Below are 57,671 nucleotides of genomic sequence, written 5' to 3'. Positions count from 1 at the left end.
CCTCGACGGTGACGGTCTGGCCGATGTCCTCATCACCGAGACAGACGCGTTGACCTGGTACCCGTCCCTGGGCGAACGCGGGTTCGCTACGGATCGGCGCGCGATCCCGCCGCTCGACGAATACGGCAGGCCCGCATTGGTTTTCGCCGACGCCGAGCAGTCCATCCACCTCGCCGACATGAGCGGCGACGGCCTGGCCGATCTGGTCCGCATTCGCCGGTGCGGAGTGTGCTACTGGCCCAACCTGGGTTACGGCCGGTTTGGCGCCATGGTGAACATGGACGGGCCGGTAGGTCCCGACGGGTCTGCGACACATCTGTCGCTGGACCACGCCGAGCAATTCGACCAGCACCGGATTCGTTTGGCCGACATCGACGGATCGGGCACCACAGACCTGATCTATATCGGCGAGCGGGGTGTCGTCGTGTATTTCAACCAGTCGGGCAACGGCTGGGCCGAACCGGTCATGTTGCCGGCATTGCCGTCGGGTGCCGCCCCGGTCGACTTCGATGTCGTCGACCTGCTTGGCAACGGGACGGCGTGCTTGGTGTGGTCTTCGCCGCTGCCAGGAGATGTTCAGCGTCCACTGCGCTACATCGATCTGATGGGGGACAAACCTCACCTGCTGAACCGCATCAGCAACAATCTCGGCGCGGAGACGGAAATCGAATACGCCCCGTCGACGAAATTCTGCCTGCAGGACAAGCTGTCGGGCAAGCCGTGGGCAACGACGTTGCCGTTCCCTGTGCACGTCGTGGAACGGATCACGCTGCGAGACCGCTGGCGCAACACCACCTTCACCAGTTCCTTTAGCTACCACCACGGTTACTTCGACGGCGTCGAGCGGGAGTTTCGCGGCTTCGGTCGTGTCGAACAGATCGACACCGAGGACTACGGAACCTTCGCAGCACTCAATGCACACAGCCCCTACATCACCGCCGACCAAGGTCTGCACCAGCCGCCCGTCAAAACGGTGAGCTGGCACCACACCGGGGCGCCGCCCGACGATGGCCACCTACTTGACAAATATCGCGAGGAGTACTTCCCGCGATGGGTAACCTCGCAGGGCAAGGAGATCGTCGGCGCCTTTTCCGAATGCGTTGCGCGCGAGACGCAAATCGACGCCGACGGCCCCAGCGCCGACGAGGAACGCCAAGCGTGGCGCGCCTTCAAGACCCTTCCGCTGCGTCAGGAGATTTTCGAACTCGACTTGGCCGATCTGGCGCACGGCGTGCACACACCTACCCGGCTCTTCGCCGCGACCACATACTCGCACTGTGTACGTATGATCCAGCCACAGAAAGCCAACCGTCACGCCAGTTTTCACACTTTCGAGACCGAAACATTCAGTTACCACTACGAACTCGACCTTCGGCCGGATCAACTCACTCCCGATCCGCGGACCACCCACACCATCAACCTCACCGTCGACAGATATGGCCACGTCCTGCAGGGGCTTACGGTCGGATATCCGCGGCCATCGCCCACTCGGCTCAACGATGCGCTGATCGACGAAGCCGCCGAGACCCTTGCGGTGCGCCTGCAGGACCAGCTGCACTGCACCTATGTGGAGACGCGCTGCACCGACGACGACATACCCGCACCGCCGGTGGCGGACACCGACCTGGACGACTACCGGCTGCGATTGCCGATCGAAGTGAAATCCTATGAGATAAACGGAATTACCCCGCAGCACGCTGGTGACGGCCGTTACCTCGAGCCGTCGGCGTTGCGCCGAAATTTCAAACTCAGTGAGCTTCACCAGGCCGGCGGCGCGATTGTCACCGAGATCCCCTATCAGCAACTGCCCGACGGCGTGGCGCCGCAAAAGCGCCTCGTGGAGCACACCCGCTCGCTATTCTTCGAGGACGCCATGCAGGGTCCAGCGCCACTGGGCAAATTGACCGTCCGTGCCCTGCCCTTCGAGACGTATACCCTGGCCCTCACCGAGGATCTACTCACCGAAATCCTTGACGAAAAGCTGACCGCCGACGTCAGTAACACGTTGCACGACAACTCGATTAGCGGCTATCTGAGTGGACAGCTCGCGGTCGAACGGCTCGGCGCTGACACCGCAGGCCAGTACTGGAGTTGCTCGGGCACCGCCGGCTATACCGCGGACGCAGCGCAGAACTTCTTCCTGCCCGAGCGCTACACCGACCCTTTCGGCAACCTGACCACGGTTCAATACGACCAGACCAACTTGTATGTCCTCTCGCATGTCGATCCCGTCGAAAACCGAATGACGACAGAACTTTTCGATTTCAGAGTGCTCGCACCTCGGCGAATCCGCGACATCAACGGCAACCACGCCGAAGCTGTCTACGATGTGCTCGGCTCGCCGACGATCACGGCGCTGAGCGGCAAGAACGGCGAGGGCGACAGTCTTGCCGGCGTCGACGACGCCGTGATCAATCCGACTATCGGTAATCTCGAATCGTTCTTCGTCACCGACGACTACGACGAACACCGCGCGCGCCAACTGCTAGCCGGGGCGACCTCCCACACCGTCTACTACTTCGGCGAGATCATCGCCGCGGACGGCACTGTGGTCTGGGGACAGCACCCCGCCTCGACGGCCACCATCGCTCGCGAACTGCACGCGTCTGAAGACGACGACAGCGTCGTGCAAACCGCGTTTTCCTATCTCGACGGCAGTGCCAGCTTGTTGGTCAGAAAGATCCAGGCCGAGCCGGAGCCGCAACACCCAGGGTTGCGCTGGGTCGCCAACGGCAAGACGGTCTTGAACAACAAGGGCAGCCCCGTCAAGCGATACGAGCCCTACTTCGCCAGCGCCGAGAGCGGCCACCGGTTCGCAGATCCCCATGAAGCCGGCGTCACGGCCGTGCTCTACTACGATGCGATCGGGCGCCTGATCCGGACAGATCTGCCGGACGGCAGCTACACCAAGACGGATTTCTCGCCTTGGCACAGCACCGAATTCGACGCCAACGACACCCTCGGGGCGGACAACGCGTGGCAGCAGCGGATGAGCGCTTCGGCCGATGCCGCCGAACGCACTGCAGCGCTGCGCGCCTCGGCCCATGCCGGCACGCCAACTATGTCGGTGCTCGACAGCGTCGGGCGTGCGGTACTCACGATCCACCACAACCGTGTCGACGGCGCCGATTCCAAGGATCTGACGTTCCACAGACTCGACGCAGAAGGCAAGCCGCTATGGATCGTCGATGCACGCCGCAATCGCGTGATCCAAAACATCACACCGGCGCTGCCGCACAGTGCAATACCGTGGGATGACCCCAACAACATTTGGCCACAGGGGGTCTCGCCAACCTACGACATTGCCGGCCAGCCGTTGTACAGCCGCAGCATGGACAGCGGAGAGCGCTGGACGCTGCCCGACGCTACGGGCACTCCCCTCTTCAGCTGGGACAGCCGCGGCTACCGCCGCCGCAACGTCTACGACCGCGCCCGGCGTCCCATCAGTGTTTACGTAACTGCCTCGGGACTAACCACTTTGGCGGGCTCGCCACGCGCGGCCGCAATGCCCGACGCCGAGGTGCTCGTGCAACGACAAATCTACGGCGAACACCACCCGGACGTGCAAGCCAACCTGCGTGGCCATTTGTTCAGTACATACGACGGTGCCGGGGTCGCCACGAACAGCAGCTACGACTTCAAGGGCAACCTGCTGAGCACCGAACGGAGCCTTGCCCGCGACTACAAATCGGTACCGGACTGGGGCGCGCTGACCGGCATCGATGACCCCGATGCCGTTGCCGCTGCGGCCGCACCACAGCTGGAGCCTGGAGCCGGGTTCGTCACCCGGATCGGCTACGACGCGCTTAACCGGCCCACCACCGTCACCAAACCCGACGGCAGCGTGTACCACGCCCAGTTCAACCAGGCCAACCTGCTCGACCGTATCGACGTCACACTCAATGGCGCGCCGGCAGCAACTCCGTTCGTGACCAACGTCGATTACAACGCCAAAGGGCAGCGGTTGCGCGTCGAGTACGGCAACGGGGCTTCGACCACATACGCCTACGACGACTACACGTTCCGTTTGACATCGGCACGAACCGAGCGTCCCGCCCAGCCTGACGCGACGGCGTCAATGCTGTTCGCGAATTCGACTGTGGTGCAAAATCTCCGATACACCTATGACGCCGTCGGCAACATCAGCCGCGTTGTCGATGACGCCGTGATCGCGACACCGCAAGCCACCGGTACCACCGACTACATCTATGACGCCCGCTACCGGCTGGTGGCGGCCTCCGGCCGCGAACACAGCGGCCAGACGGGCTTTCTGCTCGAACCCAACGACGCTTACCGGCGTGACTATCCGTTCGCCGGGTCGCGCATCCACCCCAACGATCTACTGGGTTTGCGCGGCTATGTCGAACGCTTCCGCTATGACGCCGTCGGCAACCTGATGTCGCTTATTCACCATGCCGGTACCAACATTGATGCGCCGGGCGCGGTGGTGTGGCAGCGGCGGTATCAATACGCGCTCGACAGCAACCGGTTGCTCGCCACCAGCTTGCCAGCCGACCCCGACCAACCCGACTACTCCGACGTGGGCGGCTACAGCCTCACCTACGGCTATGACGCGCACGGCTCGATCGACTCCGTTGCTCACCTGTCGCACATGGGCTGGAACTACCAGGACGAACTGGCGACCACCGCGCAGCAGGTTGTCAACGGCGGTAACCCCGAAACCACGTACTACGTTTACGATTCGACGGGCGCGCGAGTGCGCAAAATTACCGAGACGGCGGCCGGAGCCCGCAAGAACGAGCGTGTGTACCTAGACGGCTACGAGGTCTACCGCGAATACACCGGCGGGAACGTCGTTCTCGAGCGCCAAACCGTCCATGTCATGGACGGCGATCGACGTGTCGCGATCGTCGAGACGGAGCGAACAGGCGGCGATCAACAGCCTCGGATGCGCTATCAGATTGGCAACCAACTGGATTCGGTCACGTTGGAACTCGACGTGGCGGGTGGGCTGATCGCCTACGAGGAGTACCACCCGTACGGCACTACGGCATTTCAGGCCGGGCGCAGCGCCGCCGAAGTCAGTCTGAAGAGATACCGCTACACCGGCAAGGAACGCGACGAGGAAACCGGCTTCGCATATCACGGCGCGCGGTATTACCTGCCGTGGCTAGGACGTTGGCTCAGTTGCGATCCCATCGGAGTCCGCGGGGGCCTTAACCTCTACTGCTATGCCGACAACCGGCCGACAATCGCGATAGACCCCAATGGCCACTTTGCCTGGCTGTTGGTGGCGGCGATCGTTATCGTGGCCACCCTGACCGCCGTCAGCGAAGCCGGCGCACCGGCCAACGAACGCGAGGCCCAAGCCGTCAAGCCCCACATCACCGAAGGTGAGTTCGCCGCGCACACAGCAGTCACCGGACTCAGTTTCGCGGCCGGCGGCGCCGCGGGCGGCGCCCTCAAAGGGGCACCCGCCGCATTGCAAGGCGGCGTGGGTGGGCTGGTCGGTGGCGCCGCGCAGTCGGCTGGGGATCAAGTCATCCAGGACGTGAAGAAGGGCGAGCTTAGCTCGGGGCGCCAGTATGCCGACACGACGTTCCAGGGCGCCGCCGGTGGTGCCGCTGCGGGTTTCGCTTTGGGCGCCGGGGCGCAACTGCTCGGAAAAGGCTTGTCTGCGTTGAAGCCTGGCGAAGGTAAAATTTCTGGTCCGCCGCAAGATCCGTATGACACGAAGGCGTGGAATAGATATTACGCCGAGAATCCCAACGCGAAACGAAGTGTCGGTTCTGCTCAAGCTGATGATCCCGCGGCTTTCGGAGAAGGCGACGGTAAGCCTGCCCCTCGAACCACTCGGCTGCCATATATCGCTCCAAAGGGCCGGGAAATCAGCGCTCAACCCACCGGGAAGACTCCCACAACAACGCACAATGCAGCGGCTTTGGCCGACCGGGGCCGGCGCATCGCCAACGCCTACCCACGTGATCACCAGCACCACGTCCTGCCGCAGGCCAAAGAATTCCGGCCCTTCTTTACAAGACTCCGCATCGACGTCGACAAGTGGGTCATCTCACTCAGCGAGGGTGAGCATTCGGCTATTCACTCCGGCGGCGCCGAGGGCGGCTGGAACCCGCTGTGGAAGAAGTGGATTGACACCCATCAGAATGCCTCAGCCGAAGAGGTCTGGGATTTCGCGAGAGCCATGCTCAAAAAGTTCAAGCTCGAACACCATCCCCCGGTCGAGGGCGGATACACACGCTCGCGTAGATGAGAGGAGATAGCCGTGCGCCCCATCACCGCACCGCTCAACCCGGGTAGCACGGGTGCCGAGGTGGCCAACTTGCAGGATGGATTGGTCTTATTGCTGCGCAGCGGAACACTTCTCCTCGATCCCGAAGATGCGGCGCTCGACCTCGTGCAGGCGATCACCGACGAGCAACAGCATCAGGCCTACGGCGGCGCCACGGAGGAAACCGTTCGCAGGGTGCAAGATAGCAGAAACATCGAGGCCTCGGGCAGCGTCGATTTCCGCACCGCCGCCGCGCTCAACGAGATGCTGCGGGACTTCGCTGCTTTCATCTTCAGTGACCGGTCACCCCTATCCGGCGTGGCGGGCCACGTCGTCAACGCCGACGACACCCCCTTTAGAGGCCGCGTGGTGCTGTTCGGTGAAAACGACAACGAGTCAGTGCATCTCGGCGCCGACGACACCGACCCCGAAGGCAATTACGCGATCGATTACGCCAAACCCGACAGCACTGGTTTTCGGCGGCTGCGCCTAGCCGTCTTCGACACCGACAACCGGGCACGCGCGACGGAAGTCGTCGATGCGGCAGACCGTATGCAGATCGTCAACCTGACGGTCACCGGCAACGGACCATATCTCGTGAGCGGGCACGTGTTCAGCAGCAGCCGTGCCGGCACTGGCCAGCTGACCGTCTCCATCATCGACCGCAACGTCGGCGGCGACACGACCCTAATCGACACCGTGTCCGGCCCCGACGGGTCCTACAGTGCCACCTTCGGCTATGCGGGGGACAAACAGAAACCCGACCTACAGGCGCGCGTCGTGCGGGAGAACACCGTGCTGGGCTCCTCAGACGTGCGTTACAACGCGGGTACCGACACTACGCTCGACATTCACCTATCCGATGCCGCCACAACGTCATTGAGCGCTGAACACGACACGCTGACCGCGGATCTCGCCGCCCACTACGACGGCTCGCTGGCCGACCTGCAGGAGAACGGCCAGTGTCAAGACATCACCTTTCTGGCCAACAAGACCGGCTGGGATGCACGTGCGGTAGCGCTGGCGGCACTGGCCGACAAGTTCAGCACCGAGAGCAAAGACGGAGACGACGGGCTTCACCCGGCACTGTTCTACGCACTGTTTCGCGCCGGATTGCCTACCGATGACACGCTCTTTCAGCTGCCCTCAAAGTCAATTGCCACCATCTGGCAGCAGGGCGTAGCTCAGGGCATCGTGCCGGCAGGGCTGAGTGAAACGCTCGCGGGCGCAGTAGAAAAGTTCCAAACACTCTCTGCTGGAAAGGCTCTCAGCGGCCCCGCCACCGCCGGCGTATCGTCCTTGACCGAAATGCTGGCGGTGTCTATGCACGATGCCGACGATGCGCAGCGGCGCACATTCGCCCAATTGCAGGTGCTGCATGAAGACAGTTACGCCGACCTGTGGCAGGGTGTCGAGGCGGCGTTCGGGCCCGAAAAGTCACTCCGACTTCAGCTTGACGGCAAGCTGGCATACCTGACGCTGAATAACGCGTCGCTGATCGGCAAGTTGCATGAAGATGCCGCAACACCCTTGGTCGATCCCGTCGACCTGCTGAACCAGGGTCTCTATAAGCCGGCCAACTGGCTCGGGCTGATCGACAGTGTTCCCCCCGAGATCCTCGGAGCCGACGACCCGACCAAACGGACCAACTACGCCACTGTGCTAGCCACCCAGCTGCGGATCAGCTATCCCACTGCCACCGTGGCCGCGATGGTAAAGAACAACGAAACCCCAACCGCGACAGCCACACCGGCCGAGGTCCACGATTTCCTTATCGCTAACCACAGTACGTTCGACATCGGTGCGCAGCCCATCGACCAGTACGTCGCTCGCAACCAGGTGGATATCAGTCCCGAGGTGCGAAGTGATGTCGCACGCATCCAACGCGTGCGCCAGATCACCGTCGACGACGAGGCCGCGAACGCATTGCTGCATGCCGGTATCGACTCCGCGTTCGCCGCGGCCCAATATGACCGCGACGAATTCGTCGCCGCGTTCGCCGGTGAAGTCGGTGGCAGCGCAAGCGCGGCGCTGATCCACGCCCGCGCCCAACAGGTCCACGCGGCGGTGCTCAACCTCACCACCTCCTACGCGCTGGCGAACAACGCGCCTGGAGTTGGCGTGAACAGTCCCGCCCAAGTGATCGATCCGGCTCCGAAAGTTCCCGACGACGTCGGTGACGTGATCGCATACCCGACTCTGACAACGCTATTCGGCGAAATCGACTACTGCGACTGCGAGGATTGCCGCTCGATCCTGAGCCCGGCTGCCTATCTGGTCGACCTGTTGCAGTTCATCGACCGCGACACCGCCCGTTGGACACAGTTCACCGGTCAATGGCGCACCAACCACGGTGGGGCCCCTTACCCCTTCGCCGATACCGCGGCCTGGACTGCTGCAGGCCAACCCGCCGATACCGAGATCACCCCCCTGCAAGTGTTGTTGTCGCGCCGTCCCGACTTGCAGTTTTTGCCCCTGACATGCCAGAACACGAACACCGCAATGCCCTACATCGACTTGGTTAACGAGACGCTGGAGTATTTCGTCACCAATCAGCTGTCGCTGGACGGCTACCAAGGCCACAGCACCGATGACCGCGCGAGCAGCGAACAGCTATTGGCCAACCCGCAATTCGTCCAAGACTCCGCCTACGACGTGCTGGCCGGCAACGTCGCCGTCCCACCCCTGTTGCCGCCGACGCCTCCGCTGCCGTTCCACCAGCCGCTGCAGCGGCTGCGCCGCCTGTTCGCCGCCTTTGACACCACGCTGACCCAAACCATGGAGGCATTGCGGGTCAACGACGACATCGAGCGCGCCGCCGATGACGCTTATGGCTGGCGCGACATCTGGATGGAACAGCTGGGGATGTCGCGGCCTGAGTACCGGCTGCTCACCGACCGGACCCTCACGCTAGCTGCGCTTTATGGCCTGCCCGCCGCGATGCCCGACGCCGATGTGATCACCGGTCTATCGAACGCGAAAGACTTTTGTACGCGCCTGGCCATCAGCTACGACGAGTTGCTTGCCATCCTGACGACCCGATTCATCAACCCGTCCGGAACCCTACTTCCCAAGCTTGCGCGTCTCGGCGTGTCACTCAAGACGATCAAAGACTTCCACGACGGTGTCATCAGCGACGACGATTTCGACGCCGAGCTGGCGCCCCAAGTCGACCCCGCGCAATATGGCGGTGACATCAAGGCCTGGATCAAGAACGACCAGAACTTCCATCAGATCACCGCGTTGCTGGTCTTGGCCGATCCGTCCGGACCCACCGTGCAGGTGCGATTCGACGCGCTCGAATTCCGTTATGCCGACCCAGATCTCCTCGCACAGCCGGTGCGCGCCATCGAGTTCGTTCGCCTGCTGCGCTTCATCCGGCTCTGGAAGATGCTCGGCTGGACGATCCACCAGACCGACGCCGCCATCACCGCGCTCTACCCCGCCGCCCAATTGCCCAACGACCCCGACGACGCGCAAAACCTGGCCCGGCTGGACACCGGGTTTCTTGCGCTGCTGCCCCGGCTTGGCATCGCGGCCCGGCTCATCAAGCGTCTTAATTTGCGGCCAGACCGCGACTTGCTTTCCCTGCTAGCGTGTTTCGCGCCGATCGACACCTACGGCGACGGCTCGCTGTACCGAACGCTCTTCCTCAACCCGGGCCTCACCGACGCGGATCCGGCCTTCGGTGATGACGGTTACGGCACCATCCTCGACGGTACACAAAAGCTGCTCGACCATGAGGAGGTCCTTCGTGCCGCAACAGGATTGACAGGCAACGAATTTGACAGCATCACCACCGCACTGCGCTACACGGCGAACACAGCACTGTCCATCGACACGGTAAGCGACGTTTATCGCCGCGGGTGGCTGGCACGCAAACTGCGGCTCAGCGTGACCGAACTTCTGCGGCTCATCAACTACAGCGGTATCGACCCGTTTGCAGCTTTGACCTACGCCAATCCCCCTATCCTGAGATTCCTCGACCTCGTCGACGGCCTACGTGCGGCGAACATCAAGCCCGCGACTGCGCTGTATCTGATCTGGAACGAAGATCTCAGTGGCACCGCCGCGCCGCCCGACGATCAGATCAACGGCTTTGCCGTAACCCTGCGCGCTGAACTTGCCGGCGTGGAAAGCAGTTTCGGTCTCGTCGACGACCCCGACGGCCAGATCGCACGCGCCAGGATGGCCATGGTCTACGACACCGCCGCCACCGATTTCTTCTTCGGCCTCTTGGACGGCACCGTCACTACCGACGTGCCGTACGCCAACGCACAGCCGACCCTGCCCGATGCGGTCACCCAAGTCGCTCCCGACCGGCTCTCCTACGACGCATTTCGTCAGCGCCTGGTCTTCGTCGGCGTGATGAGCGAGGCCACGCGCGATGCACTGACCGACGCCGACGCCACCGCCGCCTTCGTCGCCGCAGTGACGACGCTGTACCAAGACATTCAGCAGGCCACCGCGCCGCTGTTCACCCGGTATCCCGAACTGCGCGGCTTTTACGACACTTACACCGGGTGGAACGACCCGCCCGCGCAGCGGCGCGCGCGGCTGCTCGCGTTGTTCCTGCCGGCACTACTGGACCGCCGCAAACACCAGCAGGCCCTTGCCACCGTCAGCACCACGGCCAGGACCGACATCGACCTGACTGCGTCCGTGTTGACCGATGCAAGCGTCCTGCGCCGCGCCGACGGCACCGCGACGGCGGCCATCGCCGACCTGATCGACATCGAAAACTTCGGTTTGACAGCACATCTCACGTTCCCTGGCGATCCGGGTCGGCCCGCCCTGGATGTCGAAGGCGTACCGCAGTCCACCCTTCAATCCGATACCATCACCGGCACCTGGACCGGATACCTTCAGGCGCCCACCAACGACTCCTATGAATTACGCATCGACACCGATGCCAACGCGACAGTCACCATCACCATCGGCGACGCGCGCCTGGTCGCGAACAACAACCGCAGCCAATGGACCACGGACAGCCCAATCGACCTGGTACCCGGAAGGCTTTACCCGGTCACACTGACAGCCGAAAACGTTCGCACCACATTGCAGCTGTGGTGGCAGACCGCCGGGCGCGGCTGGGAACTCATTCCCGACAGCTGCCTCTACCCCCACGATCGGCGCGCCCGCTTCGCCGCGAGCTATACCCGCTTCCTCAAGGCGAGTGCACTGGCCGCGGCCCTGAAGATCTCCGCCTCCGAGACGGCCTGCCTGGCCGGCTACGCCGACTACCGCATCGGCGGCAAGGGCTGGCTCAACGCAATTCGGGTGTCCGGCAAACCAACTCGCGCGCAAGCCGCTGCGCTGCTACCCGCGCTGACCGGGGTGCTCTCCTTCGCTAGCCTCAAGGCAGCGCTGTCCCCTGGCGACGAGCGCCTGCTCGCTGTCTTGCGTGACCCCCAAACCGCAGCCGCCAAAGGCGGTTTGCTCTACGACATCACTGGATGGGACGTCGAATCGGTGAGCGCGGTGCTGGCGCGGTTCAACAAGACGGCCGAAGATCTTCGCGGTCTTGACCTGTTCGCTCGCGTGCGCGCTGCGCTGCGACAATCCGCGGCGCTCGGGATCACCACCACAGCCCTCATAGCGGCAGCTACCAACAACCCCGCCGGCGACACCGTGCGCAATCTGCAGAAGGCGTTGCAAGCTCGCTACAGCGCCAGCGACTGGCTCGACGTCATCAAGCCGGTCAACGACGATATGCGCAGCCGCCAGCGCGACGCCCTGGTCGCCTTCGTGTTGCACCAGATGCGTTCGGCGCCGCAGTCCGCCCATATCGACACCCCGGAAAAGCTTTTCGAGTATTTCCTGATGGACGTGCAGATGGCCCCGTGTATGCAGACGTCCCGGATTCGCAGCGCGCTGTCCGCGGTTCAGCTGTTCATCGATCGCTGCCTGATGAACCTGGAAAAGCGCGTAGCCCCGTCGGCTATCAATGGCGCTCAATGGGAATGGATGAAGCGTTACCGAGTCTGGGAAGCCAATCGCAAGGTGTTCCTGTGGCCGGAGAACTGGCTGGAGCCCGAGCTGCGGGACAACCAGTCGCCGATCTTCAAAGAGATGATGAGCGAACTGCTGCAAAGCGACATCACTGAAGACGGTGCGGCCGTCGCGCTCGGCAAGTACCTGGCCAAACTCGATACGCTGGCCAAACTCGAACCCTGCGGCATCTACTTCGTGGAAAACGACCCCGGAGTTGCCGACGACGTGACCTATGTCGTTGCACGCACCGCCGGCAGCGATCGCAACTACTACTGGCGTCGACGCGAGGGCGGCACCTGGATGCCGTGGGAGCAGATCAAGTTGGACATCGCCGACAATCCCGTCATACCGGTGGTGTGGAAGAACCGGGTCTTCCTGTTCTGGCTGCAAATCCTTAACCAGACCCAGGTCAACAACGCCCAGCCGATCGCGCCCGATAAGGACCTGGCCGCCCTGAAAAGCACTGATATCAACACGGTTCCGCCGCAGATCAGCGTTCAGGCAATGCTCTGCTGGAGCGAGTTCTACAACGGCGCCTGGCAGCCGGCACGAACCTCGGATTCCACTAAGCCGACGGTCCTCGGCACTACCGACCCATCCGGATTCGATCGCGCGAGCGTCCACCTCTCGGCGCACGCCGACGGGGACACGCTGCAGGTGAGCATCGACAGTCCCATCGGTGACTCGTTTTTCCTGCTGTACAACGCGCACAGTGTGCCAATCCGCGCGGAGGATGCGCCATTTCAGCCGAAATTCCCGAACGGTTCCTACCGGTACCTGTCGAACCCCAATGGGACCCTCACGGCCGATTACGGTCGGAACCTGAGTTTGGATTGGGGTTTCCCTGACCCCACGGTGCTGACCCGGCCCATTTTGGATAACCCGGTTGCGGCGGCCATCACCGAACCCCGCCACGATCTCAGCAACCCGTGGGACGCACCGTTCCTATATAGCGACACGCGGCATGTCTTCTACGTCAGCAGCACTGAACAGCAGGTAACCGTTGACAGGTGGCAGGGCTACAACATCGGACGGTCAAGCCCGATGGAAACCAGCCCGCACATTCCCCCGGTCGTCGTCCTCGGCGGACCTCCGATCCTCGATCGGATCGACCCCGTGTTGCGGGGACTTAACAGTGGCATCGTCAACCCCCACCCGATCGAACATTTCATCAGCAAAGACGCCTACATCACCAAGGCCCTGGGGACCATCGGCACCGTGAAGTTCGGCCAGGTCGACCTTGGACCGGTCGGTCAACTCGGCAACGAGCCCACGCAATAGAGGAGAGACGACAATGCCCGCAAACGGCCCGTTCCTCGGACAATTTCGCGATGCGGTGATCCGCAACGACTTCATTCAGTGCCTCGGTGGCTCATGCCTGACGACCACGGACATCAAGTTCACGTATTCCTTCGAAAACTTCTTTCATCCCTACGTGGGTGAACTGGTCGAGCAGCTCAACCGCAAATCACTGGCCGGACTGCTCGACCCCGATTTCCTGCAGGCCCTGACGGACGACTTCTTCGAAAAGTCCTACCAGGAACGCGTCAGCGACGTGGTGGGCATAACGAGCCGGCCGAAGGAAATCGATCTCAGCGAGGCCGGCCCCTACTCGTGCTACAACTGGGAGCTGTTATTCCACGTTCCGTTGACGATCGCTGTTCATCTCAGCAAGAACCGGCGCTTTGCCGAAGCACGACGCTGGTTTCATTACATCTTCGACCCGACTTCGACCGACACATCTCAGCCGGTGCCGCAACGCTTTTGGAAGTTCTTGGCTTTCCGCAATGCCGGCCACAGCAATCCGATCGACGTTCGATTGCAGGTCCTGAGCAAGCCGCTCGAGGAGTGTACGGCCGACGAGCTCCAGCTCAAGCAGAGCATCATCACGGGCTACGAGGCGATCAAGAACCACCCCTTTGCGCCGCACATGGTGGCACGCACCCGCATCGTGGCCTACCAGTACAACGTCGTAATGAAGTACCTGGATAACTTGATCGCTTGGGGCGACGACCTCTTCGCGCAAGATACCGTCGAGAGCATTCTCGAGGCTACGCAGTTGTACGTGCTGGCCGCAAACCTGTTGGGCCGCAAGCCTCAGCCGCTACCCCGTAGCGGAGTCGACCGCCCGACAACCTATTTCGAGCTGCGCAACAAGGGCCTCGACGAGCTAAGCAACGCGCTGATCGACTTGGAGAACAAATTCCCGCTGAGCTTGGGGTCGCCGACCGTCCAGGACGACAACCCCGACGCCGCCCAGGCACTCTTCGGCATCGGACGAACTCTGTATTTCTGCATACCGCGCAACGAGAAGATGCTGGGCTATTGGGACACGGTCGCTGACCGGTTGTTCAAGATCCGCAACTGCATGAACATCCAGGGAGTCGTGCGCCAACTCGCGTTGTTCGACCCGCCTCTAGATCCCGGCTTGCTGGTCAAGGCTGCCGCGGCGGGCATCGATATCGGCGCGGTCGTCAACGGCCTCAACGAGCCGGTCAGCCCGGTTCGCGCGTTGCAGATGATCGCCCAGGCCCGAGACCTGTGTGCTGAGTTGCGCAATCTCGGCGGCGCCCTGCTATCGGCGATCGAGAAGGGTGACGCCGAAGCGCTTGCACAGCTGCGCTCTCGCCACGAGATCCAGATTCAGCAAATGCAGCAGGAGGTGCGTTTCCTGCAGTGGGCGAACACGCAGGAGTCCACGAAATCGCTTTTGGTGAACCGTAAGTCGGCGCTGGAACGCTTGCACTATTACCAACGCCTCCTGGGTTCGCCCGCCGATCCCAACGCGCCGGACCAACTAGAACTGAATTTCGGCGGTCTCGACTTGACCGAAGAGAATTTCGCTGAGGCCTATCACGCTCTCGTCGGCCAGTATGACAAGCCGCTGACGCTACAGCAGCTGCCGAACCTCGCGCTGGCCGGCGACACGGCACCAACGGTGGTCTCGGGCTACTCGGGCAACGGGCATGTGTTCCTGTCGCATAACGAGGACGTGGAACTCAACGTTCACCTACCCATCGCCCGCGATACAACGCTGTTGAGCGCTGCGGCGCATTCCGTCGCCTCAACGCTGACTCCGATTCCCGATCCCAAAGTGAATCTGCACTTTTGGGGCCTAGGCGGCACGATTGACCTGAAGGTGGGAACGGTCCTATCCACCGTTGCCCGGCTCGCGGGCGACATCCTGGGCATCACCGCAGGATGGGAACAGAACCAAGCGGCGATGGCATCGCGGTATGCCTCTTATGAGCGTCGCGCTGACGAGTGGATGCTGCAACACAACCTGGCCGCCCACGAGCTGATGCAGATCGGGCGGCAGATTCTCACGTCGTTGATCGCAGAACAGATCGCGCGCCACGACTACTTGACCGTCAAGCAACAAATCGTCTGCGCCCAGGAGATCGACCAGACGCTGCGGGACAAGTTTTCCAATGCCGATCTTTATAGCTGGATGCAAGGAGAGCTGTCGCGGCTGTACTACGAGTATTACCGCTTCACCTGCGATACCGCGCGCCGCGCCGAACAACTGATGAAGCGGGAGCTGTTCCGGCCCGAAGTAACGGCCACCGATTACATCAAGTTCAACTATTGGGACGGCGGGCGCAAGGGACTGTTGTGCGCGGAGGCGCTGTACCTCGACATCAAGCGCATGGAGACCGCCTACCACGACAACAACAAGCGCGAGTACGAACTGATACGTCATGTGTCACTACGACAACTCGCGCCCGCTGCGCTGATCTCGCTCAAGACAACGGGTTCGTGTGAGGTGACCATTCCCGAATGGGTCTTCGACCTCGACGCCCCCGGTCATTACATGCGGCGCATCAGAAGCGTGGGCCTGTCGATTCCCTGCGTCAACGGGCCCTACACGAGTCTCAACTGCACGCTGACCCTGACGAAGAGTTCGATACGCACCGTGCCCTCGACCGACGGCGACTACCCACGGCAAGGCAGCAACGACAGTCGATTCGTCGACTACTACGGCGCCGCGCAATCCATTGTCACCAGCAACGGTCAAAACGACCGTGGGCTGTTCGACACCTCAGGTAGCGACGGACGACTGCTCCCGTTCGAAGGTGCGGGCGTGGAAAGCAGATGGACACTTCAATTGCCAAGTGATTACCGGCAATTCGACTACGCCACCATAAGTGACGCCGTCCTGCACATCCAGTACACCGCGCGCGATGGCGGCCAGCCGCTGCGCGACGCGGCGAGCGCCAATCTCGATGACGTCGTGGCCGACAGTGCCAGCGGGCTGGCACTACTTTTCAGCTTGAAACGTGATTTTCCGAGCGAATGGTCGGCATTTGTCAACAGCGCCAACGACTTCAAGGTTGCGATCCCGCGAACTCATTTCCCGTACCTAACTGCGAGCAAAGACATCACGATTGCGGGCTTCGAATTGTTCCTGCTTGTCGGCACGGATGCCGCCCACCAAAGCGTCGGCTCAGCAGCCGAGTTGAATACCGCCAGTGAATCATTGAAGGACAACGATGTATTCACCTTTAGCGCCGAAGCAGACGACCAGAAACTGCCGCGCGTCGCAACCGCCGACCCCTGGCTGATCGTCCGGTATACGCTCGGTTGACGGGGCCCTCGGCGCGGGCTGGCTAGCCCTTTCCAGCCAACTCATGAGCCACCGCATCGAATGCGCGAAGCGTGTCCAACATGTGCGGCTCATGAGATTGCGGCTGCGTGGATACCTTGGCGGCGACCACCTCCGCTGCGCGGTTGATGTAGATCAGCTGACCGCACATGCCCAGGCACAACACCACGTTGTTGCCCGGGTAGGGGAACCACATCTGGTTGCGATACATCCCGCCGGGCAATTCGGTGTCGTCGGGGCTGGCGGCGAACGCCTGGCGCGAGTCGGAGCCGCCGTCGAGGGTGTCGGCGATCCACGCCGCCGGCAGCACTTGCCGGCCGGTCAGCGAGACGCCGTCGCGCAAGAACAGCGACCCGAAGCGAAGCATGTCGGTCAAACAGGCGCTGACGCCCCCGTCGAAGAATCCGGTGCCGACCGTGTCCACGCCAATCGTGGCGTCGCATTGAGCGCCGATGCGGCTCCACACCAGTTCCGACATCAGTTCGGGCATCGGCTGGTCGCCGGCGACTTCACAGATCCAGCCCAGGACGTCGGTTTCACAGGATCGATATTGGAACGGACCGCCGTGCGCCGACTTCCGCCGCAACGTCAGCAGAAAGTCACGCAACGTGGACGGGGCATCCGGGCTGCTCCTCGGTGCCCAGCCCATCGCCTGGTCGAGCAGGTGTATTTCAGCGGCCGGGTCGTCATAGTTCTCGGAGAACTTGATACCCGACCTCATGTCCAGCAGGTGGCGCACCGTCGCACCGGCGTAGCCGCAGTTCGCCAGGGCCGGAACGAATGTCGTGACGGGCGCGTCGAGGTGGATCGCACCGGCCTCGTGCAGTGCGCCGACGACGGCACCCACCAGCGACTTGCTGACTGAGAACATCAGGTGCCGGGTGTGGGCTCCCATGCCGTGCAGGTAGTGCTCGGCCACTATCGAACCGCGGTGGGAAACGGCCCAACCGTCGGTCGCGGTCGCGGCCATCACGGCGCTAACGGTGGTGTCCAGCCCGCCGGTACGGGTCACGCCGATCTCGGCCACCGGAGCACAGGTAGCCGGCAATGTCGCGACCGGCCCGGTCCCGCGCGAGATGACTGCGGCCGGCACGAAGTCTTCGACGTGCTGAAATGACCACCGCGCGTAAGGCTCAGACAGCCAGTTGTCCAGTGAGATTCCGGCCGGGCGGCTCACGCTCTTGCGACGAGCCGCGAGACGATCGGCGTGGCGGGCGCCAGCGGTGTCGAGGCGAACTTCGCCTTCATGCCCTTAACCCAGCGTTGGCAGCGTTCGGTGAGCCGGTAGTCGTCGGTCTGCAAGTGTCCGCGGGTGACCAGCACCCCGAGTTGGGCTCCCTCGGAACGTAAGTCGCCGGGGGCCGCCACCCGCATGTAGAAGGCCTCCGACCCGTCGAGCAGCGTGGCCCAGTCGTTGGCGGTGCGCGAAAAGGAAACACGACCGTCGTCGTCGATGCGCCACACACCGGTGCGCGGCGTCGAGGTGAAGAGCTCGACGTCAGGCGATGTCTCCGTCAATATGACCTGGCCCCAGACCTCGTCCTCGCCATAACCGCGCTCCCAGCGCGCGTTGATGCCTTCGATGTCCAGCTCGTACTCCACATCCATGTACTCGAGCAGATGAAAGAGAAACAGCGGCATGTCGGCGTAGGCCTCGGTCGTCAGGTTCGTCATTGGGCTGGCACCGCTCAGGCGTGGGTTCACCTCGCCGAGGTAGAGCTGGTCGGAGTCCAGGTCATGCAGCAGGTCCACCTCGAAATATCCGCGGTATCCCTCGCGGCTCAAGATGTCGCCCAGCTTGCCCACCATTTCCCGGGCGGCATGCGTCTGGTCGGGCGGCAAAACTTCGCGCCAAATGTCGTTGCCGCACCAGGCGCCGCGGTGCGGAGTCAACTCCGGGTAACCGACGAGGCTGGTCATCGCGGGCCCGATCACGGTGCCATGGCGGGTGACGGCACCCTCGAGGCACACCTCGACATTGCGGATGCGCTTCATGACTTTGAATTCCTGCTGCGAGGTCAGGTCACCGGCGTGCTCGTCCCAATCGCGCTGGCCGCGCACGAAGAATGTCCCGCTGCCGGCCGCGCCGTACGGGATCGAGATGACGAGGTCGTCGCCCAATCCGGCGTTCTGCGCGAGCGTCATCAGTTCGTCGTAGGAGCTCGCCCGCCCCATCACGTGCGGCACACTCGGGACGCCCGCCTCGTCGGCCAGGCGGGTCATGACGGTCTTGGAACCCAGGCGGTTGCGCAGCTCGACGGGCGGATGCATGACCTCGAGACCCGCCTGCCGCGCCAGGGCCTGGGTCTCCTCGTCCATCATCACGAAGGACGCCTTGCCGCCGGGCCCTCGGCCCGCGATGAACTCCAGCGTCTCGGGATCACGCAGCAGGTGGTTGCACACGTCGCCCATGGAATCGAAATCAATGCGGTCGCGCCGGCGGGGTACGAACACACGTGAATGTATGCCCTCGAACGAGTCAAAGTAGGTCAGGTAGAAGAAGTTTCGTATCCAGCGGTCGATGCCGAGCAGGTTGAACGGGGTTGGCGAGATGAAGTACAGCGGCACGGTATTGGTGTGAAAGAACGCGCGTACGTCCGAGAGACCTTTCAGGACGCGACGCGGCTCGCACTGCGGCCCGGCGGCGGAGCCGATCACGCCGGCCGCGCTGTCGTCGGCGCGCTGGCGGTGAAATCACATAGCTTCATCCCACAAGTGTGGACCAGCCCCTAGCCGCGCGAAAGTTTGTAGCGCCGCGGCGTCGCCTCGCATGTCGGGCGAGCACGCGTCTTTACCGGTCTGCACGCGACCCGGTGAGCGCTCTTCGCGCAGCCAGATCCAGCGCGTACCCGATGACGCCGATGACTGCGATCACCCCGACCACCTGACCGTAGGCAAGCTGGTCGCGCGCGTTGAGGATCTGGTAGCCAAGCCCAGAGCGCACCCCGAGCATCTCCGCGGGGACCAACACCACCCAAGCGATGCCCAAGGCAACGCGCAGGCCGGTCTGCAGGTGACCACGGATTGCGGGCAGCACTACGACGGTCAATAGCTCGATCCGGCTCGCCCCGAATGACCTGGCCACCTGGAGATAGCCGGGATCGATCGCATGCACGCCGGCGGCGGTGTTGATCAGGATCGGCCACACTGAGGCCGCGGCAATGAGAAAGATGACCGGTTCGTCGCCGATTCCGAAGATTGCCACCGATATTGGCGCCCACGACAGCGGTGAGATCATGCGCAGAAATTGCACGACGGGGCGGGTGGCGCGGTCGGCGGTGTCGCTGAGCCCGATGAGCAACCCGGCCGGAATGCCGATGACGGCGCCGACGAGCAAGCCGGCCAGCAGTCGCCATAGGCTGACGCCGGTGTCGGGCAGGAGCACGCCACGGTCGGAAAGTTGGGCCAGGCCACTGATCACTTTGAGTGGCGTGGTCTCGCGCAACAACGACTGCGCAGGCGCGACGACGGCAGTGGCCAGCCACCACAGCGCGACCGCCGCGGCGATCGCGAGGGCCGGCGGCAACCAGCGCTGAACGAACGACCATCGGGCGACCGGATCCTGCTGCGGCACAGAGGTAGCCAGGGTAGTGGTCTTGCTGGTAGTCATCGCGTCTGCACCTGTTCGGTTCGGTTCAAATCTGTTGGCAAATCAAAGGTTTCGGGACCGCCGCGCGCGGCCATCGCGGCCCGCACGAAGCTGTCGTCGACCAGCTCCGCGTGCACGGCGGCCGGATCGAGGCGGTCCAGGAACCCCCGGTCGCCGTCAACGACGGTGTCGTGCATCGTCTCCACCAGTCGCTTGGTGAAACTCGGGAAGGGAAACGGCTGGAAACCCAGGCGTTGCGGTTGCCACTCGGTGTGCAGAAACCGATAGTCCTGCGCGCGGTAGCTCAGCGCGGTCTTGATAGCCGGCAGCGGTTGCGGCAGGTAGGTCCCGGCCGACAGAGCCACCGCGGCGGCGCCCCGGTCGACGTTAATGCGTTGCTGCGCAGCCACTATCGACTCGACGAGCGAGGCGGTCGCTTGCGGGCGCTGCTCAATGAGGTCATCGTGCGCCAAGACCACACAGCAGGCGTGGTCTCGCCACACGTCGCCGAGAAATGTGTGGATGCGGCCAATCTTGCGCGCCTGGGCCATGGCGTTGAACGGGTCGGCCACCACATAGCCGCTGATCGATCGGTTAGCCAGCGCCGGCACCATGTCCGACGGGCTCATGACGATCAGCTCCACGGTCCGGGCGCTGCGCGACGCGCTTCGGCGCACCACCGGCACCAGGTCATGCGCGCGCAGCAGCTGCTGCAGGATGATGTTGTGGATCGACCACCAAAACGGTATGGCCACTTGGGTTCCGGCCAGCTGTCCCAGATCGGTGATGTGCGGTGCCACAGTCAACGCCGAACCGTTGGTGTGGTTCCAACTGAGCACCCGAATCGGGCTGCGCAGCAGAAAGTGCAACTGGATCGCGGTAGGCATCAGCATGTGGACGGCGTCGACCTGACGGGTCACGAACGCTTCGGCGAGCGAGGCCCAGCTGCGAAACAGCACCGGCTTGGCGGCACTGATCACGCCGGGCTGATACAGCGCGGCGGCGTGCGCGATCAGCAGCGGTGCCGCGTCGGTGATGGGCAGATATCCGACGCGCAGCTGCCCACTGGTGTTCGTGCGGTCGATGCTGGCCGCGTGAGCCAGGTCGGCCACCCCGGCCAAGCCACCCGCCGCGGCCAATGCGACCGCGCCGGCCAGCAGAGTCCGGCGGGTAGTCACTGTTCGACCAGGCGGTAGTGGTCCAGAATCTCCTGCCTGAGCTGCGATTCGGCGGGCTGCCATTCGCGGCGGATCCGACCGTCGGGCCCCAGTAAGACCACGCGACTGGCCAACGACAGCGCCTCATCGACGTCGTGTGTCACCAGGACGACGGTGACTTCGAGCTCGGCAGCAAGATTGGCCAGCCACAACTGCAAATCGGCCCGGATGGCCGGGTCGAGCGCACTGAACGGCTCATCGAGCAGCAACAGCCGGGGCCTGGTAGCGACCGCACGGATGATCGACACCCGCTGCGCCTGCCCACCCGAGAGCTGATCGGGGTATCGGTCGGCCACCCGCTCCAGGTCGAAACGGCGCAGCAATTCCTGGGCATAGTGCCGCTGGAACGACTGACGTTGGGCCGCAAAGCGTCCCGCGAGCAGGACGTTCTCGCCGGCGGTCAGCCACGGCATGAGCAGCGGCTGTTGGAATACGACCCCGGTATGCGGCCGTGTTTGGCCGTTGCCGTTGGCCCATTCGACGGTTCCCGACGAAAGCGTCTCCAGGCCGGCGATCACCCGCAAGAGTGTGGACTTGCCGCTGCCGCTGCGTCCCAGGATGGCCAGGAAATCGCCGTCGTCGATGGTCAGATCGATGTCGCTGAGCACGTGGCTGTCGGCGTCAAAGCGCTTGTGGCCACCAATGATTCGTACCGTCCCCGCTCCCACGTTAGGTGACGTTGCCATTTGCCGGAGCACCCTGTCTACGCGCGCCGACGCGGCCGCGCCGGCCGCATCGGGGCCGCCGCCGACCTTTGGTCGCGCACCCCGGCGACGGCTCCCCGGTCGGTCGGTGCCTACGAAACAGGTTGCGGTGCAAGGTTTCCAGCGTGTCGCGTTAGCGGCCACCGATACTGCCGGTTCGTCAGCGCCAACGGCAACCGGCCCGGCTTGCCGGCAATCAGATCCCGCTGATCGGAATCGTCAGGAGCAGGCCTGTCGGATCGGTCGCGACGGCGGTATTTTCTCCTGACACCCCTTGTGTCGAAGGAGCTGCAAATGGGGTTCATCCAGCCCAACCTGCCCGTAGTCGACGCCGAGTGGAGCAAGCGCCCCCGTGCCGAGCGCATCGTCCCAATGGCGCGCCACATCGCCCAGAACGGGTTCGGCACTCCCCTGGTGATGCACGTGATGTACGGCGTGAAGATCGCGCTGTACATCCTGGGCGGCTGGCTGTTTGCGTTGGCCACGAAGGGGGTCGACGGCTTCACCAACGTTGCCGCGTGGTGGACGGAGCCGATCGTGTTCGAGAAGGCCGTGCTTTTCACCATGCTGTTCGAAGTCGTGGGCCTGGGGTGTTGCTTCGGCCCGCTGGCTGGACGCTACTTCCCGCCGATGGGGTCGATTCTGTACTGGTTGCGCCCGGGGACCATTCGGCTACCACCTTGGCCGGATCGGGTGCCGCTGACCAGAGGGAGCAACAGAACCCCGTTCGACGCGCTGCTCTACGCCGCCCTGCTGGCGTTGCTCGTCATAGCGTTGATGTCCGATGGCACGGGGCCAATTCCGGTTTTGGACACGGCAATTGGAGTGCTGCCGCGGTGGCAGATCGTCGCCATCCTGTCGGTGCTGGCCGTACTCAGCCTGCGTGACAAGATCATCTTCCTGGCGGCTCGCGGCGAAGTGTACGCGCCGCTGGCGCTGGTGTTCGTGTTCGCCGGCGCCGACATCGTGGTCGGGGCCAAGGTGGTTTTCATGGTGATCTGGCTGGGCGCGGCCACGTCGAAACTCAACCGGCACTTCCCGTTCGTGATCTCGACGATGCTGGCGAACAACCCGTTCATCCCCGCCGGTTTTCTCAAGCGGTCGATGTTCAAGCGCTATCCAGATGACTTGCGGCCCAGCGCATTGGCCGGCTTCATCGCCCACTTCTCGACGGCCGTGGAGGGGCTGGTGCCACTGGTGCTCTTCTTCTCCCACGGCGGCTGGCCGACGGCCGTCGCCGCGTTCGTGATGGTCGTGTTCCACCTCAACATCCTGCTGGCCTTCCCCATGGGAGTGCCGCTGGAGTGGAACGTGTTCATGATCTTCGGGGTGTTGTGGCTGTTCGTCGCGCATGCGCAGCTGGGATTGTCGAATGTCGGCAACCCCTGGCCCATCGCCGTCTTGTTCGTGGTCATCGCCGGTACCGTCGTCGTCGGAAACCTCTATCCCCGCAGGGTTTCCTTCCTGCCCGGCATGCGGTATTACGCCGGCAATTGGGACACCACACTGTGGTGCGTCAAGCCGTCGGCCGACGAGAAGTTCCGCATCGGTTCGCGCGCTCTGGGCCCGATGTATCACCTGCAACTCGAGCGGTTGTACGGCAACAAAGAGGACGCCCTGATCCCCCTTCATCTCGGATATGCGTTCCGCGGGATGAACTCACACGGACGCGCGCTGATGACGCTGGTCCACCGGGCGCTGGCCGGCTTCGACGAAGACGACTACACGCTGTGCGAGGGCGAGCAACTCTGCGCGATGGTGCTCGGCTGGAACTTCGGCGACGGGCATATGCATAGCGAGTGCCTCATCGAGGCGCTCCAGGAGCGCTGCGGGTTCGAGCCGGGCGAGGTCCGGGTGGTGATTCTCGACGCCCAGCCCATCCACCTCAAGACGCAGGAGTACCGGCTGGTCGATGCCGCAACCGGGGAATTTGAGCGCGGCTACTGCGACGTCGACGACATGGTCACCACTCAACCGTGGGCCGACGACATACCAGTGCACGTCCAACAGGCTCGGGTGTGAGCCCACGGCGGGCGTTCGGCGATTTCTCCGCCCAGGAGTGACGCTGGAATGCCTGGATGCACACTCAACGGCCCCGGTGATCAGGCCAGGCTCAGCGGTTCCTCACCCGGTGCACCACCACCACGACAACGATGGCGCCGACGCCGGCCAAAGACACCGTGACCGCGGGTTTCTTGACGAATGCGATCACCCGGACCTTGACGTCGTCGGCCAGACGGCGAGGGTTGGCGCGCTGCGCAAGTGAATCAACGGTGGCCGCCAGCTGGTCGCGGGCGACGTCGATCTCCTGCTTGATGGTGTCGGGATCGCGGTCCGCCACGTGTCTGTCCTCCAACTGAGCCTGGTGCCCCTGCCCGCACTACCCTAGAGCAGCCGGTGCTGGTGTCCCCAACCCCGTCACGACATCAACGAACCGGCTACCCGCTCAACGTGCGTCGGAACAGCGAAAGCGGTAAAGCGACAGCCGAATTACACTGGAGGGCTATGCGCCAGCAGTTGCGTGTCGAGACGGCTCGTGTACAGACGATGGCAAGCCGCTGGGTGGCGTCACTCGGCGACCCAATCGAAACGGTCGGCCCGCCGAGATCGGGTTGGCAACCCAACGCAGCGCAGCGGCGGTTAGCGCCGCCCACGCGGACATCACAAGCTTCACGGCGTCGCTGGCCGCACAAATCAGGTCGCACATAGCGCACGTCACCGAGGCTGATACTCGATACCTCGGCACGAGGAAAACTCGAAAACCATGCTGGCCGCTGTGCTCTGTCACGTGACGGGCAGTTAGCAGATGTCTGCCGTCGAGTCGTTTCCCAGCCTCTCGCATCTATTGGCCTGGCCGACCGAACATCTGACGGAGGCAGCGGCGCATTGGGAGGCCGTCGGCAAACGATGCTACGAAGTCGCGAGCCTAGTCTGGCAAGATGCGTTATCCGTTGACTGGGATGGAGAAGCCGCCGAAAAACTGCGCTCCGCGACACATGCCGACATGATGGTGACCAGCGCCGTTGACGACCAGCTGCATGAGGCGGCCAAGATTGCGCGCGGAGCCGCATCGGATCTATATTCGGCCCGCTCACGAGTGCGGTATGCAGTCGAGGACACCCGAGCGGCGGGCTTCGACGTGGGCGAAGACCTCGCGGTTACCGATCGCCGCACCGGCGGATCGCCGACACAGCGAGCCGCGCGGCAGGCGCGAGCACGCAACCTCGCCATGGACATCCGTCACCGGGCCGACCAATTGATCAATCTGGATCAGCATGTCGCCAACAAGATCACTGCCACTATTGCCGGTGTTAGCAGCCATTTCCGGGAAAGTCACATCTCGACGGTGGCACCGAGGGACCAACACAACAGCATCCAATCCGTCGATAACCGCCTGTGGAAACAAGACCCGAGCCCGGCGCCCATGCCTAAGCCTGGCCCCACAGCAAACGACGTGCGGGACGCGATCAAGGGTCTCCCGCACGGCAGCCGCCCCAACTATTTGGAAGTGCGCAGCCCAGAAGACTTACAGAGGTTCTGGGAATGGGCAACGGGTAATGCCCCGCCGTACACTCCCTCGAAGCCGTATCGGGGGGGCAGCGGAATCCTGCGGCGGCTTCCCGATGGAACAATCGCCGGATTGGGGCCCAGCGGCCAACACGGACCCACGATCGACTTCAGCTTTCCTGACGGCGGAGAGCCAATCAGGCTGCACGTCAATGCCACTACGGGCGGAGTACCAGACTTGCCAATGCCCGCCAGACCCGCCCTGCCCGAGCCGCCGCCAGCCGGGTCGCAGAACGTGCCTTCACCTAGGCCACGTCTACCAGTTGAGTTAGCGCCCGGCCGGCTAGGCCCAGCGCCACCATTCGTCGGTGGTGGCGCAGTACCCCCAGAATCCACCCTGCGCCCCATTCACCCGCCCCACAGCCACCACGGGCCGCCCGTACTGGGCAAAGATGAGCTGCCTGATTTGGACGAATTCAATCCAGGGTGACGATTGGATACCTGCGGATGCCTCAGTGCCGCGGGCGCGAAGAGGCGGTCCTGGTGAGAACGGTAGGCTGCGAGAACCGTTGCATATAGCCGGAGTTGGGCAGGAATTGGTCGATGAACACCGCACGCGAAATCGCACGCGAGGAGATACTGCTTGACGGCATGATCGATGCGGTGCACATGGCAGTCGTGGATTGGCATGTTAAGCAACAACATCCGTCCGCATCAGACGCAGAGATCCAAAACGAGACACTCGAGACGATTCGCTCGCTTGTCGGCGACGGACTCGTCAAAACGGGGTATCGCGGAGAGGACGGAAACTTTGTGCCGGAGTCCCTGGAGCAGTCGATGCAGGAACTCCGCGAGTCCTACGTAGCCCACTATGACGAACCAGGCGAATGGATGTGGTCATGCTGGTTGGAGCTCACCGAGAAAGGCAAGCAATTCGCAGTATCGACCGCCAAGGGCCACCAGCTAGCTCGACGCGAAAACGAACGAAAGAGTCTCCCTTCTAACGACTGATGGACTCCGCTCCCACGTGAAGAGTCAGTACCGATATCCGCGTTCGGCAACAGAAAGGGCACAATTTTGACTGAGACCACGCGGCTAGCCCCCGGAGACAAAGCCCCTGCGTTCAGCCTGCCCGACGCCGACGGCAAGAAGGTCTCGTTGGCCGACTACAAGGGGCGCCACGTCGTTGTGTACTTCTACCCGGCGGCCTCGACGCCCGGATGCACCAAACAGGCCTGCGCCTTTCGTGACAGTTTGAGCGAGCTCAACGACGCCGGTATCGATGTCGTCGGCATCTCTCCCGACAAACCGGAGAAGCTGGCCAAGTTCCGCGACGCCGAAAAGCTCACGTTCCCGCTGTTGTCCGACCCCGAACGCAAGGTGCTCACGGCCTGGGGCGCGTACGGCGAGAAGTTGATGTACGGAAAGACGGTCACGGGCGTGATCCGATCAACCTTCGTCGTCGACGAAAAGGGCAAGATCGCGCTGGCCCAGTACAACGTCAAGGCGGTACACACGGCAACGAAGATCAAGCAGATCGTGGCCCAGTTTGGGTGAGCTGGTCCGTTCGGACAGCACGGGCGATATGGCGGACATCGTCGGCCGGCGGTGGAACGATCTTCGTGTGGAAGTTAGGGAGATGGCGGGCTGACCGCCGGATAACATGATTCGGCGCGCACCGTAACTCGAAAGCCGCATAGCTGACCTCTCTCCGATCGGAGCCCGAATGTTTACCACCGAGCAGCTACGCCTATCACCGGTGCATGAACGATTGCAGCTCACTGTGGTGCATTCCGAACCGGGTGTTGCCGTACTGTCCATGCCACTCACCGACGACATTAAGGGTGTCCAGGACGGCACCGTCCACGGCGGCATGCTCGCGACCTTCGCGGATGCTGCCTGCGCGTCATGCCTTTGGGGCACATACGATTTCGGCCGCGAGTTCACCGTCACCACCGACATCCACGTCCGTTACTACCGTCAGCCCAAAGGTGGCCCGCTCCTCGCGGAAGCCAAGATGGTACACAAGGGCCGGCGACTCCTCAGTGCGGAGTGCGTGGTCGTCGATGCAGCCCAACGCATTCTGATTCGGTCGACCGCCACCTTCATGCTCATCAAAGCCGACGGTTAGCCGCTAGACGGGTCAGCTCGCGCTGTCTGTATAACCGCAAGATTGGCCAGCAGCAGCGCCTCAGCCGTCGCGGCACGCTCCAGGACGCCCAGGTGCAGGCTTTCGTTGACGCTGTGTGCCTGGGTGTTTGGATCCTCCACTCCGGTGACGAGGATCTGCGCCTGCGGAAACGCGGCGGCGAATTCGGCGATGAACGGGATCGAACCGCCCATGCCCATATCGATGGCATCGACACCCCACGCCTGGCGAAACGCCGCCCGCGCCGCGTCGTAGACGGGCCCAGACGCGTCGATGTCAAACGGCTGAGCGATCTCCCCGCGGGTAACGGTCACCTGTGCACCCCATGGAGCGTTCCGCTTCAAATGCGCTTCCAGCGCATCAAGATGCGCCACCGCGTCACCGCCCGGGGCGACCCGCATACTCACCTTGGCCCGCGCCCGCGGCATCAGCGTGTTCGACGCGGCCGCAATCGAGGTGGTGTCGATGCCGATCACGGTGATCGCCGGCTCGGCCCACAGCCGTTGCGGCACCGAACCGGACCCGATCTCCGAAACCCCTTCCAACAGACCGGAATCCGCACGTACTCGCTCGCGCGGGTAGTCCACGTCGGCGGCGTTGCCGTAGTGCAGACCTGCCACCGCCACGTTGCCGTCGTCGTCGTGCAGGCTGGCCAGCAGGCGCACGAGCACAGCGAGCGCATCGGGAACCACACCGCCCCACAAACCCGAGTGCAGCCCGTGGTCAAGCGTGGCGACCTCGACCTCACAGTCGGCCAACCCGCGCAGCGACACGGTCAGCGCCGGAACATCGGTACTCCAGTTGTCCGAGTCGGCGATAACGATCACGTCGGCGGCAAGTGCGTCGCGGTGGGCGGCCAGGAACCGGCCCAGCGTCGGCGAGCCGGATTCTTCTTCGCCCTCGACGAAGACGGTCACCCCCACCGGCGGCCGACCGCCATGCGCCCGGAATGCCGCCAGATGCGTTGCGATTCCGGCCTTGTCGTCGGCGGTGCCCCGGCCGTACAGCCGCCCGCCACGCTCCGTCGGCTCAAATGGCGGTGAGGCCCACTGGCTGCGATCACCTTCGGGCTGCACGTCGTGGTGGGCATACAACAAGACGGTCGGCGCTCCCGGTGGCGCCGGGTGATGGCCGATGACCGCCGGCGCGCCGCCCTCGCTGACGATCCGCACATCGCCAAAACCGGCCTGCGACAACAGGTCTGCCACCGCCTGGGCGCTACGGTGCACCTCATCGTGGCGACCGGGGTCGGCCCATACCGATTCGATGCGCACAAGATTTTCGAGATCCTGTCGCACCGACGGCAACACCTCGCGGACCCGCTCAACCAGATCTGTCATGGTCTTGAGGCTAGCTTGGCCCGCGCCGGGCTATGGCGGCCGAAGCCGTCACCGGTGGAAGAACCCGGAATGCCCGCTCAGGCTGGCGGGGTATTCACTGAGATTTCCAACGCCCGAGTTGCGGATTCCGGTATTGCCGAAGCCCGAGCTGACACCGGGCCCGTTGCTGGTGCTGCCGAACCCGGTGTTCACATTGCCCGAGTTGAAGCCGCCGGTATTGGTGTTCCCCGAATTGCCGAAACCGGTGTTTCCGGCCCCGGCATTGAAGAAGCCGGTATTGCCTTCGCCGGAATTGAAGTAGCCCGAATCCCAGCGACCCGAATTGAACGAGCCGGTGACCTGGCCGGCGAGGTCGTCATGACTTGCTGAATTGAAGAAGCCGGTCGTGTAACGCGCGGAGTTGAACGCACCGGTGACTTCGCTGGCCGAGTTCCCGATACCGGTCGCCTCCAGGTCGGAATTCCAGAATCCTGTGCAGGTGCCACCAGTGGTCTGGAATCCGGTGTTATTGGTGCCCGAGATCTCGAAGCCCACATTGTGGAATCCCGAGTTGAAGACGCCCACGTTGTTGGAGCCGGAGTTGAAGAAGCCGATGTTGCCGCTGCCCGAATTGCCGAAGCCGATGTTACCGCTGCCGGTGTTCAGGCCGCCGATGCCGAACTGATGGTCGCCGGTGAGCCCGATGCCGATGTTTCCGTTTCCGGTATTACCGAAGCCGATGTTGCCGGTGCCCGTATTGCCGAAGCCCCAGTTGTGCTCGCCGGTATTCCCCGAGCCCCGGTTGAAGCTGCCGGTGTTGCCGCTACCGATGTTGGAGTTGTCGTCGCCGTTCGAGATGCCGACGTTGCCGAAGCCGAAGTTGCCATTTCCTCTGTTTCCGCCGCCGATATTTCCATCCCCGCGGTTGCCGAAGCCCACATTCTGGTTACCGGTATTACCGCCCCCAACATTGCTGCCGCCGGTATTGCCGCCGCCCATGTTCGTGGTGCCGGTGTTGCCACCACCCACATTCGAAGTGCCGCTGTTGCCGCCACCCACATTCGAATTGCCGGTGTTGCCGCCGCCGACATTGGAACTGCCCCGGTTGCCATTGCCCAGGTTGGTGTCGCCGGTGTTTCCGTTGCCGACGTTGTTATTGCCGCGGTTGCCCACGCCGAGGTTCCAGTTACCCAGACCCAATGCGCCGGCGACCTGAGCCTGCGCGCTTCGCAGCGACTGCTGCCAGGGCACCAATTGCGCGGCGGCGGCCGCAGCGCCGGCGTGGTATCCGGCCATCGCCGTCACATCCTGCGCCCAATGAACATCCGCAACGAGTTGATCTCCGGCGGCAACGCAGCAAAGTTAGGCAGCATGGTGTCTCCTCGATTGGCTTCTGCGGCAACGGCATTGGCAGTGGGGGCGCAGTGAGGCTATCCGCCGGATCGTTTGTTCGTAGCGAAATCGGCCGACCAACTCAGCGCTAAGCTTGGCCCGATGGCCACCGACGGTCCCGACCCCATCGCGCCGCTGTGGCGCGCAGCCCAAGTCTTCCGCCTGCTGAGCTGCGGCTACGCGCTGGGCTTCCAGATCGCCATCAATTCTGATCTGCGCCACCCCTTGCTGGCGTGGCTGCTGTTCGCGGTGCTGATCGCCTGGAGCGCGGCGTGTGCGGTTGCCTACTTGCGTGGGTTCGGCCGCACGACGGCTTGGGTGGTCGCCGAGATTGCCGTCGTCGTCCTACTCATGGCGTCCACCGAGATCGTCGCGTCCAGCCACTGGGCCCACGACAACCAGACTTGGCCGACCACCCTGTGGGCCACCAACGCCACCATTTCGGCGGCCCTGCAGTTCGGCCCGGCGTGGGGCATGCTGGCCGGCGTTGCGGTGACGGCCACCAATGAAGCCGTCAAGGGCTACCTCAACGTCAACCTAGGGCGCAGCGCCACAATCGTCGTCGAACTGGCGGTCGGCTTGGCGGTGGGCATGGCGGCGCGCACCGCATTGCGCGCCCACGACGAACTGCAGCGAGCGGCCCAATTGTCGGCCGCTCTGGAAGAACGCGAACGGCTGTCCCGGCAGGTGCACGACGGTGTCATGCAGGTCCTGGCTCTGGTCGCCCGACGAGGTAGCGAAATCGGCGGCGCCACATCCGAACTGGCTAAACTCGCCGGCGAACAGGAACGCACGCTGCGAAGCTGGTTGACTTCCACCGACATTGACCAAGACGGGCACAGCCAGGAGATTGACCTGCGCACGCTGCTGCGCCGCAGGGAGTCCGGCCGCGTCTCGGTGAGCTTGCCCGGAACCCCGGTGACGATGCAGCGGGCACTCGCTACCGAGCTGGATGCCGCGGTCGGCAACGCCCTGGACAACGTGCGCTTGCACGCCGGCCCCGACGCCCGCGCTTACGTGTTGCTGGAAGACCTCGGCGATTCGGTCACGGTGAGCATTCGCGACGACGGCATCGGCATCGCTGCCGGCCGGCTGGCGGAAGCGGCCGGCCAGGGACGGCTGGGCATCTCGAAGTCCATTGTGGGACGGTTGATGTCGATGGGCGGTACTGCGCAATTGCGCACCGAGCTGGGAGAGGGTACCGAATGGGAGCTGAGCGTGCCGAACCGACGGTGATGGTGGTCGACGATCATCCGATCTGGCGCGACGCGGTTGCTCGCGACCTCGCCGACGACGGGTTCAACGTGGTAGCTACCGCCGACGGCGTGGCCTCGGCGCGACGCCGCGCCGCTGTGGTCAAGCCGGACGTGGTGGTGATGGACATGCGACTTTCCGACGGCGACGGCGTGCGGGCAACCACGGAGGTGCTCGAGGTTTCGCCGTCCACCCGGGTGCTGGTGCTGTCGGCGTCCGACGAGCGCGACGACGTGCTCGAAGCGGTCAAGGCCGGTGCGACGGGATACCTGGTCAAGAGCGCGTCGAAAGCCGAACTCGCTGATGCCGTGCGAGCCACCGCGGCGGGGCGGGCGGTGTTCACTCCGAGCCTGGCCGGGCTGGTCCTGGGTGAATACCGGCGCATCGCGGCGAGCCCGGATGCCGGACCCGCGACGCCCAGCCTCACCGAGCGAGAAACCGAAGTATTGCGCTACGTCGCAAAAGGATTGTCCGCCAAGCAGATCGGCGAGCGCCTGTCGCTGAGTCATCGCACCGTGGAAAACCACATCCAAGCGACATTCCGCAAACTGCAGGTCGCCAACCGGGTGGAATTGACCCGCTACGCCATCGAGCACGGCCTGGACGGATGAGCCCTAGCCTTCTTTCGGCTTCAGCGAGTGTGAATCAGGCGACGTTTGACCAGCGAGTCGCGTCGTAGGATTCACACTCGGCGAGGCTGGGCTGGCCTAGGAGGTCTCCAGAATGGCCACGGCCGCCGCGGTGTCCCCTTCGTGGGTGAGCGACACGTGGATGGTCACGTCGGCCAGATGTTTGGCGATCTCGCCGGCGAGCCGGACCTTCGGTCGCCCCCACATGTCGGTGACCACTTCGATGTCGCGGTGTATGTCCTCCGGGAGCACCGGCCGTTGCGCAAACCGGGAACCGGACCAGGCCTTGATAACCGCCTCCTTGGCTGCCCAGCGGGCCGCCAGATGGCGGGCCGCCGACGAACTCTTGTCGGAGGCGTCGCGGCGCTCACCGGGGGTGAAGGTCGCCGAGAACACCGTTCCCGGTTGATCGACCTGCTCGGCGAAATCAGGAATGGAGACGAGGTCGATCCCCACTCCGACGATGCCCATGGGTGGCCAGGTTAACGGATGGTCACTCAGACCTGGTAAGCGTCCCCGTCCAGCCTGGCGTCCGGATTCAGCAGCATCGACGCCTCTTGCGGCTTCTCCGGTGCAGCGTGGTCGAAGCGACGGTCAGCCGGCCGCTCGTACATCGGCGCACCGCCGGCGATGGCCGAAGCCAGCCGCCGCTGCCCGGCCAGCAGGCGTGCGTCGGCACGCCGCTGGTAATCCGTTCGCTGCTCGTGATCCAACGAGGCGATGAACGCCTGCGGGTGCACCAGCGCGACCAGACCGGACACGTGGCCGAACCCGAGGCTGGTCAACAACCCGGCTTTGAGCGGGAACTTCTCGCCCAACCGCAGCGTCTCGCGAATCCACACGAAGTGCGCGGACCCGGCCAGTTCGTCGTCGACGCAGTCCAGGCTGCGGTTGGGGGGAATGACCCCGTCGCGCAGCATCTGGCAGAGCCCCATCATCTGGAATACCGCAGCACCGCCCTTGGCGTGACCGGTCAGGCTCTTCTGCGACACCACGAATAGCGGGGCACCCTCCGAGCGGCCCAGCGCGTCGGCCAGCCGCTCATGCAGTTCGGTCTCGTTGGGGTCGTTGGCTAGCGTTGACGTGTCGTGCTTGGAGATCACCGCGACATCGTCGGCGCCCACGCCCACCTTGGCCAGCGCCCGGGCCAGCGCCGAGTCCCTGCCGCCGCGGCCCGCGCCCAGCGCGCCCAAACCGGGTGCCGGGATCGACGTATGTACACCGTCGCCGAAGGACTGCGCGTAGGCGACGACCGCGAGCACCGGCAAGCCCATCTTCAACGCAAGGTCGCCGCGGGCCAGCAGAATGGTGCCGCCGCCCTGGGCCTCCACGAAGCCCAGGCGCCGCCGGTCGTTGGGCCTGGAGAACTTCGCGTCCGCGATGCCCCGGCCGCGCATCATGGACGTGTCGGCCGTGGCCGCCATGTCACCGAAGCCGATGATTGCCTCCAGCGTCAGGTCGTCCAGGCCGCCGGTCACCACCAATTCGGCCTTGCCCAGGCGGATCTTGTCGACCCCCTCCTCGACCGACACCGCCGCGGTCGCACACGCCGCAACCGGGTGGATCATCGCGCCGTAGCTACCGACATACGACTGAACCACATGCGCGGCAACAACATTCGGCAGAACTTCCTGCAGGATGTCGTTCGGCTTGTTCCGGCCCAACAGGTTTCCGTGGTACATGGTCTGCATCGACGTCATGCCGCCCATGCCGGTGCCCTGCGTGCTGGCCACCATGCTGGGGTGCACATAGCGCATGACTTCGGCCGGGCTGAATCCGGCGGACAGGAACGCGTCGACGGTCGCGACGATGTTCCACAACGCCACTCGGTCAATGGAACTGGCCATGTCGGGGCTGATCCCCCACACCGTCGGGTCGAACCCGGTGGGGATCTGCGCGCCGACGACCCGCGACAGCTTGGTCTTGCGCGGCACCCGAATCTCGCTGCCCGCCTTGCGGGTCACCTGCCAGTCGGTGGAATCGGCGATCGCCCGAACCACAGTGTGCTCGGGGTCGAATTCGGCGAAGGCGCGGGCGTCGGCCTCCGACGACACCACGAAGGTGAAGTCCTTGTCCAAAAACACCGACACCAGCAGCGGCGAAGCGTGATCGGGGTCGATCGCACCGTCGTCCACGAACTCGCGGATGCCGCAGCGCTCAACCACGATGTCGTGGTAGCGCTCGACCAGTTCGGCCTCGTCGACCAGATCGCCGGATCCGGTGTCGTACCAACCCGGTTGCGGGTCGTCTTCCCAGCGGATCAATCCCGTCGTCCAGGCCAGCTCGAGCACGCCGGCCGCCGAGAGTTCGTTCTCGACTTCCATCTCGAACCGGGTGCGCGACGAACCGTACGGGCCGATCTCGGCCCCACCGACGATTACCACCAGGTCGGCCGGGTCGACGGCCAGGTCGTCCCAGTCCGGCGCCGGGGCCGGGTTAACCAGCCGCGGCGGCGACGGCAGCGCGGCGATGACGCCTTCGGTGGCATCTTCCTCATCCGCGGCCGCCTCGGCCGACATCTCCTCGCGCGCTTTAGCCGCAAGCTCGGCCATGTCGAGGTTGGCTTCGCCCAGGCCACCGGTGAGATCGGCCTTGATCGGCGAATTTGCCGCGGCCACCTTGGACTCCACGTCGCACAGGCCGAGCAGCAGCGCGGCCATCTCGTCGGTCGAGTAGGTCGTAACGCCGGCCTCTTCGACCGCGGTGACGATCGCGTCGTTATGACCCATCAGCCCGGTGCCACGTGTCCAGCCGATCAGCGCGTGCGCGAGGCTGACCCGGGCCGCCCATGACGACTCGGCATGCCAACGGCTCACCACGGCGTCCAGCGCCGACTTGGCTTCGCCGTAAGCGCCGTCGCCGCCGAACATCCCGCGGTTGGGTGAACCGGGCAGCACCACGTGCAGCCGCGACGCGATGTCCCGCTCGGCGCCGATCGTCGACAAACCGCCGATCAGCCGCTGCACGGCCCACAGCAGTACCTTCATCTCCATCTCGGCGCGCGAACCGGCCTCCGACAGGTCGCCGACCACCCGCGGTGCTGCGAACGGGAACAGCAGCGTCGGGGTTTGCGCGTCCTTGATGTGAATCGATTGCGGCCCAAGGCTTTCGGATTGCTCGTTGCCTACCCATTCGACCACTGCGTCGATGTCGGAGTAGGACGCCATGTTGGCCGCCACCACCCACAGCGCCGCGCCGTAGCGGGCGTGGTCGCGGTACAGCGTGCGGTAGAAGGCCAACCGCTCGCCGTCGAGCTTCGAGGTGGTCGCGATGACGGTGGCACCACCATCGAGCAGACGGGCCGCGACAGCGGCCGCGATCGAACCCTTCGAAGCACCTGTCACGACAGCGACTTCGCTGCTGTACGGGCCTTGATCGGGGTTTTCGGCGCCCGCGGCGATCCTGCCGTACAGCGACGCGTGGATCTGCTTGCCCGCGGCCAGTGACTTGCCCTGCCACCAGGTGGCCTGGGTCGCCACGACGTGGCCGGCACCCTCGAATCGTTCCGATAGACGCGACCAGTCGGCGTCGATGTCGCCCTCGTCGGTCAGCCACAACTTGACCAGGTCCTCGCGGGCGCTGGCCCAGCGGTCGTCGAATACGACGGCCTTCTTGGCGTCGAACACCGGTGCCACCAAACGTGGCCAGTCCGAACCTAATTCGGTGGTCACCAAGTCGATGAGTTCGGCATCGGAGTTGGCCGCCGCGGCGCCGACCTGGTCGTCCAGGCCGAGCTGGTTGAGCACCAGCCGGGCCGCCGAGGCAAGCACACCGTCGCGACCGGTGATCTGCTCGGTGAACTCACTCAGTGCGGCCGCGTCGACGGTCGCACCGCCACCACCGCCGGCCGACGGCAGCGTCACCGAAATGCCACGCCGCGCGGCGACCGCAGCGACCGCGGCATCGATGGCCTTGTCGACCGAGCCGGCGTCGGCCAATGCACCCTCGTGCAGGTGGCCCATGGCGCCGCCACGAACGCTGGTGCCCTCGCGGGTGCCCAGGGCGACCTCGACCGTGACGTGCTTGGCCCAGCCCTCACCGAGTTCCCAGGTCTTCTTGACCCGCTCGGCGATGGCGGCCGGCCGCTTGCCCGAGGGGCCGAGGACCGTACGCAGCTGATCGTTGATCGCGTCGGAAAGCACTGGGCCATAAGGCTTGTACGTGCGGGCCAGCTTGGTGACCTGTGCCCGCAGCCCGGCCAGGTCGGCCTCGGCCGCACCATCGATCGCGCCGAGGTTCAGCTCGGAGCCCAGATCCACCAGCAGCTGGTTGCGTCGCGACGACGCGCCGTCGGTGATGGATTCGATGGAGTCCAGTTCCTCGATCTGGTCGATGCGCATCTTGGCCGAAATCGCGATCAGGGCCAGGGTTGCGTCCGCGGCGTCGAAAGCGATGTCGTCCGGGCGCGGACCACCCGACGGCGCCGCGGGCGCGGCGACCGGTGCAGCCGGAGCGGCTTCCGAAGAGACTTCGGACTCGGGTGCGGCGGAAACCTCTTCCTCTTCGGGCTCCGGCTCGGGGTCGGTGTCGGTGGCGAACAGCACCGCGGCGTCGCGCTCGGCGTTGAGCACTTCCACTGTGCTGTGGGCGTATTCGGGCAACTTGAGCGTGTTGGTGGCCAGGCCGGCCACGGTCGGCGCCGACTTCACGCCGATCTCGACGAACCGTTCCACACCCAGGCCACCGGCGGCCTGCTCGATGAACAGCAAGTCCTGGGTCTCGATCCAGCGCACCGGGCTGGCGAATTGCCATGCCAGCAGCTCGATTACGACGGTGCGCGCCATTTCATTGCGGCGCTCGCGCAGCCAGGTGTCGTAGTCGGCCAGAATCGGGTCGAGCGGTTCGGCGGGCACCAGGTCGCGAATCTCCTGGATGAAGTCGCGGTCCAGGGTGAACGGCCGCGGCACCAGGTTGGGGATGTAGCGCCCGATGATCATGTCGGGGTTCTGGTCGCGCGGCATGACCCGGTCCAGTGAGCGGCGGAACTCGGCCACACCGACCCGCAGCACCCGGGAGTGGAACGGAACGTCGATGCCGGGCACCAGGATGAACGAACGCCGTCCGCCGGTGAGCTCACGGCGGCGCTCCACCTCGGCTTCCAGCGCCTCGAGACCGCGGACGGTACCGGCGATCGCGTACTGCGAGCCGCGCAGGTTGAAGTTCACGATCTCAAGGAATTCCCCGGTGCTCTCAGCGATCCCGGCGACGAACGCGGGAACCTCGTCGTCTGGAAGGTCGATTTGCGACGGCCGGATCGCGGCCAGCCGGTAGTTGGAGCGGCCCAGCTCGTCGCGCGGCACGATGTCGTGCATCTTCGACCCACGGTGAAACACCGTCTCCAACAAGGCTTCCAACTCGTAGATGCCCGTCACGCAGGCCAGCGCGGTGTACTCGCCGACCGAGTGGCCACAGGCGATGGCACCTTCGACGAAGGCGCCCTGCTCGCGCATCTCGGCAACCTGCGCGGCCGCCACGGTTGCCATCGCGACCTGGGTGAACTGCGTCAGGTACAGCACCCCGTCGGGATGGTGGTAGTGCACGCCGCTGGCGATGATGCTGGTCGGGTTGTCGCGCACCACGTGCAGCACCGAGAAGCCGAGGGTGTCACGGGTGAACCTGTCCGCGGTGTCCCACACCTTGCGGGCCGCCTTGGACCGGGCCCGAACATCCATGCCCATGCCCTTGTGCTGGATGCCCTGGCCGGGGAACGCGTAGACCGTCTTGGGCGCGGCCAGGCGCGCCGACGCCGACATCACCAGATCCGAGCCGATGCGGGCGGCTACCTCCAAAACCTCTGCGCCCTGGTCGATTCCGACGCGCTCGACGCGGAAGTCCACCTCGTCGCCCGGACGCACCATGCCCAGGAACCGCGCGGTCCAACCGATCAGGCGCGCCGGTGGGCGGGCTTGCCCGTCGGTGGCGGTCACCGCGTGCTGCGCGGCGGCCGAGAGCCACATGCCATGCACGATCGGGGATTCCAGACCCGCCAGCAGCGCGGCCGCCCGGTCGGTGTGAATCGGGTTGTGGTCACCGGAGACCACCGCGAACGGACGCATGTCGACCGGCGCGGTCAGCGTGACGTCACGGCGGCGGCGACGCGGGGTGTCGGTGGCGTTCTCGGATACCGCACCGCCCGCGCGGACGGGATCGGAAAGCTCGGCATGGCCGGTGCGCCCAAGGATCGCGAACCGCTCGTCGAGGGTTGCGATTATTGCGCCGTCGGGCCCGGTGACCGTCACCGACACTGGCACGACCCGGCCCATGTCGGTGTCGGTGGCCGCCGAAGCCGTTGCGACCACGCCTAATTGAGCCGGTTCGGCCGGCAACTGACCGGTCACGTGCGCGGCGTGGTCCAGGTGCACCAGGCTCAGCAGGCCCTCCAGCACCGGCACGCCGGCCTCGGTGGCCGCCGCGCCGATGGCCGCGAAAACCGCTGGCCAGCACAGGCCCACGAGCGCGTCGGGCACGGTGGTGAGGCCGGGCGCCAACGGCTCGCCGAAAGTGGCGGTGACCCCGGTGTGGTCGGCGACCCGCTCCGGGTCCCAGTCCACGGTCAGCGTGGCTGTTCCGTTCTGCACCGGCGGCAGCGCGTCCGGCCCGTCGACACCGGCGGCGATGGCCAGCACCGAGCGCATTGCGGTGGCGGCGTCCTCGGCCGACACCACCGGGATGCCGCCGTCAATTGTGTTGGGAGGCAGCGTAAACCGAATGTCGATCCAGGTGTCCGAAACCGGAACGCTCAAAACGGCATCCTGGCCGTCGAGTTGCAGTCGCGCACCGGTGGATGAGTGTGTGGCCCGGGAACTTTGGGGTTCATCATTGACCAGCCAGTCGACCGGGTCCGCGATGCGGTGCACCGGGTTGATGGCGGTGCGCCCCGCCCACAGCACATCTGGGGCGTCCAGCACGACGGCCAACGGTCCGGTGACGTCGGGTCGGCCGAGTCGGCGCGAGGTTACCTCCCGCGGCTCGGATCCGGCGCCGAGAACTTCGACCACCTCGTCTATGGCGGCTTGTTCGAAGCGGTCCAGCAATTCGCCGACCGGCTCGTCCATTCGGGTGATGCCAGCAACCGCAGCGGTGCCGGGAATGATGCACACCTGGTCGGCGTCGTAACGCGCGTCGTGCGCCTGCCACAGCGAGTCGCTGCGCCACCAGCGCCGGACATCCTTGTCGATGACGGGCACGAAGTTGACCGGCTTGCCCAACGTCTTGCACAGCGTCACGAAGAACGGCACATCCGCGGGGTGCAGTTGCACGGTTTCGGCGTCGGGGTAGCGCTGCAGCAGCAGGTCGATCGCCGTGGAGGGGTTCTCCAGTAACGCTGCCTCGTCGAACAGCGTGTCGATGGGGCCGAAATCCTTTGGGTGCAAACGTGCTTCGGCACGCTTCAGCATCTCCTCGAAGCGGTCACGCCAGGTGTCGGCCAGCCACGGGCTGCCCGGCGCGGCGGTGTCGGCGGTCGAGTTGCCTTCTCCGATGGCCAATTCGACGTAGCGCTGCAGCCATTGCAAGTAGGTCATCTCCGCGGCATCACCGAAGTACGGCTTGGCGGTGTTAGCCATGGCCGCGATGATCTCGTCGCGCCGCTCGGCAACCGCATCGGCGTCGCCGGCGACCTCGTCGAGCAACCGGCCGCAACGTGAGGCGCTGTTGTCGATCTCGTGAATGTCGGCACCGAGCTGGCTGCGGCTGGAAGCCATGCCGCCCTGGGCTTTTCCGGCGCTGATCCAGTGGTCGGTGCCCTGGGTTTCGACCAGCATCCGCTTGACCGACGGCGACGTGGTGGACTCCAACGTCGCCATCGCGGCGGTGCCGACCAGGATGCCGTCGATCGGCATCAACGGGAAGCCGTATGCCTGCGCCCAACGGCCGGACAGGTATTCGGCCGCCCGCTCCGGCGTACCGATACCGCCGCCGACGCACACGGTGATGTTGGCCCGCGACCGCAACTCCGAGTAGGTCGCCAGCAGCAGGTCGTCGAGGTCTTCCCAGGAGTGGTGGCCGCCGGCACGCCCGCCCTCGACGTGCACGATCACCGGCTTGGTGGACACCTCGGTCGCGATGCGGATCACTGAACGGATCTGCTCGATCGTTCCAGGCTTGAACACCACGTGGCTGATGCCGATGTCGTTGAGCTCATCGATCAGATCGACAGCTTCTTCCAGATCCGGAATGCCGGCGCTGACCACCACGCCGTCGATCGCCGCGCCGGACTGGCGGGCCTTTTGCACCAGACGCTTGCCGCCGACCTGGAGCTTCCACAGGTAGGGGTCCAGGAACAGCGCATTGAACTGATAGGTGCGGCCGGGCTCGAGCAGTCCGGACAGCTCGTCGATGCGGTTGGCGAAGATCTCCTCGGTGACCTGCCCACCACCGGCCAACTCCGCCCAGTGTCCGGCGTTGGCCGCGGCGGCAACGATCTTGGCGTCGACGGTGGTGGGTGTCATGCCTGCCAGCAGAATGGGCGAGCGGCCGGTCAGCCGGGTGAACTTCGTCGAGAGCTTGACGCGGCCGTCGGGCAGCCGGACGACGGTCGGTGCATAACTCGACCAGGGCCGGGCGACCTCGGGGGTGGCTCCGACGGTGAAGAGGTTGCGCTGACCGCCGCGGGTCGCCGCCGGCACGATGCCGATGCCCAGGCCACGAATCACCGGAGCCGTCAGCCGGGTCAAAATGTCGCCGGGGCCCAGGTCGAGAATCCAGCGTGCCCCGGTCTCGTGGACCCGGGTCACCTCTTCGACCCAGTCGACCTTCTGCACCAGGATGGCGTCGGCCAGTCCGCGCGCCAGCTTGACGTCGAGTCCGACCTTCTCAGCCCAGCCGCCGACGATGTCGATGCCGTCGGCCAGCCGCGGGGTGTGGAAACCCACCTCCGTGCGGACGGGGTCGAAAACCGGCGCGAAGACGTCACCGCCCCGGATCTTGTTCTTGCGGTCGGCTTCTTCCTTCTCCGAAATCTGCCGGCAGTACAGCTCGAAGCGGGACAGCTGTTCGGGGGTTCCCGTGATGACCACCGAACGCCGGCCGTTGCGGATGGACAGCACCGGTGGCAACACCGTGCGGACGTCCTGCGCGAACTCGTCCAGTAGGCGCCCGATGCGCTCCGGATCGGCGTTGGTGACCGAAACCATCGGCGGCCGATCACCGAGCACCGAGATCCCCCGCCTGCGCGCCACCAGCGTCCCCGCGGCACCGATCAGCTGGCCCAACGCCAACAGCTCGACGTCACGGTCACCGCGGGCCTTGAGCGCCTCAACCGCCAACACGCCCTGCGAGTGCCCCACCAGGGCTACCGGCGGGGTGGCGATGAGGTCCATGCCCTGCCGAGCCAGCGCACGCACCGCCGCGATCTGGGTGAGCAGCACGCCCGGCAGTGACACCGCGGCCGAGGTGAGGTGCTTTTCCGACGGCACCGTATCTTCGGCGGCCAGCGAACGCACCCACTGCAACGGCTCGAAGCCGATCGGACGAACGACGACCAGCTCCTTGGCGACCGGCTCCAGCAGCAGCTCCACCTCACCGACCAGCGTGGCCAGTTCGGATTCGATCCCGGCCGACGACACAAGTTCTTCGAGGGTCTCCAACCACGCGCTGCCCTGGCCGCCGAAGGCGACAGCATAGGGCTCACCGGCCGTCAGACGATCGACCAGAGCATGGGTGCTTTGCGGCCCGTTTTCTTCGCGGTCAGCGGACACCCGGTCGTGCTCGTGGATCGTCACGTCTTTATCTCCTGTATGCCTCTATATGCGTCTACGTATCGGTTCGTTCGGCCGGTCCCAGGACACCCGTGCCGGGGGCGTCATCGATTCCGCATCGAATCGCAGTCCAAAATCGACTAACCGGTGTGTTGTCAGGGGCCGGCTCGTGGGTCGAGCGGCGCCCGGAACTGCAGCGGCCCTCATAAGAGTGTCATAAGGAATGGTCCACTTTTTTTACGCCGATCGGTTACTGGCGAGTTCTACGCGCGGGTAACCGTGTCGCGGGTAACACCACGCTGAATCAGCGGCGCGGCTCTGCCGAACAAACGTCCTGCATGTAGGTGGTTACGGTCGAGTAGCTATAACAGCGCTGTTCAAAGCAGTATTGTTACCAAATCGTTATGTTAAAAATCCGCGCTTCGGGGGCCGCGCGACGTCGCGCTGTGAGAAGGATCTCGGTTCCGCCGAGGCGGGCGACGCCGTTGAGCGAGCGAACGAGTGTTTGCTGGAGGTCGGGCGACAGAACTTACTGATGCGTAACTTTATGCCCACTGGCCGAACTGAGGCTTCAATATTTCGTTGATATCGACCCCCACCCCGCCGACCTGACGCTTGTCAATCTCAACTTGGTGCAGATGGGCAGCCGGGTGGGTGTAGCCCTTGGGTGAACCCCAGTTGTGTTGCCAGAAATAGGCACCCAGGCCGTCCTTGATCGCCCAATCGATCGTCTTCGAGTTGGCGTACACGCCGGTGCGCTGGTGTCCGATCACCGACTCCCAGGACTGTAGGTAGGGCACGATCTGCGTCTTGTACTGGTCCAATGACGGATTGTCGTCGATCGAGGCATAGATCGGGGCACTGGCCGGCCCGCCTGCGGCGGCGTGCAACTCCGCTCCGCGCTTGGCATGCTGCAGCCCCGCTGCGCCACCGCCCAGCCAGTCCGACGTACTGCCCTTTCCGTACTGATAACAGGACACGATCTTCAGCCCGCCACCGCTGAGGTCACGGGCCTCGGTCAGTTGAATCGGCTTGCCGAGCATCCACGCGCCGCCGGGCCGCCGGTCAGAGACATACCGGATCGCCCCAACGGCGCCGGCCGCTCTGATCTGGCTGGCGGGGATGACGCCGGCCGCATAGTCCAGCAGGGTGCCCAGCGAGGCCGACGCCGGCGGCGCTTGCAGCGACGCCGCCGCTACTCCGAGACCCAACAGACCCGGAGTTGCGGCCGCGAATTTGAGCACGTCACGTCGCGATACCGGCACATGCCACAGAGTACGACAAAAACCCCTTTTGACACATTGACACCAGCAGTCACATGTGCATCACATTGCTACAACTTCGTCAGCGGACCCAGTGGCGCTGTATGGCGCCCACCGCCCCCAGCATCGCGTACGGGCCGGTCACGACGACGAGGCTCAGCAGTGAGCGGACCCGGGGATCGCCGCGCTCGAGGTTTTTCAATTCCATCGCGGCGTTGAGGTTGTCCAGCGTGTCGACCATGAGACCGAGGTATTGCCAACGCCGCCGGTTGGGTTCGTCGCTGCCGAGATAACCGATGCCAAGGGCCAGGGCGCGGGCCCCGAATATGCGGATCAAGTACTTGGTTTCGGTGGACAGCAGCTGGTCTGGCACGCCGTTCATCCGGGTTTGGGAACGAGGAGACGCAAATGCACTGGCGCCCAACAGTATCCGGCCAACCGCCGCGGCGGCAAAGGCGCGGCGCAGCACCCTGGGTTGCGGCGGCAAGGCCGGCGTGGTGATCGGTGTTGTGCTCATGTGGTCAGTCTTGGCCGTCCACATAATCATGTCGATTACCTTCGAGGTAGTGGTTTCCGGCCGCGTAATGGCGTTAGGTTCACAAAGATGTCCGCGGGTATTGCGGTGCGCGAGTGGCGCACTCGTCGGCGTTTGAGCCAAATGGAACTCGCGCATCAGATCGGCGTCTCGCCGCGCCACCTCAGTTTCGTCGAGACCGGTCGGGCCAACGCCAGCCGCGCATTGTTGCTACGAATCGGCGAGCAACTGGATCTGCCACTCGACGCCCGCAACCGGCTGCTGCTCGACGGCGGCTATGCGCCCGTTTTCGGTGAACATACGTTAGACACCGAGCCGATGCGGCCGGTGAAGGCGGCCATCGACTCGGTGCTGGCCGGCCATGCCCCATATCCGGCCGTCGTCACCGATGCGTGCTGGAACCTCGTCGCCGGGAACGTCGGTTGCACCCTGCTCGCCGAAGGGCTGGACTCCGAGCTGCTGCGACCGCCGATCAACGTCATGAGATTGTGTCTGCACCCGCGCGGCTTGTCACGGCGGCTACTGAACTTCGCCGAGGTACACGCGTCCATCCTGCGCCGGGTTCGCCGGCACGCCGACGTCACCGCGGCACCCGACGTCCGCCGGCTCTACGAAGAACTGGCGGGCTATCCGGCGCCCGGGAGAGTCGACCGCGGCGAGCAGGCCGGCGAGCTCTATGTCCCGTTTCATCTCGCCGCCCTCGACGGCACCGAGCTACGGTTCGTCAGCACCATCGCCACCTTTGGCAGTCCGTTGGACATTTCCGTGGAAAGCCTTGCCATCGAGTCGTTCTTCCCGGCCGACGAATCCACCTCCGCCTACCTGCATCGTCTCGACGGCACCCAGCGTCTGCGGATGATCGCCGAGCAGTACCCGCAGCTGCTGCGCTTCCTCGGCTCGGGCTAGAGCCACGTTGGCCTTATTCTTGCTGTCACTATAAAGTTAGTGAAGTTACGGTGAGCGCTCACTGCAACGGGGGTTCGCATGGATCACGATCAGCTCATCGACCTCACCCGACGGGCACTGAAGCTGGCGCGCGATAAAACCACCGACCTTGCCGCCCAGCAGTACACCGTTCCCGCCCGTGAGTACACCTCCGTGGAACGCCACGACCTCGACCGAGCCATGGTGTTGTCCAGTCCGCAACTGGTCGGCTACGTCTCGGAACTTCCCGGTCCCGGCAGCTATTGCACCAAGACGGTGATGGGCCGATCCATCCTGCTGACCCGGACATCCGATGAAACGGTTCGGGCTTTCGACAATGTCTGCCTGCACCGGCAGTCGCAGGTGGTCACGGGTTGCGGCACCGCCAAGCGCTTCACCTGCCCGTATCACGCCTGGACGTACGACAACACCGGGCGCCTGGTCGGTCTGCCGGGCCGCGAGGGCTTTCCCGACGTGGCGCTGAAGTCCGACAGCCTGACCGAACTTCCGGCCGTCGAGTTCGCCGGATTCCTTTGGGTGGCAATGACTCCCGGTACCGACCTGGACGTCGCGGCGCACCTGGGAGAACTTGCCGACGAACTGGACTCGTGGGGCATCGGCCGGTGGTCTCCGTTGGGCGAGAAGGTACTCGACTCCCCCATCAACTGGAAGCTCGCCGTCGACACGTTCGCCGAGAACTACCACTTCGCGACCGTGCACCGGCAAACCTTTGCCACCATCGCGCGCAGCAACTGCACGGTATTCGACTCGTACGGGCCGCATCACCGGTTGATCTTCCCGCTCAACGCGATCCTGGACTTGGACAACGCTTCCGAGGACCAGTGGGATCCTTTCCAGAACATGGTGGTGATCTACGCGCTGTTCCCCAACATCGTGCTGTCGGTGACGATTGCCAATGGCGAGCTGTTCCGGGTCTACCCCGGTGATCGCCCGGGCAGATCCGTTACGGTGCATCAGAATTCGACGCCGTTGGACCTCTCCGACGAATCGGTGGCCGCCGGTGCGCAAGCCGTCTTCGAGTACGCGCATGCCACGGTGCGCGACGAGGACTACCGGCTGGTCGAGGGGCTGCAGGCCAACCTCGAATCCGGAGCCCGGGACCGGCTTGTGTTCGGCCGCAACGAACCAGGGCTGCAACATCGACATATCACGTGGGAGCAGGCGATAGCGCCGCGATCAGATCGTCGATAATGGCGTCGATCTTGTCGTCACGGCCGCGCCGCGCCCGCGTCAGCAGTTCTTTCGCCTCGACGTACTGGCCCGAGTTCACCAGCGGGACAAGCTGATCCACCATCTTGTGCAGGTCTGGGTCGGCCGGTTCGGCGTTGGCAATGGTGGTGGTCAAGACCTCCACGAGTTCCCAGTCCCGGTACAGCGCAAGCGAACGCTCGTTGAAAGCGAAGGCACTCACCGGCTGACCCGCAAGCGTTCCGTGGTATCGATAAGGACCTTCCATGTATTCGATCGGCAGGCCGTGTGCGGGAGCGGGTACCAGCGGCTCACCGACGATGTCCAAACCCAAAGCGGCACAGATGATTCGATGGCGGTCTGGCAGGTAGCTGGCCGGCGCGGGCGGACGAATCAACGGCTGGATTTCGTCGGGCCACCGCACGTAGCTCTCGATCGTGATCTGGAAGTCCTCGGTGCACTCCGGCGCCTGGGACGGGTCGGGATAACTGGCCGTCACTCCGGTAAACGGTTGCAGGGCATTGCGGTTTCTGCGGTCGAATTGGCGCCAGATGCTCATGTCGACGCCGTTGTCGAAATTGATCGTGCGCCATTCATGCGACCTGGTCCGTGGTGGTTCCCCGGTTCCGCCCCCGGCGTACAGCGGAAACCACTGCCGGTCGACGTGACCTGCGGCGCCGGACACCTGAACGATGAGGTCTCCCCAGCGCAGCGTTCCGGTCATCGTCATCCCGGTCTGGAAGTAGGAGTAGGTGTCGGGCTGGCCGAAGCAGACGATCTTGCCGTTGTAGGTTGAGGCGCCCACCGGTGTGGGGGCGCGGGTGGGCGTCACGTCCAGGTCGAGCCGCATGGGGCGGCCGGCCTGGTCCGTGCCGGCCAGGCTGACGCCGTAGCTGTACGGCAGTAGTTCGCCGTCGCCGTCGCGACGGGTAACCCATGACGCGGTGCCGGCGTCGCAGCGGTATCGCAGATCCAGATGCCCGGCGGCGGCCGAAAGCTTGGGCTTGGCTCCGGGTTCCATGCTGGCCGGTGGCATGTCGTAGTCCGTATAGGTGCCGTATTCGCCGGTATCCAGATCGAACAACGCCAGCGTGTAGAAGTCGGCGACGACCGAACCGCCGGGCCGGTTCTTGTTGAAGATGGTCAGGAATGCGAACGAGCGGGCGGTGTCTGGCGCGTCGAGCTGGCCCGCGAGGAACCATGTGTCGGATTCCTGGTCGGGGTGGTCGCCCTCGGCTGCGGGGAACTCCAGCCAATCGTCCCCGGGTACCAATTGAAAGGGATATCGGCGCCAGTCGTCGTTCATGCCACAGCCCGGCTTTGCATTTTTGCTATGTTAGCGCCAATAGTAAAGTTGCGGTCGTGACGCACGATCCTGACCACCTTTGCTACGACGAACTGTTCATCGGTGGACGCTGGCGCAAACCCGCTACGCGAAAACGACTCAGCGTCATCTCCCCGCACTCCGAAGAACCGATCGGTCACGTCCCCGCCGCCAGCCCCGAAGACGTCGACGCCGCCGTTGTCGCCGCGCGTGGGGCCTTCGACCACGGTCCCTGGCCGAGGTTGGAAGTCGCGGAGCGGATGCGCAAGCTCGAAGTATTGGCAGCCGTTTACGGCGGCCATCTCGACGAGATGGCCGATCTGATCACCGCGGAGATGGGTTCGCCTCGCAGCTTCAGCAGGCTGGGCCAGGCGGCTGGGGCCGCGTCGATGATGCATCTGGCGCTGGCGGCCGCTCGTGACTTTCCGTGGGTGGAACGTCGCCGGGGCGTACTGGGTGAAGCGCACCTGCGCCGCGGCCCGGTGGGCGTGGTGGGGGCGATCGTGCCGTGGAATGTTCCCCAGTGTGTGCTGATCCCCAAGTTGTTTCCGGCGCTCATCGCGGGCTGTACGGTGGTCGTGAAGCCAGCACCCGAAACACCTTTGGACTCTTTGTGGTTGGCCGAAATGATCGACGGACTCGATCTGCCCGAGGGCGTGGTATCGGTGGTGACCGGCGGACCGTCGGTCGGCGAGGCGCTGGTGCGCCATCCCGGCGTCGACAAGGTCGCGTTCACCGGATCCAGCGCAACCGGACGCCGTATCGCGGCCCTGTGTGGCGAGCAACTCAAGCGAGTGAGCCTGGAACTGGGCGGCAAGTCGGCAGCGATCATCCTCGACGATGCCGACGTGACGAAAACCGTCGCCGGCTTGAAGACGGCCGGCCTGATGAACAACGGCCAGGCGTGTGTGGCGCAAACCCGCATCCTGGTCAGTCAACGCCGCCACGACGAGGTGGTCGAGGCGCTGGCGGACATGATGTCGGGTCTGCACGTCGGCGATCCCACCGACGAGCGAACCGACATCGGACCTCTTGTCGCACAACGACAACAGCAACGCGTATGGGACTACATCCGCTCGGGCCGGCAGGAAGGGGCCCGGTTGGTGCTCGGTGGTGACGAGAGCCCAGCGCGGCGCGGCTGGTATGTGCAGCCCACGCTGTTCACCGACGCGACCAACGAGATGCGCATCGCCCGCGAGGAAATCTTCGGCCCCGTCCTGACGGTGCTGACCTATCAGGACGAGGACGACGCCGTCCGGATCGCCAACGACAGCGAGTACGGTCTGGCCGGCTCGGTGTGGACAGCCGACACCGCCCACGGACTCGAGATCGCCGGCCGCGTGCGCGCCGGCACTTACGGCATCAACATGTACCAACTCGACATCAGCAACCCGTTCGGCGGCTTCAAGCATTCGGGCATCGGGCGTGAATTCGGACCTGAGGGTCTCGACGAGTACGTCGAGTTGCAATCGGTGGTGTGCAACGGAAAGATGCCGCCACTCAACGGGATTCAGGAAACTGCAGGGTGATCTCGACCGGGCAGCACAGCTCCCCGTGCTGATTGGTCACCTCGATCCGGACGTCAACGAGGTAGCGCGGCGGGTCGACGGTGTCGTCACACCGCTTGGCCACCGCCCGCCCCCGGCCGACCATGGTGTCGCCCGCGTAGATCGAGCCGGCCAGCCGCATGGAGCGGCGCACCACGCGCGTTGCCGGGCCGGCCCATTCGGTCGCGACCCGGTCGGCGAAACCGGCCAGGTGCATGGTGTTGACGTAAATCGTTGGATTGCCCTGACGTTGGGCGTAGGCCGGGTCGAAATGCCCCGGAAAGTAGTCCCAGGTGGCTCCGGCGTTTTCCACCACGCGCTGGTAGCTGATCTCGTCGGCGACCTCGGGCAGGTCGACGGGAACCTCGATGTCGTTCCAGTCCAAATGCATATCGCTCACGAGGCCGTCTCAGGGGTGAAGCGGAACAACGTATTTCGGTTGATGGCCACCACCGCGCCGTCCTGACGCCGATACGTTTCCTGCGTCTCGACGAAATGCCCGACAGCCAGCCGAGTCCGCTTCTCCGGCGAAACCGACACCAGTTCCTCGACCACGGTAAGCCGATCGCCCTCGACGATGGGCTGCAGGAACTCAACGTCGTTGGCGGCGTTGATGAACGTGGTTCCCGGCAGCGGCACCCGCAACGCAATCGACGCCGCCGGCGCCCTGCCGCCGGGCTGCCATGGCGGCGGCACCAACCATCCCATCAGCAGCGCCGGCGGAGCCAGTAAACCGCCCCACTGGTGCCGGGCGTACTCGGCATCCCAATACGAACGATTCGGGTCACGCACCATCGCGGCGAACAACTGAATTCGTGCGCCGCTGACCGCCGTCGCCGCGGACCGCGGTTCGCTTTTCGCGCCGACCATTTGCAGCGCATCTTCATAGGTACCGAAGGCCAGTTGGTAACTGACCCCGTTTTCGGCACCGCTCACATGACGAGCGGGTGCCGGCTGGGCACCGAATCCCATTGCAGGGCCCGGGAAGTGAAGAACCAGCCGCCGCGTTCGTAGATCAGCCGGTCCCGGAATGTCCCGGTGGCCCGCAGCGTGGTGTCGCCGTACACGGCGGCAAAGAGCACAACGACGCAGCGCTGGGTGGCGTTGACACCGTCGACCTGGATCTCATGGTCGAGGCTGACCAGCCGCTGCCCGTCGCCACCGTCGAAAGCCGCACGCAGGTCGGTGAATATCTCGCCCTCACGGGTGTAGCTGGCTCCGGCATGACGGAAGGTGGCGATCCACGCGTCGCGGTCCCCGTCCGAATAGGCGCGATTATGCCGGGCGGTTAGATCAAGGATCGCGGCGCGGCCCGTCGCGGCCTGGAGCATCTGCTGCTCCTGATAGGTCATGGTCATCGTTGATCTTCAACCTCTCCGCGGGGAACGACGGGACCGGCGTTACATGGACGTAACATTAGCGCCTCAGCGGCTAACTCTGTAGCCGTGATTTTCACGATCCCACGCCGCCTGGCTTAGGCCACGGGCCCGCAATAAGTCTTTACGTATCCGCCCAATGCCGTTCTTCGGGAGTTCATCAACCGTCTCCACGAATCTCGGCACACAGAAGTAGGGCATCCGGGCCGAGCAATGGTCGAGCAAATCCGCGCAATCCAATACTGACCCGGGCTGCAATGTCACGACCAACAAGATGTCGTCCTCCCCCAATTCGCTGGGCACCGCGACCGCGGCGGCTTCGGCCACCGAAGGATGGCTCATGGCGGCGGTCTCGACTTCCACCGAGGAGACGTTCTCGCCGCGTCTGCGCAGCGAGTCCTTCAGCCGGTCCAAATAGGTCAGGTTCCGGTCACTGTCGAACCTGCCGAGATCGCCGGTGCGAAACCACTCCTGGTGCGGCTCAACCCGCAATCCGCTACCTACGTACCCTTCGCTCATCACATGCGGGTATCTGGGCCGGCAGGCGATCTCCCCGACCGCCCCGGTCGGCAACTCGGCGCCGTCGCCGTCGACGATCCGCACCTCGAAGCTCGGATTGGGCTTACCCGATGTTCCTGGAACCCCTTGTTCGTCAACGCCTTTCACCGCGATTGGAAATGCCTCGGTCATCCCGTACATCGTGACGATCCGACACCCGTAGCGCTCTTCGACGGCGCGGTAGGAATTCGCATCGATGGGTGCCGCGGAGATGAACCGTAGCGGCAACTGCGCGTCACGGGGATCCTCCGGCAGGTTTTGCAGCATCGTTACCATCGCACCAGCGCCGACGAACCCGATGGCATCGTGGGCGCGCACGTCGTCCCATACTTGGCCGGGGTGAAAGCCGCCGGCGAGCACGGTGGTTCCCCCGACCAGCATTGGGGCCAATACGGTGGGTGCCGCACTCAGGTGAAAAAGGGGCATCGCGGTCCACAACGCTTCTTGTGAACGGAATTTCCAGGCCGCGGCGGCGGTCGCGGCGACCGTGAACAGGTAATGCCACGACGTGGCAACGGCTTTCGACGGCCCCGTGGTGCCCGAGGTGAAGAACAGTGCGCCCACGTCCCCAGGCGCTGCGCTATCGTCGGGACCGGCGGTGACGTCGGGAAGTGAATCCCCGTTCAGCACAACGCAATCCGTATCCAGCTGATCGGCTACCTCCTCGACCCGCGGGCGCCGCTGCGCGTCGGTGAGAATCACCTTGGCCTGCGACAGCCGCAGGTTGTGCACCAGGAAGTCGCCCTTGTTCGCCGCATTCACCGCCGCGCTCACCGCGCCGATCCGTGCGGCGCCCAGCCAGAAGTAGATCCATTCCGGGCAGGTTGCTGTGAACAGCGCGACGCAGTCACCGCGCCCGATGCCGTTGTCGGCCAACACCTTCGCCGCCGCGCAAGACCGCCGCCGCATCTGCTCGAAGGTGACCTCGGCGCCGGCGATCGACAACAGCACCCGATCGGGATGCTGCTCGGCCCGCCGGTCCAGCACGGCCGGCACGGTGAAAAGTTCGACACCGAAATCGGCGGGACCCAGCGGCCCGCTCATCAGGCTTCCGCTGCAGCCGGATCCGGCTCGCCCTGCGCGGTGTATCCGAAGTCGCTGGGCGACGGTTGCTCGCTCGGGTAGAAGCGGTGCGCCCAGCGGCGCAGGGCCGCGTAGTCGCGGGCCTCTTCCGGAGCGAGGTTCGGCTTCTCCAGGTACTTCATGTTCTCCCAGGTGAAGAAGTCCTGCTTGATGACCTCTTGCTGCAGCGCCAGGAATTTGGCGGCACGGCCGGTGGGCGCGTCGCCGCTGTCGCCGGGCTCGCGGATGGACGCCTGGGTGTAGAAGTAGTCGGTGTAATCCTCGTCGACCGGTGTCTGCCCGGTGACCTGGATAGTGGCCACCAGATCACTGGGGAACCGGACGATTCCCAGCCCCAGCGAGTAGTTGTCATAGATGATCTTGGCGTCGACCGGGCCGTTAGGGGTCAGCCAGGTCTTGGCCCGGCCGCCACCGAAATTGGCATTGACGGTGGCGTGCAGGTGATATCCCGAGACGTCGAACGACGCGGTGTTGGCGGGGTTGGCGGCCTTGTGCACGTACTGAACGTGATACGGGTCGGCCGCGTTTTCGATGATCATCTGCGGGTGCACCTTCACCCGGTTGAGCATCTGGGTGTGCGGGTGCAGCGGGTAGTACTCGTTGGTCTCGAGCTCCGGCAGCACCGGTGGCTGCCAGTACGGCGGCCGGCCGTGGCGTTCGTGCCAGGCCAGGATGAATCCGTACCACTCCATCGCCGGGTAGGTGCGGATCCGGACGTTGTTCTTGCAGCCGATCTTGCTGTACGGGATCAGCGCATTGGTGCCGTCGCCGCGCCAGTGCCAGCCGTGCCAGGGGCAGACGATGTTCTCGCCTTCTACCGTGCCGCCGACGCCGAGGTTGGCGCCGAGGTGTTGACAGTATGCGTCCAGCACATGCACCTGAGCGGAGGCGGTGCGGAACAGCACCAACTCCTCACCGAAGTAGTGGACGCGCTTGACGTCACCGGCGCCCAGCTCGTTGGCGAAGCCGACGATGAACCATCCCGTCGGGAACCGGTACGACGACAGCGCAATGCCACTAGGCCCGAACTCCCGTTCCGACGGATCGCTGGCCGGGTCTGAGATGGTGTTCGTCACGAGCTCTCCGCTTCGACTGCTGGCTCTATTTTTACTATTTTAACTATTGAACGTGCAAGCGCCAGCCTTGTCCGCTTTTACTCGATGATTTTCAGCGCCGCCCTCGGACATTGTTCGACGGCGGCGCGGACGTCGATCTCCCGCCCTTCCGGCACCGGGCCGTCGGCGATCTGAACCACATCCTCATCGCCCAACTCGAAGATGTCCGCCGCAATCGATTCGCAAAACCCGTTGGCCTCACACAGATCCGGGTCCACTTTGACTCGCATCGAACGCCCCTTTCGCTCTATAGGCCGCGGTGGCCTACACCGACCGCGCAGTATTTCTTCATTGTGCTCGTCGAGCGTCGTCGCGTCTGTACTCCCAAATGTGTCGGTGTTGCATGTATAGAGTGCTGTTCAGTGTGGACGACCACAGACGGCTGGGGGCAGCAGTGATCACCGGTGAACTCAAGAACAAGGTCGACCGCGTATGGGACGCGTTCTGGTCCGGGGGGATCTCCAATCCCTTGGAGGTGATCGAGCAGATCACGTACCTGTTGTTCATCCGTCGTCTCGACGACCTGGACACGCTGGCGGAGAAGAAAGCGCGCATCACCGGTACAAAGGAAGGCGTCACCTTCGGGCCCGGGCAGCAGCACCTACGGTGGTCCAAGTTCAAACACGAAGAGCCCGCGCTGATGCACAAGACCGTCGCCGACGAGGTCTTTCCGTTCTTGCGCACGCTCGGCGGCGACGGCTCGACGTACTCGGTGCACATGAAGGACGCCCGCTTTACCATCCCGACGCCGCAGCTGTTGTCGCGAGTTGTAGACATGCTTGACGCCATTCCAATGACCGACCGCGACACCAACGGCGATCTGTACGAGTATTTGCTTTCGAAGATCGCCAGTGCCGGAGTCAACGGGCAGTTCCGCACGCCGCGGCACATCATCAAGCTCATGGTCGAGATGATGGCACCGCAACCCAGCGACGAAATCTGTGATCCCGCTTGCGGCACCGCGGGTTTCCTGGTCGCCGCGGCGGAGTACGTCCGTGAGCACCACCCGAGCGTGATGACCAATGCCGAACAGCGACGCCACTTCCACGCCAGCATGTTTCATGGCTACGACTTCGACTCCACCATGCTGCGTATCGGTAGCATGAACATGCTGCTGCACGGCATCGAGTCACCGGACATTCGTTACCGCGACTCGCTGTCGGAAGGCGCCAGCGAGGACGCCGAGAAGTACACGCTGATCCTCGCCAACCCGCCGTTCGCCGGCTCGCTCGACTACGAGTCGACGTCCAAGGATCTGCAGCGGGTCGTGAAGACAAAGAAGACCGAATTGCTTTTTCTCGCACTGTTTCTCAAACTGCTCAAGCCAGGCGGGCGGGCGGCGGTCATCGTGCCCGAGGGAGTGCTCTTCGGATCTTCCAAGGCACACAAGGAACTTCGCCGCATCCTCGTCGAAGATCAGAAGCTGGACGGCGTTGTAAAACTGCCGTCGGGTGTGTTCAAGCCGTACGCTGGCGTGTCAACCGCGATTTTGTTGTTCACCAAGACGAATTCCGGTGGTACTGAGCACGTTTGGTTCTACGACGTGCACGCCGATGGCTTTTCGCTTGACGACAAGCGCAACCCAATCGAGGCGAATGATCTGTCGGACATGCTGATGCGGTGGAAGGCTCGAACGACTTCTGAGCGTGAACGGACATGCACTGCGAAGTCCTTTTGCGTGCCGAAGGACGACATCGTCGCACAGGGTTACGACCTATCGCTCAACCGCTACAAGGAGGTCGTTCACGACGAGGGCCAGCATCGACCGCCGCTGGACATCATCGCCGATATCGAGAGGCTGGAGGCGGACATCTCGCAGGGGCTGGCTCGGCTGAAAGCGATACTGTCGTGAAGTGGCCCGTCGTAACACTGGGGAGCGTATCGAACGCAGACGGTCAATATGGTGTCTCGTTGTCCGCTCGCCAATGGAGAACCGGGGATCCCCGGTACATTCGCATCACCGATATCGGTGCTGACGGAGTCCTGAACTCAGTCAGGGTGGCGCCCCAAGGCGATCGTCGCGATTGGGAGAAAGCTCTGCTCCGGCAAGGTGATCTGCTGTTCGCTCGATCTGGTGCAACAGTTGGAAAAACCTATCTGCATTCGGATTCTGACGAGCCTGCCGTTTACGCTGGCTACCTGATCAAATTCCACCCCGACAACAATCAGATTCTTCCGGAATACCTGTTTCGGTACACGCAGACCTCTGAATATCGAGCATGGGTCGCATCCAGTCGGAAAGCTGTTGCGCAACCAAACATTAACGCCAAACAGTTTGCCACCCTACCGATCCCACTTCCTCCAATCGACGAGCAGCAGCGCATTACTGCGATCCTCGATCAAGCCGACGCGCTTCGCGCCAAGCGTCGCCGAGCCTTAGCCCATCTCTATGACCTCGCCCAGTCGATCTTCATCGATATGTTCGGACATCCCGATAGCGAATCGAGCACGGGACCGACGGTGAGGTTGGGCGAGGTCGCCGGCCTGCAAGGTGGGCGCAATCTTGTGGCTAACGACGAGGCAGCTGCCTCCGAATTCCGCGTTCTGAAGATCAGTGCTGTGACGTCGGGCCAGTTCAGGGGGACAGAATCCAAGCCCCTTCCCGTCGGTTATCAGCCACCCGCTCAGCACATCGTGCGACAAGGAGACCTTCTAATCAGCCGGGCGAACACGACTCAGTTGGTTGGTGCCGTCGCTTACGTCCAGGACGTACCTAAGAACCTCGTGCTTCCCGATAAGATCTGGCGTTTTGTTTGGCATGATCCTGAAAGCGTCCCCTTGTATTACCGGGCGCTCTTCGGGACACCATCGATTCGGCGACGCATTAGCCAGCTTTCGAGTGGGACGGGGGGATCCATGAAGAACATCTCGAAGACCAAGCTGCAGCAACTGGAATTGCCCGCGGTGGACATCGCCAAACAGCGTGAATTTGCTCGCCGCGTAGCGGCCATCCCCCGGCCAGGGCTAACAGAGCTGAATGAATTGTTCGCTTCGCTTCAATCCCGCGCATTTACCGGCCAGCTGTAGGCGGCCGATGACGGGCAAGCAAGTCAAGCTCTTCCTCGTCGACGGCGCGGCAGGCGGACTGACCACGGCAGAGATCAGCAACTGGACCGGAAAGATCGTTAGCGCACCGCGCTCCAAGCTCGCCGAGCTTGTGGCTCGGCCCGAGGCCGCCAAAACTGGTGTGTACCTGTTGATCGGGGACGACCCCGAGGTGGTGGGTGGCATTCGACTGTATGTCGGCGAAACCGATGTTCTCTCAAAGCGTCTGCGTGATCACCACGCGAAAAAGGACTTCTGGGATCGGGCACTGCTCATCGCATCGACAGACGATAACCTCACCAAGGCGCACGCCCGCTACCTCGAATCCGAACTGATTCGCATCGGGCTTGCTGCCGGGCGCTCGACGCTGGAGAACACCACGTCGCCTGACCGGCCTGCACTGCCTGAGGCCGACAAGGCCGTTATGGAAGAGTTCATCCGCGAACTCCATATTTTGTTGCCAGTCCTCGGCATCCATTTGTTCAGGAGCCGTAGCGCGATCGCGTCGGTATCCCCAGCGGTCGTTTCCGAGTCTTCGTCGCCAATCTTCCGGCTCGCGGTGCCAAAGTTCGGTATCGATGCACGTGCTCAATTGGTCGATGGCGAGTTCACGGTACTGGCCGGGTCCACCGTCGCAGCCGAAATCCGCGCGAACGAGAAATATGCGGCGTCGACGGCGTCGGCCTATTCGGCCTATGAGGCGATTCACCGCAAGCTCCGCGAGGACGGGACCATTGACATCACCAGGTCCCCCGCGGTAACGACCCGGGACGTGCAGTTCACGTCGCCGTCGACCGCCGGCTCCATCGTCACCGGCAGATCATGTAATGGTCGCCAGGCGTGGACGAGCGACGCCGGCATCACGTACGGGGCGTGGGAGACTCGCGGTGTGCAGCAGTAGGGTGCGGCCTCGTCAGAAATCGCGACGACGCACGACCATTGATAGATGCTAGGCGCCGTCCCCCTTCATTACGCTTAAAGCCCTAGCCGTAAGCGCATGCACCCTCCCTGAACAGATAGCAATGTGTCCGGGAGTCGCGACATGTTGTCCGAGTCGCCAGCTCAACGGCTTCACGGTTCAGCGCCTGCTTGATACTTCTTTTCCGCGCACTCGGCACGCGCAGCTAACTCGATAAGGCCGATCTCGCGCCGCCGCAGGAGCGTAGACCGAAGCCCTCCCAGCTGAATGGGATCGGTATCCGTCTGCATCCATTTGTGATACATTCCAAGCCGTGGCTGAGCGGTTCGATCTGGATCTGCTCGACGAGGACGACCCCTTTGAAATCGACGCGCAGGCCGCACACCTGTTCAAACACCCACGCCTGGGCATGGTCAAGTCCAGGGACGTGGTGTACGACGTCGTCGTGTGATTCTTCGATGTGATG

35 protein-coding genes and 1 pseudogene (1 of these 36 running past the window's edge) are annotated in these 57,671 nt (G+C 64.1%); 16 read left to right on the top strand and 20 right to left on the bottom strand.

The features are described from left to right. The 3 genes in view from BST12_RS11985 to BST12_RS11975 are tightly spaced (at most 13 nt apart) and all read left to right on the top strand, a layout consistent with a single transcriptional unit that may run on beyond the window. Positions 1 to 6,232: the 3' portion of a SpvB/TcaC N-terminal domain-containing protein gene (locus tag BST12_RS11985; protein WP_083113350.1), read on the top strand. 1,640 nt of this gene lie to the left of the window's left edge; 6,232 of the gene's 7,872 nt are visible here — the last part of the coding sequence; its start codon lies off the left edge, out of view; its stop codon occupies positions 6,230 to 6,232. Between the two features lie 12 nt (positions 6,233 to 6,244). Continuing rightward, on the top strand, positions 6,245 to 13,525 hold the full coding sequence (locus BST12_RS11980) for a neuraminidase-like domain-containing protein (protein WP_211281262.1): 7,281 nt from the start codon (positions 6,245 to 6,247) through the stop codon (positions 13,523 to 13,525). A gap of 13 nt (positions 13,526 to 13,538) precedes the next feature. Beyond that, on the top strand, positions 13,539 to 16,832 hold the full coding sequence (locus BST12_RS11975) for a Tc toxin subunit A-related protein (protein WP_083113348.1): 3,294 nt from the start codon (positions 13,539 to 13,541) through the stop codon (positions 16,830 to 16,832). Between the two features lie 22 nt (positions 16,833 to 16,854). Here BST12_RS11975 and BST12_RS11970 read toward each other — a convergent pair whose 3' ends face one another. From BST12_RS11970 to BST12_RS11950, 5 genes are all read right to left on the bottom strand, one after another. Next, entirely contained in the window at positions 16,855 to 18,027 is a 1,173-nt protein-coding gene (locus tag BST12_RS11970) for a serine hydrolase domain-containing protein (RefSeq protein ID WP_083113347.1), read from the bottom strand. Continuing rightward, positions 18,024 to 19,508: a biotin carboxylase gene (locus BST12_RS11965; protein WP_083113346.1), complete on the bottom strand. Its 1,485-nt coding sequence runs from the start codon at positions 19,506 to 19,508 to the stop codon at positions 18,024 to 18,026. The genes BST12_RS11970 and BST12_RS11965 overlap by 4 nt, the downstream gene beginning before the upstream one ends. 133 nt (positions 19,509 to 19,641) lie before the next feature. Then, the gene (locus tag BST12_RS11960) at positions 19,642 to 20,460 is read right to left on the bottom strand and encodes an ABC transporter permease (protein WP_083113345.1); all 819 of its coding nucleotides are present in this window, start codon (positions 20,458 to 20,460) and stop codon (positions 19,642 to 19,644) included. After that, positions 20,457 to 21,599: an ABC transporter substrate-binding protein gene (locus tag BST12_RS11955; protein WP_245850267.1), complete on the bottom strand. Its 1,143-nt coding sequence runs from the start codon at positions 21,597 to 21,599 to the stop codon at positions 20,457 to 20,459. The genes BST12_RS11960 and BST12_RS11955 overlap by 4 nt, the downstream gene beginning before the upstream one ends. A 14-nt stretch (positions 21,600 to 21,613) precedes the next feature. Then, positions 21,614 to 22,324 carry an ABC transporter ATP-binding protein gene (locus tag BST12_RS11950; RefSeq protein WP_372511011.1) on the bottom strand — a complete coding sequence of 237 codons (711 nt, stop codon included), beginning with the start codon at positions 22,322 to 22,324 and terminating at the stop codon, positions 21,614 to 21,616. A gap of 330 nt (positions 22,325 to 22,654) precedes the next feature. Between BST12_RS11950 and BST12_RS11945 the strand changes: the two genes are divergently transcribed. After that, entirely contained in the window at positions 22,655 to 24,382 is a 1,728-nt protein-coding gene (locus BST12_RS11945) for a DUF3556 domain-containing protein (protein ID WP_083113390.1), read from the top strand. Positions 24,383 to 24,473: 91 nt separating this feature from the next. Here the strand turns inward: BST12_RS11945 and BST12_RS11940 are convergent, their stop codons facing one another. Beyond that, the gene (locus tag BST12_RS11940; protein ID WP_083113342.1) at positions 24,474 to 24,701 is read right to left on the bottom strand and encodes a DUF3618 domain-containing protein; all 228 of its coding nucleotides are present in this window, start codon (positions 24,699 to 24,701) and stop codon (positions 24,474 to 24,476) included. A gap of 750 nt (positions 24,702 to 25,451) precedes the next feature. Beyond that, on the bottom strand, positions 25,452 to 25,697 hold the full coding sequence (locus BST12_RS31975; RefSeq protein WP_170062108.1) for a hypothetical protein: 246 nt from the start codon (positions 25,695 to 25,697) through the stop codon (positions 25,452 to 25,454). A gap of 773 nt (positions 25,698 to 26,470) precedes the next feature. Between BST12_RS31975 and BST12_RS11930 the strand changes: the two genes are divergently transcribed. From BST12_RS11930 to BST12_RS11920, 3 genes are all read left to right on the top strand, one after another. Beyond that, entirely contained in the window at positions 26,471 to 26,878 is a 408-nt protein-coding gene (locus BST12_RS11930; protein WP_211281261.1) for a hypothetical protein, read from the top strand. A 66-nt stretch (positions 26,879 to 26,944) separates the two neighbouring features. Further along, positions 26,945 to 27,424 (top strand): thioredoxin-dependent thiol peroxidase, encoded by a 480-nt coding sequence (bcp, locus tag BST12_RS11925; RefSeq protein ID WP_083113340.1) that lies wholly within the window; start codon positions 26,945 to 26,947, stop codon positions 27,422 to 27,424. A gap of 169 nt (positions 27,425 to 27,593) precedes the next feature. Continuing rightward, positions 27,594 to 27,998, top strand: a complete 405-nt coding sequence (locus tag BST12_RS11920; RefSeq protein WP_083113339.1) for a PaaI family thioesterase — start codon at positions 27,594 to 27,596, stop codon at positions 27,996 to 27,998. Here BST12_RS11920 and BST12_RS11915 read toward each other — a convergent pair. Continuing rightward, a complete protein-coding gene (locus tag BST12_RS11915) occupies positions 27,995 to 29,356 on the bottom strand; it encodes a dipeptidase (protein ID WP_083113338.1) in 1,362 nt (453 codons plus the stop codon). The two genes, BST12_RS11920 and BST12_RS11915, sit on opposite strands and share 4 nt — an antisense overlap. Before the next feature lie 102 nt (positions 29,357 to 29,458). Next, a pseudogene (locus BST12_RS11910) lies at positions 29,459 to 30,652 on the bottom strand (PPE family protein); the annotation flags it as partial. A 177-nt stretch (positions 30,653 to 30,829) separates the two neighbouring features. Here BST12_RS11910 and macS point away from each other — a divergent pair. Continuing rightward, a complete protein-coding gene (gene macS, locus BST12_RS11905) occupies positions 30,830 to 31,963 on the top strand; it encodes a MacS family sensor histidine kinase (protein ID WP_083113336.1) in 1,134 nt (377 codons plus the stop codon). Further along, positions 31,933 to 32,592, top strand: coding sequence for a response regulator (locus tag BST12_RS11900; RefSeq protein WP_083113335.1), 660 nt, complete (start codon positions 31,933 to 31,935; stop codon positions 32,590 to 32,592). Before macS ends, BST12_RS11900 begins: the two co-directional genes overlap by 31 nt. A gap of 96 nt (positions 32,593 to 32,688) precedes the next feature. Here BST12_RS11900 and acpS read toward each other — a convergent pair whose 3' ends face one another. From acpS to BST12_RS11875, 4 genes are all read right to left on the bottom strand, one after another. Next, a complete protein-coding gene (gene acpS, locus BST12_RS11895; RefSeq protein WP_083113334.1) occupies positions 32,689 to 33,081 on the bottom strand; it encodes a holo-ACP synthase AcpS in 393 nt (130 codons plus the stop codon). Between the two features lie 26 nt (positions 33,082 to 33,107). Next, positions 33,108 to 42,332, bottom strand: a complete 9,225-nt coding sequence (locus BST12_RS11890; RefSeq protein WP_083113333.1) for a type I polyketide synthase — start codon at positions 42,330 to 42,332, stop codon at positions 33,108 to 33,110. Between the two features lie 521 nt (positions 42,333 to 42,853). Further along, positions 42,854 to 43,573 (bottom strand): DUF1906 domain-containing protein, encoded by a 720-nt coding sequence (locus tag BST12_RS11880; RefSeq protein ID WP_083113332.1) that lies wholly within the window; start codon positions 43,571 to 43,573, stop codon positions 42,854 to 42,856. Between the two features lie 79 nt (positions 43,574 to 43,652). Then, on the bottom strand, positions 43,653 to 44,087 hold the full coding sequence (locus tag BST12_RS11875) for a hypothetical protein (protein WP_083113331.1): 435 nt from the start codon (positions 44,085 to 44,087) through the stop codon (positions 43,653 to 43,655). A gap of 87 nt (positions 44,088 to 44,174) precedes the next feature. On the opposite strand from BST12_RS11875, the gene BST12_RS11870 reads away from it, so the two are divergent. Both BST12_RS11870 and BST12_RS11865 read left to right on the top strand, forming a co-directional pair. Beyond that, positions 44,175 to 45,011, top strand: a complete 837-nt coding sequence (locus BST12_RS11870) for a helix-turn-helix domain-containing protein (RefSeq protein WP_083113330.1) — start codon at positions 44,175 to 44,177, stop codon at positions 45,009 to 45,011. A gap of 78 nt (positions 45,012 to 45,089) precedes the next feature. Then, complete coding sequence (locus tag BST12_RS11865) at positions 45,090 to 46,241, top strand: aromatic ring-hydroxylating oxygenase subunit alpha (RefSeq protein WP_083113329.1); 1,152 nt, start codon at positions 45,090 to 45,092, stop codon at positions 46,239 to 46,241. Here BST12_RS11865 and BST12_RS11860 read toward each other — a convergent pair. Beyond that, positions 46,198 to 47,544: a secreted hydrolase gene (locus tag BST12_RS11860; RefSeq protein WP_083113328.1), complete on the bottom strand. Its 1,347-nt coding sequence runs from the start codon at positions 47,542 to 47,544 to the stop codon at positions 46,198 to 46,200. The genes BST12_RS11865 and BST12_RS11860 overlap by 44 nt on opposite strands. A gap of 56 nt (positions 47,545 to 47,600) precedes the next feature. On the opposite strand from BST12_RS11860, the gene BST12_RS11855 reads away from it, so the two are divergent. Next, positions 47,601 to 49,091 (top strand): aldehyde dehydrogenase, encoded by a 1,491-nt coding sequence (locus BST12_RS11855; RefSeq protein WP_083113327.1) that lies wholly within the window; start codon positions 47,601 to 47,603, stop codon positions 49,089 to 49,091. Here BST12_RS11855 and BST12_RS11850 read toward each other — a convergent pair. From BST12_RS11850 to BST12_RS11825, 6 genes are all read right to left on the bottom strand, one after another. Then, positions 49,063 to 49,500, bottom strand: coding sequence for a MaoC/PaaZ C-terminal domain-containing protein (locus BST12_RS11850; RefSeq protein WP_276029956.1), 438 nt, complete (start codon positions 49,498 to 49,500; stop codon positions 49,063 to 49,065). The two genes, BST12_RS11855 and BST12_RS11850, sit on opposite strands and share 29 nt — an antisense overlap. Positions 49,501 to 49,505: 5 nt before the next feature. After that, positions 49,506 to 49,979 (bottom strand): MaoC family dehydratase, encoded by a 474-nt coding sequence (locus tag BST12_RS11845; protein WP_245850265.1) that lies wholly within the window; start codon positions 49,977 to 49,979, stop codon positions 49,506 to 49,508. A 62-nt stretch (positions 49,980 to 50,041) separates the two neighbouring features. Beyond that, positions 50,042 to 50,467 carry a nuclear transport factor 2 family protein gene (locus tag BST12_RS11840; protein ID WP_083113324.1) on the bottom strand — a complete coding sequence of 142 codons (426 nt, stop codon included), beginning with the start codon at positions 50,465 to 50,467 and terminating at the stop codon, positions 50,042 to 50,044. A gap of 66 nt (positions 50,468 to 50,533) precedes the next feature. Next, on the bottom strand, positions 50,534 to 52,087 hold the full coding sequence (locus tag BST12_RS11835) for an AMP-binding protein (RefSeq protein WP_083113323.1): 1,554 nt from the start codon (positions 52,085 to 52,087) through the stop codon (positions 50,534 to 50,536). Next, positions 52,087 to 53,202, bottom strand: a complete 1,116-nt coding sequence (locus BST12_RS11830; RefSeq protein WP_083113322.1) for an aromatic ring-hydroxylating oxygenase subunit alpha — start codon at positions 53,200 to 53,202, stop codon at positions 52,087 to 52,089. Before BST12_RS11830 ends, BST12_RS11835 begins: the two co-directional genes overlap by 1 nt. 77 nt (positions 53,203 to 53,279) lie before the next feature. Beyond that, a complete protein-coding gene (locus BST12_RS11825; RefSeq protein ID WP_083113321.1) occupies positions 53,280 to 53,471 on the bottom strand; it encodes a ferredoxin in 192 nt (63 codons plus the stop codon). 164 nt (positions 53,472 to 53,635) lie between these two features. Between BST12_RS11825 and BST12_RS11820 the strand changes: the two genes are divergently transcribed. From BST12_RS11820 to BST12_RS31970, 4 genes are all read left to right on the top strand, one after another. Then, entirely contained in the window at positions 53,636 to 55,093 is a 1,458-nt protein-coding gene (locus BST12_RS11820; RefSeq protein WP_083113389.1) for a type I restriction-modification system subunit M, read from the top strand. Beyond that, a complete protein-coding gene (locus BST12_RS11815; RefSeq protein ID WP_083113320.1) occupies positions 55,090 to 56,268 on the top strand; it encodes a restriction endonuclease subunit S in 1,179 nt (392 codons plus the stop codon). The genes BST12_RS11820 and BST12_RS11815 overlap by 4 nt, the downstream gene beginning before the upstream one ends. Before the next feature lie 7 nt (positions 56,269 to 56,275). Further along, complete coding sequence (locus BST12_RS11810) at positions 56,276 to 57,187, top strand: GIY-YIG nuclease family protein (RefSeq protein ID WP_083113319.1); 912 nt, start codon at positions 56,276 to 56,278, stop codon at positions 57,185 to 57,187. A 331-nt stretch (positions 57,188 to 57,518) separates the two neighbouring features. Continuing rightward, positions 57,519 to 57,656, top strand: a complete 138-nt coding sequence (locus BST12_RS31970) for a hypothetical protein (protein ID WP_170062107.1) — start codon at positions 57,519 to 57,521, stop codon at positions 57,654 to 57,656. Positions 57,657 to 57,671: the final 15 nt, after the last annotated feature.

The organism is Mycobacterium angelicum, assembly GCF_002086155.1.
Taxonomy (GTDB): Bacteria; Actinomycetota; Actinomycetes; order Mycobacteriales; family Mycobacteriaceae; genus Mycobacterium; species Mycobacterium angelicum.
Note: the sequence above shows the minus strand (reverse complement) of the source record. Positions and strands in the feature narration are given on the sequence as shown.

Bases quoted from the DNA above. Each gene is read 5' to 3' on its own strand.
- BST12_RS11975 (WP_083113348.1), top strand. From the start codon at position 13,539: ATGCCCGCAAACGGCCCGTTCCTCGGACAATTTCGCGATGCGGTGATC.
- BST12_RS11960 (WP_083113345.1), bottom strand. From the start codon at position 20,460: ATGACTACCAGCAAGACCACTACCCTGGCTACCTCTGTGCCGCAGCAG.
- BST12_RS11945 (WP_083113390.1), top strand. From the start codon at position 22,655: ATGGGGTTCATCCAGCCCAACCTGCCCGTAGTCGACGCCGAGTGGAGC.
- BST12_RS11930 (WP_211281261.1), top strand. From the start codon at position 26,471: ATGAACACCGCACGCGAAATCGCACGCGAGGAGATACTGCTTGACGGC.
- BST12_RS11920 (WP_083113339.1), top strand. From the start codon at position 27,594: ATGTTTACCACCGAGCAGCTACGCCTATCACCGGTGCATGAACGATTG.
- BST12_RS11915 (WP_083113338.1), bottom strand. From the start codon at position 29,356: ATGACAGATCTGGTTGAGCGGGTCCGCGAGGTGTTGCCGTCGGTGCGA.
- macS (WP_083113336.1), top strand. From the start codon at position 30,830: ATGGCCACCGACGGTCCCGACCCCATCGCGCCGCTGTGGCGCGCAGCC.
- BST12_RS11900 (WP_083113335.1), top strand. From the start codon at position 31,933: ATGGGAGCTGAGCGTGCCGAACCGACGGTGATGGTGGTCGACGATCAT.
- acpS (WP_083113334.1), bottom strand. From the start codon at position 33,081: ATGGGCATCGTCGGAGTGGGGATCGACCTCGTCTCCATTCCTGATTTC.
- BST12_RS11875 (WP_083113331.1), bottom strand. From the start codon at position 44,087: ATGAGCACAACACCGATCACCACGCCGGCCTTGCCGCCGCAACCCAGG.
- BST12_RS11870 (WP_083113330.1), top strand. From the start codon at position 44,175: ATGTCCGCGGGTATTGCGGTGCGCGAGTGGCGCACTCGTCGGCGTTTG.
- BST12_RS11865 (WP_083113329.1), top strand. From the start codon at position 45,090: ATGGATCACGATCAGCTCATCGACCTCACCCGACGGGCACTGAAGCTG.
- BST12_RS11860 (WP_083113328.1), bottom strand. From the start codon at position 47,544: ATGAACGACGACTGGCGCCGATATCCCTTTCAATTGGTACCCGGGGAC.
- BST12_RS11850 (WP_276029956.1), bottom strand. From the start codon at position 49,500: ATGCATTTGGACTGGAACGACATCGAGGTTCCCGTCGACCTGCCCGAG.
- BST12_RS11845 (WP_245850265.1), bottom strand. From the start codon at position 49,979: ATGGTCGGCGCGAAAAGCGAACCGCGGTCCGCGGCGACGGCGGTCAGC.
- BST12_RS11840 (WP_083113324.1), bottom strand. From the start codon at position 50,467: ATGACCATGACCTATCAGGAGCAGCAGATGCTCCAGGCCGCGACGGGC.
- BST12_RS11835 (WP_083113323.1), bottom strand. From the start codon at position 52,087: ATGAGCGGGCCGCTGGGTCCCGCCGATTTCGGTGTCGAACTTTTCACC.
- BST12_RS11825 (WP_083113321.1), bottom strand. From the start codon at position 53,471: ATGCGAGTCAAAGTGGACCCGGATCTGTGTGAGGCCAACGGGTTTTGC.
- BST12_RS11810 (WP_083113319.1), top strand. From the start codon at position 56,276: ATGACGGGCAAGCAAGTCAAGCTCTTCCTCGTCGACGGCGCGGCAGGC.